General features: G+C 63.6%; 49 protein-coding genes, 1 tRNA gene, 1 other RNA gene and 4 pseudogenes (1 of these 55 cut by a window edge). 27 read left to right on the plus strand and 28 right to left on the minus strand.

Going from position 1 to position 57,463, the window contains the following annotated elements; genetic code table 11:
* Positions 1-1,252, minus strand: a 1,252-nt coding sequence (locus X760_RS47810) for a DNA polymerase III subunit gamma/tau (RefSeq protein ID WP_023717833.1), incomplete at its 3' end; no start/stop codon positions are given.
* A 104-nt stretch (positions 1,253-1,356) separates the two neighbouring features.
* Positions 1,357-1,453, minus strand: an RNA gene (ffs, locus tag X760_RS74435) — signal recognition particle sRNA small type.
* Between the two features lie 357 nt (positions 1,454-1,810).
* Here ffs and X760_RS47815 point away from each other — a divergent pair.
* From X760_RS47815 to X760_RS47825, 3 genes are read left to right on the plus strand one after another with little or no spacing between them, the layout of a single operon-like run.
* Positions 1,811-2,230: an HIT family protein gene (locus X760_RS47815; RefSeq protein WP_023717834.1), complete on the plus strand. Its 420-nt coding sequence runs from the start codon at positions 1,811-1,813 to the stop codon at positions 2,228-2,230.
* Positions 2,231-2,268: 38 nt separating this feature from the next.
* Positions 2,269-3,210 (plus strand): NAD(+) diphosphatase, encoded by a 942-nt coding sequence (gene nudC / locus X760_RS47820; protein ID WP_023717835.1) that lies wholly within the window; start codon positions 2,269-2,271, stop codon positions 3,208-3,210.
* Between the two features lie 25 nt (positions 3,211-3,235).
* Positions 3,236-3,538 carry a Dabb family protein gene (locus X760_RS47825; RefSeq protein WP_023717836.1) on the plus strand — a complete coding sequence of 101 codons (303 nt, stop codon included), beginning with the start codon at positions 3,236-3,238 and terminating at the stop codon, positions 3,536-3,538.
* 25 nt (positions 3,539-3,563) lie between these two features.
* On the opposite strand, the gene X760_RS47830 is transcribed toward X760_RS47825, so the two are convergent.
* From X760_RS47830 to X760_RS47875, 9 genes and pseudogenes are all read right to left on the minus strand, one after another.
* Positions 3,564-4,505 carry a glyoxylate/hydroxypyruvate reductase A gene (locus X760_RS47830; RefSeq protein ID WP_023717837.1) on the minus strand — a complete coding sequence of 314 codons (942 nt, stop codon included), beginning with the start codon at positions 4,503-4,505 and terminating at the stop codon, positions 3,564-3,566.
* A gap of 95 nt (positions 4,506-4,600) precedes the next feature.
* Positions 4,601-6,229 carry an ABC transporter ATP-binding protein gene (locus tag X760_RS47835; protein ID WP_023717838.1) on the minus strand — a complete coding sequence of 543 codons (1,629 nt, stop codon included), beginning with the start codon at positions 6,227-6,229 and terminating at the stop codon, positions 4,601-4,603.
* Entirely contained in the window at positions 6,226-6,480 is a 255-nt protein-coding gene (locus tag X760_RS47840; protein WP_023717839.1) for a hypothetical protein, read from the minus strand. The genes X760_RS47835 and X760_RS47840 overlap by 4 nt, the downstream gene beginning before the upstream one ends.
* Positions 6,480-6,713, minus strand: a complete 234-nt coding sequence (locus tag X760_RS47845) for a hypothetical protein (protein WP_023717840.1) — start codon at positions 6,711-6,713, stop codon at positions 6,480-6,482. Before X760_RS47845 ends, X760_RS47840 begins: the two co-directional genes overlap by 1 nt.
* Before the next feature lie 120 nt (positions 6,714-6,833).
* Positions 6,834-7,894 (minus strand): annotated as a pseudogene (locus X760_RS47850) (ABC transporter permease).
* Positions 7,894-8,988 (minus strand): microcin C ABC transporter permease YejB, encoded by a 1,095-nt coding sequence (locus tag X760_RS47855; RefSeq protein WP_023717841.1) that lies wholly within the window; start codon positions 8,986-8,988, stop codon positions 7,894-7,896. Before X760_RS47855 ends, X760_RS47850 begins: the two are co-directional and overlap by 1 nt.
* Positions 8,989-9,267: 279 nt before the next feature.
* Complete coding sequence (locus tag X760_RS47865; RefSeq protein ID WP_023717843.1) at positions 9,268-11,136, minus strand: extracellular solute-binding protein; 1,869 nt, start codon at positions 11,134-11,136, stop codon at positions 9,268-9,270.
* Complete coding sequence (locus tag X760_RS47870) at positions 11,136-13,019, minus strand: extracellular solute-binding protein (RefSeq protein ID WP_023717844.1); 1,884 nt, start codon at positions 13,017-13,019, stop codon at positions 11,136-11,138. The genes X760_RS47865 and X760_RS47870 overlap by 1 nt, the downstream gene beginning before the upstream one ends.
* A gap of 173 nt (positions 13,020-13,192) precedes the next feature.
* Entirely contained in the window at positions 13,193-13,846 is a 654-nt protein-coding gene (locus tag X760_RS47875) for a cytochrome c family protein (RefSeq protein WP_023717845.1), read from the minus strand.
* Between the two features lie 192 nt (positions 13,847-14,038).
* Here X760_RS47875 and X760_RS47880 point away from each other — a divergent pair, with 192 nt between their 5' ends.
* Positions 14,039-14,767 (plus strand): 3-deoxy-manno-octulosonate cytidylyltransferase, encoded by a 729-nt coding sequence (locus X760_RS47880; RefSeq protein ID WP_023717846.1) that lies wholly within the window; start codon positions 14,039-14,041, stop codon positions 14,765-14,767.
* A gap of 32 nt (positions 14,768-14,799) precedes the next feature.
* On the plus strand, positions 14,800-15,663 hold the full coding sequence (locus X760_RS47885) for a prephenate dehydratase (RefSeq protein ID WP_023717847.1): 864 nt from the start codon (positions 14,800-14,802) through the stop codon (positions 15,661-15,663).
* Positions 15,664-15,712: 49 nt separating this feature from the next.
* Here the strand turns inward: X760_RS47885 and X760_RS47890 are convergent, their stop codons facing one another.
* Both X760_RS47890 and X760_RS47895 read right to left on the minus strand, forming a co-directional pair.
* Positions 15,713-16,072: a hypothetical protein gene (locus X760_RS47890; protein ID WP_023717848.1), complete on the minus strand. Its 360-nt coding sequence runs from the start codon at positions 16,070-16,072 to the stop codon at positions 15,713-15,715.
* A 54-nt stretch (positions 16,073-16,126) separates the two neighbouring features.
* Positions 16,127-17,071, minus strand: a complete 945-nt coding sequence (locus X760_RS47895; protein WP_023717849.1) for a methyltransferase domain-containing protein — start codon at positions 17,069-17,071, stop codon at positions 16,127-16,129.
* A gap of 108 nt (positions 17,072-17,179) precedes the next feature.
* Between X760_RS47895 and X760_RS47900 the strand changes: the two genes are divergently transcribed.
* A complete protein-coding gene (locus X760_RS47900) occupies positions 17,180-18,190 on the plus strand; it encodes a ligase-associated DNA damage response exonuclease (protein ID WP_023717850.1) in 1,011 nt (336 codons plus the stop codon).
* A 235-nt stretch (positions 18,191-18,425) separates the two neighbouring features.
* Positions 18,426-20,027 carry a cisplatin damage response ATP-dependent DNA ligase gene (locus X760_RS47905; protein WP_023717851.1) on the plus strand — a complete coding sequence of 534 codons (1,602 nt, stop codon included), beginning with the start codon at positions 18,426-18,428 and terminating at the stop codon, positions 20,025-20,027.
* A 1-nt stretch (position 20,028) separates the two neighbouring features.
* On the opposite strand, the gene X760_RS47910 is transcribed toward X760_RS47905, so the two are convergent.
* On the minus strand, positions 20,029-21,192 hold the full coding sequence (locus X760_RS47910; protein WP_023717852.1) for a hypothetical protein: 1,164 nt from the start codon (positions 21,190-21,192) through the stop codon (positions 20,029-20,031).
* A gap of 383 nt (positions 21,193-21,575) precedes the next feature.
* Here X760_RS47910 and X760_RS47915 point away from each other — a divergent pair.
* A tRNA-Thr gene (locus X760_RS47915) sits at positions 21,576-21,651 on the plus strand.
* Between the two features lie 35 nt (positions 21,652-21,686).
* Here X760_RS47915 and X760_RS77815 read toward each other — a convergent pair.
* The 3 genes and pseudogenes from X760_RS77815 to X760_RS47925 all read right to left on the minus strand — a co-directional run bounded on the left by X760_RS77815 (position 21,687) and on the right by X760_RS47925 (position 25,299).
* On the minus strand, positions 21,687-21,869 hold the full coding sequence (locus tag X760_RS77815) for a hypothetical protein (RefSeq protein ID WP_245278540.1): 183 nt from the start codon (positions 21,867-21,869) through the stop codon (positions 21,687-21,689).
* A gap of 115 nt (positions 21,870-21,984) precedes the next feature.
* Positions 21,985-22,314 (minus strand): annotated as a pseudogene (locus tag X760_RS77820) (LysE family transporter); the annotation flags it as partial.
* 300 nt (positions 22,315-22,614) lie between these two features.
* Complete coding sequence (locus X760_RS47925; protein ID WP_023717855.1) at positions 22,615-25,299, minus strand: LuxR family transcriptional regulator; 2,685 nt, start codon at positions 25,297-25,299, stop codon at positions 22,615-22,617.
* Positions 25,300-25,632: 333 nt separating this feature from the next.
* Between X760_RS47925 and X760_RS76200 the strand changes: the two genes are divergently transcribed.
* The gene (locus tag X760_RS76200) at positions 25,633-25,803 is read left to right on the plus strand and encodes a hypothetical protein (protein WP_023717857.1); all 171 of its coding nucleotides are present in this window, start codon (positions 25,633-25,635) and stop codon (positions 25,801-25,803) included.
* A gap of 26 nt (positions 25,804-25,829) precedes the next feature.
* On the opposite strand, the gene X760_RS47930 is transcribed toward X760_RS76200, so the two are convergent.
* The 5 genes from X760_RS47930 to X760_RS47950 all read right to left on the minus strand — a co-directional run bounded on the left by X760_RS47930 (position 25,830) and on the right by X760_RS47950 (position 32,761).
* The gene (locus X760_RS47930; RefSeq protein WP_023717858.1) at positions 25,830-27,419 is read right to left on the minus strand and encodes an indolepyruvate oxidoreductase subunit beta family protein; all 1,590 of its coding nucleotides are present in this window, start codon (positions 27,417-27,419) and stop codon (positions 25,830-25,832) included.
* Positions 27,412-29,565, minus strand: coding sequence for an indolepyruvate ferredoxin oxidoreductase subunit alpha (locus X760_RS47935; protein ID WP_023717859.1), 2,154 nt, complete (start codon positions 29,563-29,565; stop codon positions 27,412-27,414). The genes X760_RS47930 and X760_RS47935 overlap by 8 nt, the downstream gene beginning before the upstream one ends.
* A gap of 45 nt (positions 29,566-29,610) precedes the next feature.
* Positions 29,611-30,087 (minus strand): MarR family transcriptional regulator, encoded by a 477-nt coding sequence (locus tag X760_RS47940; protein ID WP_023717860.1) that lies wholly within the window; start codon positions 30,085-30,087, stop codon positions 29,611-29,613.
* Entirely contained in the window at positions 30,087-31,658 is a 1,572-nt protein-coding gene (locus X760_RS47945) for an NAD(P)/FAD-dependent oxidoreductase (RefSeq protein WP_023717861.1), read from the minus strand. The genes X760_RS47940 and X760_RS47945 overlap by 1 nt, the downstream gene beginning before the upstream one ends.
* Positions 31,659-31,969: 311 nt before the next feature.
* Positions 31,970-32,761 (minus strand): cyclase family protein, encoded by a 792-nt coding sequence (locus X760_RS47950; protein WP_023717862.1) that lies wholly within the window; start codon positions 32,759-32,761, stop codon positions 31,970-31,972.
* 122 nt (positions 32,762-32,883) lie between these two features.
* Here X760_RS47950 and X760_RS47955 point away from each other — a divergent pair, with 122 nt between their 5' ends.
* From X760_RS47955 to X760_RS48025, 16 genes and pseudogenes are all read left to right on the plus strand, one after another.
* Positions 32,884-34,458, plus strand: coding sequence for an NAD(P)/FAD-dependent oxidoreductase (locus X760_RS47955; protein ID WP_023717863.1), 1,575 nt, complete (start codon positions 32,884-32,886; stop codon positions 34,456-34,458).
* 107 nt (positions 34,459-34,565) lie between these two features.
* The gene (locus X760_RS47960) at positions 34,566-36,092 is read left to right on the plus strand and encodes an ABC transporter substrate-binding protein (protein WP_023717864.1); all 1,527 of its coding nucleotides are present in this window, start codon (positions 34,566-34,568) and stop codon (positions 36,090-36,092) included.
* Between the two features lie 70 nt (positions 36,093-36,162).
* Positions 36,163-37,170: an ABC transporter permease gene (locus X760_RS47965; protein ID WP_023717865.1), complete on the plus strand. Its 1,008-nt coding sequence runs from the start codon at positions 36,163-36,165 to the stop codon at positions 37,168-37,170.
* Positions 37,163-38,011, plus strand: a complete 849-nt coding sequence (locus X760_RS47970; RefSeq protein WP_023717866.1) for an ABC transporter permease — start codon at positions 37,163-37,165, stop codon at positions 38,009-38,011. Before X760_RS47965 ends, X760_RS47970 begins: the two co-directional genes overlap by 8 nt.
* The gene (locus tag X760_RS47975) at positions 38,008-38,898 is read left to right on the plus strand and encodes an ABC transporter ATP-binding protein (RefSeq protein WP_031193635.1); all 891 of its coding nucleotides are present in this window, start codon (positions 38,008-38,010) and stop codon (positions 38,896-38,898) included. Before X760_RS47970 ends, X760_RS47975 begins: the two co-directional genes overlap by 4 nt.
* Positions 38,891-39,721 (plus strand): ATP-binding cassette domain-containing protein, encoded by an 831-nt coding sequence (locus X760_RS47980; RefSeq protein WP_023717868.1) that lies wholly within the window; start codon positions 38,891-38,893, stop codon positions 39,719-39,721. Before X760_RS47975 ends, X760_RS47980 begins: the two co-directional genes overlap by 8 nt.
* A 79-nt stretch (positions 39,722-39,800) precedes the next feature.
* Positions 39,801-40,399, plus strand: a pseudogene (locus X760_RS0137315) (VOC family protein).
* Between the two features lie 195 nt (positions 40,400-40,594).
* A pseudogene (locus X760_RS79055) lies at positions 40,595-42,762 on the plus strand (bifunctional salicylyl-CoA 5-hydroxylase/oxidoreductase).
* On the plus strand, positions 42,759-43,532 hold the full coding sequence (locus X760_RS47990; protein WP_023717869.1) for an SDR family NAD(P)-dependent oxidoreductase: 774 nt from the start codon (positions 42,759-42,761) through the stop codon (positions 43,530-43,532). Before X760_RS79055 ends, X760_RS47990 begins: the two are co-directional and overlap by 4 nt.
* Complete coding sequence (locus X760_RS47995) at positions 43,526-44,005, plus strand: MarR family transcriptional regulator (RefSeq protein WP_023717870.1); 480 nt, start codon at positions 43,526-43,528, stop codon at positions 44,003-44,005. Before X760_RS47990 ends, X760_RS47995 begins: the two co-directional genes overlap by 7 nt.
* Positions 43,993-44,805 (plus strand): enoyl-CoA hydratase family protein, encoded by an 813-nt coding sequence (locus X760_RS48000; protein ID WP_023717871.1) that lies wholly within the window; start codon positions 43,993-43,995, stop codon positions 44,803-44,805. The genes X760_RS47995 and X760_RS48000 overlap by 13 nt, the downstream gene beginning before the upstream one ends.
* 231 nt (positions 44,806-45,036) lie before the next feature.
* A complete protein-coding gene (locus X760_RS48005) occupies positions 45,037-46,185 on the plus strand; it encodes an acyl-CoA dehydrogenase family protein (protein ID WP_023717872.1) in 1,149 nt (382 codons plus the stop codon).
* 75 nt (positions 46,186-46,260) lie between these two features.
* Entirely contained in the window at positions 46,261-46,656 is a 396-nt protein-coding gene (locus X760_RS48010; RefSeq protein WP_023717873.1) for a RidA family protein, read from the plus strand.
* A gap of 178 nt (positions 46,657-46,834) precedes the next feature.
* The gene (locus X760_RS48015) at positions 46,835-47,626 is read left to right on the plus strand and encodes an ABC transporter substrate-binding protein (RefSeq protein ID WP_023717874.1); all 792 of its coding nucleotides are present in this window, start codon (positions 46,835-46,837) and stop codon (positions 47,624-47,626) included.
* 109 nt (positions 47,627-47,735) lie between these two features.
* Positions 47,736-48,410, plus strand: a complete 675-nt coding sequence (locus tag X760_RS48020; protein ID WP_023717875.1) for an amino acid ABC transporter permease — start codon at positions 47,736-47,738, stop codon at positions 48,408-48,410.
* A 30-nt stretch (positions 48,411-48,440) separates the two neighbouring features.
* The gene (locus tag X760_RS48025; RefSeq protein WP_023717876.1) at positions 48,441-49,733 is read left to right on the plus strand and encodes a cysteine desulfurase-like protein; all 1,293 of its coding nucleotides are present in this window, start codon (positions 48,441-48,443) and stop codon (positions 49,731-49,733) included.
* Here X760_RS48025 and X760_RS48030 read toward each other — a convergent pair.
* Positions 49,664-50,536, minus strand: a complete 873-nt coding sequence (locus tag X760_RS48030; RefSeq protein ID WP_023717877.1) for an NAD(P)H-dependent oxidoreductase — start codon at positions 50,534-50,536, stop codon at positions 49,664-49,666. The genes X760_RS48025 and X760_RS48030 overlap by 70 nt on opposite strands.
* Positions 50,537-50,629: 93 nt before the next feature.
* On the opposite strand from X760_RS48030, the gene X760_RS48035 reads away from it, so the two are divergent.
* Positions 50,630-51,550, plus strand: a complete 921-nt coding sequence (locus X760_RS48035) for a LysR family transcriptional regulator (protein WP_023717878.1) — start codon at positions 50,630-50,632, stop codon at positions 51,548-51,550.
* Positions 51,551-51,572: 22 nt separating this feature from the next.
* Here X760_RS48035 and X760_RS48040 read toward each other — a convergent pair whose 3' ends face one another.
* The 5 genes from X760_RS48040 to X760_RS48060 are packed head-to-tail and all read right to left on the minus strand — an operon-like array spanning position 51,573 to position 56,857.
* Positions 51,573-52,403, minus strand: coding sequence for a dipeptide ABC transporter ATP-binding protein (locus X760_RS48040; RefSeq protein WP_023717879.1), 831 nt, complete (start codon positions 52,401-52,403; stop codon positions 51,573-51,575).
* Positions 52,400-53,275, minus strand: coding sequence for an ABC transporter ATP-binding protein (locus X760_RS48045; RefSeq protein ID WP_023717880.1), 876 nt, complete (start codon positions 53,273-53,275; stop codon positions 52,400-52,402). Before X760_RS48045 ends, X760_RS48040 begins: the two co-directional genes overlap by 4 nt.
* A gap of 4 nt (positions 53,276-53,279) precedes the next feature.
* Complete coding sequence (locus X760_RS48050) at positions 53,280-54,197, minus strand: ABC transporter permease subunit (protein WP_023717881.1); 918 nt, start codon at positions 54,195-54,197, stop codon at positions 53,280-53,282.
* A 1-nt stretch (position 54,198) separates the two neighbouring features.
* On the minus strand, positions 54,199-55,206 hold the full coding sequence (locus tag X760_RS48055; RefSeq protein WP_023676822.1) for an ABC transporter permease subunit: 1,008 nt from the start codon (positions 55,204-55,206) through the stop codon (positions 54,199-54,201).
* Between the two features lie 58 nt (positions 55,207-55,264).
* The gene (locus X760_RS48060; protein WP_023717882.1) at positions 55,265-56,857 is read right to left on the minus strand and encodes an ABC transporter substrate-binding protein; all 1,593 of its coding nucleotides are present in this window, start codon (positions 56,855-56,857) and stop codon (positions 55,265-55,267) included.
* A 478-nt stretch (positions 56,858-57,335) separates the two neighbouring features.
* On the opposite strand from X760_RS48060, the gene X760_RS48065 reads away from it, so the two are divergent.
* A protein-coding gene (locus X760_RS48065; RefSeq protein WP_023717883.1) for a long-chain fatty acid--CoA ligase crosses the window boundary here: on the plus strand, positions 57,336-57,463 show its beginning. 1,834 nt of this gene lie beyond the right edge of the window; only the first 128 of its 1,962 coding nucleotides appear in the window; its start codon is at positions 57,336-57,338; its stop codon lies off the right edge, out of view.

The following is a 57,463-nucleotide window of genomic DNA, read 5'->3' on the forward strand; positions in this document are numbered from 1 at the left end:
CGGGGCTTGCGGGGCCGGGGCTTGCCGGCGCGCCATTCGCGCGCGGCGCGGAGCCGGGCAGCGAAACGCCGCTCTCCAGCGATCTCAGCGCCTCGTCCAGCGTCGGCAGGTCGGCGGCATGCGCCAACCGGATCAGCACCATCTCGGCGGCGCTGACTGGACGGTTGGAAGTCTGCACCTCGGGAATGCCTTTCAAAAGCATCTGCCATGTCCGCGACAGCACCTTGACCGACAGCGTCCTGGCGAAATCGGCGCCGCGCCGGCGCTCGTCCTCGGACAGCGAGGCGTCGTCGACAGCAGCCGGCACGAAGCGCAGACGGGTGACCAGATGGTTGAACTCGGCAAGGTCGGTCAGCACCGCGGCAGGATCGGCGCCGGTATCGTACTGGGCACGGAATTCGGCAAGCGCGGCGGCGACGTCGCCCTTGATGACATGTTCGAACAGGTCGACGATGCGGGCACGGTCGGCCAGGCCCAGCATGGCGCGGACCGCTTCGGCGCTGACCGCGCCGCCGCCATGGGCGATCGCCTGGTCGAGGATGGACTGCGCGTCACGCATCGAGCCTTCGGCCGCGCGCGCGATCATCGCCAGCGCATCGTCTTCGACTTCGATGCCCTCCAGACCCGCTATCCTGGCAAGGTCGGCCTTGATCATTGCCGCATCGATGCGCCTGAGGTCGAAACGCTGGCAGCGCGACAGGACGGTGATCGGCACCTTGCGGATTTCGGTGGTGGCGAAGATGAACTTGACGTGCGGCGGCGGCTCTTCCAGCGTCTTCAGCAGGCCGTTGAAGGCCTGGTTGGAAAGCATGTGCACTTCGTCGATGATGTAGACCTTGTAGCGCGCCGATACCGAGGCGTAGCGCACGCGTTCGATGATGTCCCTGATGTCGTCGATGCCGGTATGCGAGGCGGCGTCCATCTCGATGACGTCGACATGGCGGCCTTCCATGATCGCCTGGCAATGCTCGCCGAGCACGGCAAGGTCGACTGAAGGCTGGTCGACGGTCGATGTTTTATAGTTCAGGGCCCGCGCCAGTATGCGCGCGGTCGTCGTCTTGCCGACGCCGCGCACGCCGGTCAGCATCCAGGCCTGGGCGATGCGGCCGGTGGCAAAGGCATTGGTCAAGGTGCGGACCATCGGCTCCTGGCCGATCAGTTCGGAGAAATTCGACGGTCGGTATTTGCGCGCCAGCACGCGATAGGCGGCAGGCTTGTCCGATTTCCCGGCGTCGTTTCCGGCTTCGCTCATTCGCCCGTTAAGCTCCAAGGGCTGCCACTGGAGGCGGCCGATTCCTGCGCATAGTTTCGCCCGCACGGCTTGGCGCCGTCAATGTCGGGGCAAAAGGCGAAGAGGCGGGAGGCTGGAACAATGACCCGTTCCGGGCTCGTTAGGGCTGCTTCCTTCCGGACCTGACCCGGTTGGCGAGTGGACCGTCCACCACCAACCTCCCGGCCTCCATATCGGCAATCCGGCGATGAAATGCAAGTGCGGATGATAGGAGTCGTGCGCGACGGCGAAAGCTGAAACCAAAAACCCGCCTCGGCGGGCGGGTCGTTGGTGCGAATAATCACCATAGCGACATTAGTAGCATAGCTGCCGGCACAAAGCAAGAACAAAATGTGGCTGCGGTCAAAATTGTCGACCTCGGCGGGGCAGCGCCAACCGTATGCAATGCCCTGGTCCTCGGTTCTTCGCGCACAATCAGCGCCACGACGGCCAATGTTGCTTGCTGCCCCTTGCGGCCCCCCGGTAGCCGCTCTAGCGTCGATAAAGTTCAAAAAACGTCAAAATGCGAGGGAAACGCCGATGCTGCCGGGCCTCAAGGCAGGATTCACGCTTGACGCTCAGCTGGAAGCCGACAGCGAACAGCTGATGTGGCTCGGCCTGTGCGAATTGCGCGTCATGAACGACCGCCGCTGGCCGTGGCTGCTGCTGGTGCCGCAGCGGCCGGGCATCGAGGAAATCCACGACATGACGCCGCTCGACCAGGCGATGCTGACCTTCGAGACCAACATGGTGGCGCTGGCGCTGAAGCGGGTGACCGGCTGCACCAAGATCAACACCGGCGCGCTCGGCAACATCGTGCGGCAGTTGCACGTGCATGTTATCGCGCGCTCGGAAGGCGATCCCGGCTGGCCCGGCCCGGTGTGGGGGCACGGCCTGCGCGAGCCCTACCAGCGCTCCGACATTCGCAAGTTTGCGGAAAAGATCAAGGCAGCGCTATAAGCCTCTCCCGTGTCCATCTTGAACCTTCCTGAGTCCGCATGAGCTTTAGCCTGTTTGACGCGCCCTTGCGCGAGCCGAGCCAGTTCGTCGGCTTCGCCGGCAACATCATCGACCGGCAATCCGAAAACCGCGCCGACGATTCCGTCGAAAAGGCGCTCGCCGATCCGACGACTCGGCTTTTGCTGATGCATGGCGGCCGGCTCTATCTGAAGCTTGCGCAAGACGCATTCGATCCCTGGTTCGGCGTGGCCGAAAGCCGGCCGCTCGAGGCATCGCTCGAAAACGGCGTCCTGCTCGGTTTTTCCGAAAGTGGCCCGGTGCTGGCGGTGCCGGCCGCGGTCGAGCCCGAGCAGCTTCCCGAGACGATCAAGGCGATCGACTATCGCTCGGTCTATATGCAGGGGCTGATCGACGAAGCGGCGGCCGGCGCGCTGGCGCAAGGGGCGGCGCTGCTCGCCTGGCATGCCAGCCATCGCTTCTGCAGCAAATGCGGCACCGAAGCCGAGATGCGGGCCGGCGGCTACAAGCGGCATTGCCCGGCCTGCGGTACGGAGCACTTTCCGCGCACCGACCCGGTGGCGATCATGCTGACGGCGACGCGCGAAAAATGCCTGCTCGGCCGCGGCCGGCATTTCGGGCCCGGCATGTATTCGGCGCTCGCCGGTTTCATCGAGCCGGGCGAGACGATCGAGGCGGCGGTGCGCCGCGAAACGCTGGAGGAAGCCGGCATCCGGCTCGGCCGCGTCGTCTACCACGCCAGCCAGCCCTGGCCGTTTCCCTATTCGCTGATGATCGGCTGCTTCGGCGAACCGCTCAACGACGACATCCACCCCGACCTCAACGAGCTGGAAGACTGCCGCTGGTTCTTTCGCGACGAGGTGCTGTCGATGCTGGCCAGGGAACATCCGGGCGGCCTGGTGACGCCGCCGAAAGGGGCGATCGCCTATAACCTGATCCGCGCCTGGGCCGACAGCGCGTGACACGAAGACATCGCAGGAGCAAAAAATGATCCGTCACACCGTCGTGTTCACGCTAAAACACCCGCCGCACTCGCCTGAGGAAAAAAGGTTCCTCGCCGATGCCAAGAGGATCCTCACGGCGATAAAGGGCGTCACGCATTTCGAGCAGTTGCGGCAGGTCAGCCCCAAGAACGAGTACCGCTTCGGCTTCTCGATGGAGTTCGCCGATCAGCGGGCTTACTCCGGCTACAACGATCATCCCGACCACGTCGCCTTCGTCCGCGACCGCTGGATCCCCGAGGTCGAGGCGTTTATGGAGATCGACTACGTGCCGCTCGGCTGGGGCTGAGACGGGGAAGCGGCGCTCCAAAAAATCAATACCCCGCGTCGCGGTCCACCACATTTTCCAGCGCTTCGCCGCGCTCGAAGGCGTCCATCTGGCGCAGCATGATCGGCGCCAGGTGGACCGGATCGGAAGTTGCCGCCGCATGCGGCGTCACGAACACTTTAGGATGGTTCCATAGTGGGCTGGTCTTCGGCAGCGGCTCGACCTCGAACACGTCGAGGCTGGCTTCCTTCAGCGTGCCGTCGTCCAGTGCGCGCAGAATGTCGGCGTCCTTCTGCAGCCTGCCGCGCCCGGCATTGATCAGCACCGAGCCGCCGAGGCCGTTGCGCTTGCGCAGCTCCTTCAGCACGCCGTGGTTGATGATGCCGTGCGTCTGCGGCGTCAGCGGCAGAAGCACCACCAGGATGTCGGTAGCGTTGAGGAACGGGATCAGGCCGGCCTCGCCCGCATAAGTCGAGACACCTTGCATCGGCCGATCGCTGCGCGACCAGCCATTGACCGGAAAGCCGAGCGACAACAGCACCGACGCCGCCGCGCGGCCGAGCGTGCCGAGCCCCATAATGCCGACCGAGATGTCGCTGGCCGGCCGCTGCTGCGGTTCGTGCCAGATCTTCTTCTGCTGCTGGGCGCGGTAGAGCATGCCCTGGCGATGGTGGTCGAGCACCCGCCAGACGACGTATTCGGTCATGTACTGGGTCAGGTTGTCGGCCACCACCTTGACGACCGGAACGTCGGGCAAGGTGGGATCGGCGAAGATGTGGTCGACGCCGGCGCCGATCGAGAAGATGGCGCGCAGATTGGGCAGCGACGACAACAGGTTCGGCCGCTGTTTCCACACCACCGCATAGGTGATCGACGGATCGGCGGCGCCATTCGGCTCGAGCACCACTTCGCGCTCCGCCGACAGCAGTTCGCGCCAGCGCAGCGGATGAATACCGGTGAGGGCAAGCAGGATGCGGCCTTTTTCCATTGCGGATTGTTTTTCCTTTTTACCAACAGCGTTCGCGTCCCGACGTGCAAGGGCGCGGCAGCGTTTTGATTTTGTGCATGATCTCTGGCGAAAATCTACTCGCTAACGATGCCGACCGGCGCCGTTTCGATCTTGAAGGCGGCCGAGATCAACGCCTTTGTATAGTCGGTCCGCGGGTTGCCAAAAATCTGTTCGGAAGGTCCGGCTTCGACGATCCTGCCATTGCGCATGACGATGACTTCATTGGCGAGCGCGCGGATGACCCTCAGATCGTGGCTGATGAAGAGATAGGCGAGGTCGTGCTTGGCCTGCAGGCTGCGCAAGAGGTCGACGACCTGCGCCTGCACGCTCATGTCGAGCGCCGAGGTCGGCTCGTCCAGCATGACGAAGCGCGGGTTGAGCACCATGGCGCGCGCGATGGCGACGCGCTGGCGCTGGCCGCCGGAGAATTCGTGCGGATAGCGGTTGCGCGTCGCCGGATCGAGGCCGACTTCCTGCAGCACGTCGACGACACGCTCGTCGCGCGCATCGGGCGACAGTTTCGGCTCGTGGATCTTCAACCCTTCCTCGATGATCTCGGCGACCGACATGCGCGGGCTGAGCGAGCCGAACGGATCCTGGAAGACGATCTGCAGTTCGCGCCGCAGCGGCCGCATTTCGTTGAAGGATAGCTGATCGATGCCGCGTCCGTTGAACTGGATATTCCCGGTCGACGAGATCATCCTGGCCAGCGCCAGGCCGAGCGTCGTCTTGCCGGAGCCGGATTCGCCGACGACGCCAAGCGTCTGACCGGCCCGCACGGTGACGTCGATGCCGTCGACCGCCTTCACATTGTCGACGGTGCGCCGGAAGAAGCCCTTCTTGATCGGAAACCAGACCTTGACGTCGTTGCCGACCATCACTGGCTTGGCGGCCTGGTTGGCCGCCGGCGGCTTGCCCTTCGGCTCGGCGGCAAGCAGATGCCGGGTGTAGGCGTGCTGCGGATTGGCGAATATCTCCTTGGTCGGGCCGGTCTCGACGATCTTGCCCTTGGTCATCACGCAGACCCGGTCGGCGATCTTCCTGACGATGCCGAGATCGTGGGTGATGAACAGCATCGACATGTTCTTGCGGCTTTTCAGGCCGGCGAGCAATTCGAGGATCTGCGCCTGGACGGTGACGTCGAGCGCCGTCGTCGGCTCGTCGGCGATCAACAGTTCAGGCTCGTTGGCCAGCGCCATGGCGATCATGACGCGCTGGCGCTGGCCGCCGGAAAGCTGGTGCGGATAGGCGTCGAGCCGCTTCTCCGGTTCGCGGATGCCGACCTCGTGCAGAAGTTCCAGCGTGCGCGCCTTGGCGGTGCGATCCCCCAGGCCCTGGTGCAATTTCAGCACCTCGACGATCTGCTGCTCGATCGTGTGCAGCGGGTTGAGCGAAGTCATCGGCTCCTGGAAGATCATGGTGATCTTGTTGCCGCGCACACGGCGCAAGTCTCTCTCGTCCGTGGCCAGCAGGTCGGCGCCGAGGAACAGGATCTTTCCCGAGGGGTGGCTGGCGGTCGGATAGGGCAGCAGCTTCAGCACCGACAGCGCGGTGACCGACTTGCCGGAGCCGGATTCGCCGACCAGCGCCACCGTCTCGCCCTTGGCGAGGTCGAAGGAAATATGGTCGACGGCGATCGACTGGTTGCCGCCTTGCGTGAAGGCGACGCTGAGGTCTTGTATGGAAAGGAGAGGGGCGGTCATGGCTCAACTTCCGCGACAACCCTGTCCAAGGCGGAAATTTCCTGTCGCATGATCGAAATTTTGACTGCCATTTGAGGGGGGACGAGACGATTTGGTGCGATAGAATAGGTCTCTTTCAATCTCGTGTCCGCGGTCTGCTTTCTGCCGTCGTTCAGTGAAATGAGCTGAAGCAGTTTTTTTGCAAGCGCATCGTTGTTTTCAAAGGCATAGATGAAAATGTTGGTGTCGACATAAAGCCGGACTGCAGCCATCAATCCTCCCACTCATCGCGGAGGGCACGAACACGCGCGACAGCCTCGTCGAGGCTTGTTCCCGGCGCGTTGGCCTGAGCATTCCGCATGAGTTCAAGCAATTGTTCGCGGCCAAGAGGCCTGTTGGCCTCCTCTTCCACTGTCACTTTGACCGAGGCGCTCGGAGCTGTGCCCCTTCGCAGTTCATCCGGGAGCTTCGATGCCGGGTAGTGTTCAAGGATGACCCTATTCATAACCCTTTCCTTCCCCGACGTGCGGCTTGACGGACTGAACCGACGCCAACACCGTCATGGGTCCGGGTTCGCTCGATATCGGCCGGAATATAACATGCCGAATGCCAGCCCGCATCGCTCTCATCTGAACGTCTTGCGCGGATCGAAAGCGTCGCGGGTGGCCTCGCCGACGAAGACCAGCAGCGACAGCATCAGCGAGATGACGACGAAGCCGGAAATGCCGAGCCATGGCGCGTTGAGATTGCGCTGTGCCTGCTTCAACAACTCGCCGAGCGAGGCGGAGCCGGGCGGCAGGCCGAAGCCGAGATAGTCGAGCGAGGTCAGCGTCGAAATCGAGCCGCTAAGCAGGAAGGGCAAGAAGGTCAGAGTCGCCACCATGGCATTGGGCAGCAGATGCCGGAACATGATGGTGATATTGGACACGCCGAGCGCGCGCGCCGCATTGACATATTCGAAATTGCGGGCGCGCAGGAATTCGGCCCTTACCACGCCGACCAGTGCCACCCAGGAAAACAGCAGCATCAATCCGAGCAGGATGAAGAAGCCGGGCGGCAGGATGGCGGCGACGATCAAGAGCAGATACAGCACCGGGATCGCCGACCAGATCTCGATGAAGCGCTGGAACAGAAGGTCGGTCCAGCCGCCGAAATAGCCCTGCAGAGCGCCGGCCGCCACGCCGATCAGCGCCGAGCCGGCAGTCAGAACCAGGCCGAACAGCACCGAGATCCTGAAGCCGTAGATGACGCGCGCCAGCACGTCGCGGGCCTGGTCATCGGTGCCCAGCCAGTTCCAGTTGCCGACGTTGCAGTTGGGGTCTGCCTCGCCTTTCGGATACTGGTTGCAGCGCGTCTNGGCGGCCAGATCATCCAGCCATTGGCGTTGATCTCGTCCTGGATGACCGGGTCGCGGTAGTCGGTGACCGCATAGAAGCCGCCGAACTTCTCCTCGGGATAGGCGACCAGGACCGGAAACAGGATCTCGCCCTTGTAGGAGGCGATGATCGGCTTGTCGTTGGCGATCAGTTCGGAAACCAGCGACAGCACGAACAGGAACAGGAAAATCCACAACGACCAGTAGCCGCGCCGGTTGGACTTGAAGTTCTGCAGGCGGCGCTGGTTGAGCGGCGACAGAAAGGGCCGCGCGATCCGAGGCGGCGCCGTTTCGGCTGTGGCCTGCGCCATCAGACGTCTCTCCGCTCGAAGTCGATGCGCGGATCGACCCAGGTATAGATCAGATCGGACAGCAGCCCGACGAACAGGCCAAGCAGCGAGAAGATGTAGAGATTGGCGAAGACCACCGGATAATCGCGCTGCACCACCGAGTTGAAGCCGAGCAGGCCGAGGCCGTCGAGCGAAAAGATGTTCTCGATCAGCAGCGAGCCGGTGAAGAAGGCCGAGATGAAGGCGCCGGGAAAACCGGCAATGACGATCAGCATGGCGTTGCGGAAGACGTGGCCGTAGAGCACCTGCCGCTCCGACAGGCCCTTGGCGCGGGCGGTGACCACATATTGTTTGCGGATTTCCTCGAGGAAGGAATTCTTGGTCAAAAGCGTCGTCGTGGCGAAGGCCGACAGCACCAGCGCCGTCAGCGGCAGGGTCATGTGCCAGAAATAGTCGACGATCCTGGCCGGCCACGACAGCTGGTCCCAATTGTCGGAGGTGAGGCCGCGCAGCGGAAACCAGTCCCAGAACGAGCCGCCGGCAAACAGCACCATCAGCAATATGCCGAACAGGAAGCCTGGAATGGCGTAACCGACGATGACGACGCCGCTGGTCCAGACGTCGAAGGTGGAGCCGTCCTTGACCGCCTTGCGGATGCCGAGCGGGATCGAAATCAGATAGGACAAAAGCGTGATCCACAGCCCGATCGAGATCGACACCGGCATCTTTTCCAGGATCAAGTCGAGCACCGAAATGTCGCGGAAGTAGCTGTCGCCGAAATCGAAGCGGAGATAGTTCCACAGCATCATGCCAAAGCGCTCGAGCGGCGGCTTGTCGAAGCCGAACTGCTTCTCCAGCTTCTTGATGAATTCCGGATCGAGCCCTTGCGCGCCGCGGTATTTCGAGCCGACGTCGCCGGCCACATCGAAATTGGCGCCGCCGGCATCACCGCCGCCGCCACCGAGGCGATCGCTGCCGCCCTGGTTGGTCAGCCTGGCAATGACCTGCTCGACCGGCCCGCCAGGCGCGAACTGGATGACGGCGAAGGACACCGCCATGATGCCGAACAAGGTCGGGATCATCAGCAGCATGCGGCGCAGTATATAGGCGCCCATCAGTTTTTACCCTCCTTAGGGAGGACCACTGTGGCTGGGGGTGCCCCCGAGGCAATCGCTTCAGGCCAATTGTCGACGCCGGCGCCGCCTCTCATTGTCCTGCCGGACATTTCTCCCCGTATAGTGACGGGGAGAAAGGGGCTGGCCGTAGTCTCGGCGCTTTTGTTGCCATGTTTGTGGTTGGCGAAATCCTCGATGAAAGCCCCCCTCTCCCCGTCGCTATACGGGGAGAGGATGCCGGCAGGCAGGTGAGGGGCGGCGCCAACGCCCGCAAGAAATTCAGCCTTTGCCAATCTTTGCCGCCTTGTCCCTGTCAAACCACCACAGCGCTTCCATCGCGAAGCCGTAGTCGGGTTTCGTTTCGTCGAAACCGAACATGTCCCAGAAGGCCACGCGGTGATTCGCCGAATACCAACTAGGAATCCAGTCCATGCGCGCGCGCAAGACCCGATCCAGCGAACGCAGCACTGTCGTCAGTTCCTGACGGTTTTTGACGCGGTCTATCGCCTCGACAAGCATGTCGATCGCCGGGTCTGCCGTGCCGGACAGATTGCGCGATCCCTGCAGGTTGGCCGAGCGTGAATGGAAGATGCCGTCCATTCCCTCCCGTGTTGGCGTCGGCGAGAACAGCACCGCCATCGCTATCATGTCGAAATCGAAGCTCGCCTGCCTGGCTTGGTGCTGTGCCGACTCGACCAGGCGGATTGAGGCGTCGAAGCCGATGGCCTTCAAATTCTCCGCCCACGGCCCATAGATGCGCACCAAACCTTCGTCGTCAGCAAGGATTTCTAACCTGAAAGTTTCGCCGGCGGCATTCTGGAAAAATTGACCGGACCGTTTCCATCCCGCGTCAGCCATCAGCTTTTGCGATGCGCGCAGCAATTTCCGGTCACGGCCGCTGCCGTCGGATGGGGGCAGAGCATAGACTTCGCCGAAGACTTCAGGCGCAAGCTTGTCGCGAAGCGGTTCCAGCAGCGTCAGTTCGTCAGGAGACGGTACGCCGGTGGCTTTGAATTCCGATCGTTCGAAATTGGATTGCGAACGATCATAGAGGCCGTAGAACAGCGATTTGTTGGTCCATTCGAAATCGAAGCACAACGCAATGGCGCGGCGCACGCGCATGTCCCGAAACCGTTCGCGCCGCTGGTTCAAGGCTGTCGCGTACATTAACGGGCGCTTTTCGGAAGGAAACTCGCGTTTAACCACCTTGCCCGCGGTGAGCGCCGGAAAATCGTAGCCGGTAGCCCATACGCGCGACGTTGCCTCTTCGCGGAAATGGACTTCGCCCTTCTTGAAAGCCTCGAAAGCCGCCTGACGGTCGCCATAGAACTCTATGCGCAGCTTGTCGAAATGGAACTGTCCTTTATTGACCGGCAGGCCGCGGCCCCAATAGTCCACGACGCGCTCGAACTCGATTGTCTGTCCCGGACGCACCAACCCGACCTTGTAAGGGCCGGATCCGAGCGGCGCCTTCATGCGGGAGCTGTCAAACGGGGCGATCGCGAAATATGCCTTGGAGAGGATCGGGAACGTTGCGACATCCAGGATGGTGCGTTCCGATTGCTTGCCCGAAAAAGTCAATCTCAGCGTTCCAGTATCGGCGGCGACGGCTTGGGTCATCTCACGGAGCGGCAGCGAGAGATCGGGATGGCCCTGATCCTTGAAAAGGGTGAACGTATATGCGGCATCCTCTGCGGTCAGCGGCGAGCCGTCATGCCAGCGCGCCTGCGGGCGCAGGGCGAACTCGAACATGTTGCGGTCCGCCGAGATCGTCACGCTTTCAGCCAGCAGTCCATAGATGGAATCCGGCTCGTCCTGTGCGCCGGTCATGAGCGAATCGAAACACATTTCCATGCGCGGCGGGGCGTCACCCTTGGGCACGAAGCTGTTCAGCGTGTTGAAGGTGTAGGGATTCTGGTTGAACACCCATTGCGATGGGCCGAAATTGAAGATGCCGCCCTTGGGCGCGTCGACATTCACATAGTCGAAATGCGGGAAATCAGGAGGATATTTGAGATCGCCGAAGGCCGACAGGCCGTGCAGTTTCACGCCGGTCGGGATCGTGGCGAAAGCCCGGCCGGGCAGCCATGCAGCTGCCGCGGCGGCACCGCTCAGGGCGAGGAAGTCGCGACGGGGCAGCGCCGCCATCAATTGCCACTCTTGTATTTGGCCGCCAGCGCTTTTTCCTTGACCGTATCGATCCACCAGGAATTCTGGTCGACGCCGCTATAGGCGGGCTGCTTTTCCGGCATACCGAACTTGTTCCAGTAGGCGAGCCAGACCACGGCGCGGTAATATTGCGGCACGACGTAGAAATTCCACAACAGCACCCGGTCGAGCGCATGGGTGGCGGCAACCAGATCGTCGCGGTCGGTGGCAAAGATGACACGATCGACCAGCGCATCGACGACCGGGTCCTTAATGCCGGCGTAATTGCGCGATCCCGGCGTATCGGCCGCCTTGGAGCTCCAGAAATCGCGCTGCTCATTGCCGGGAGAGTCGGACTGGCCGAGTATCGAAGTGACCACGTCAAAGTCGAAATGGGTGACGCGGTTGATATACTGGGTCTGGTCGATCAGGCGCAGCGTCGCGTCGACGCCGATCTTGCGCAGATTGGCTATGTAGGGGCTGGCGATGACCTGATCGGTGTCGTTCCAGCCGAGGATTTCGAATTTGAACGGTTCACCGGTCTTGGCGTTGACCATCTTGCCGCCCTTGATCACCCAGCCCGCCTTGGCGAACAGATCGACGGCTGTCTTGAGGTATTTGCGTTCCGCCTGCGGCGTGTCGTAGACCGGCAGCTTGAATTCCTCGGTGAAGAGTTCGGGCGGCAGCTTGTCGCGGTACTGCTCGAGGATTTCGAGTTCCTTGCCTTGCGGCAGGCCGCTCGACGCCAGTTCCGTGCCTTGGAAATAGCTGCTGGTGCGGGTGTTGGAACCGAAGAACAGGGTCCGGTTCATCGTCTCGAAGTCGAACGGGTACATCAGCGCGGCGCGCACCAGACGATCCCTAAACAGCGGGCGCCTGGTGTTGAGCATGAAGGCCTGCATCGGTTCGGGCGACGCGGTCTTGAATTCCTTCTTGATCACGTCGCCGGCCTTGACCGCCGGAAAGTCATAGAATGTGTTCCAGCGCCTTGAACTGTTCTCCGGCTTGATGTCGTCCAACCCGCCCTTGGTGAAGGCCTGCCAGGCGGCATTGTCGTCGAGAAAATAGGTGAAACGCTGCCTGTCGAAATTCTCGCGGCCGATCTTCACCGGCAGCTTGGCCGCCCAGTAGTCGGGCACGCGCTGCCAGATGATTTCGGATCCCGGCTTGAAGCTGGCGATCTTGTAAGCGGCCGAGCCGAGCGGCGGCTCCAACGTGGATTTGGTGACGTCGCGCTTCTTGCCGTTGGCGTCGGTACCTTCCCACCAGTGCTTCGGCAGCACGACGAGGCCGCCGAGGATCTGAGGTAGCTCGCGGTTGCCTTTCTGATTGAAATGGAACTCGACCTCGCGATCGGAGATGGCGACCGCGTCGGTGACGTTTTCGAAATAGCGGCTGTACATCGGGCTGTTGGCCTTCAGCACCTGGAACGACCAGATCACGTCGTCGACGGTGATCGGCTGGCCGTCATGCCACTTCGCCCGCGGATCGAGGCGATAGGTCGCCGAGGAATAGTCGGCTGGATATTTGTAGGCATCGGCGATCAGCGGATGGTTTACGCTGCCCTCGTCCGTCGCCTGCTCCATCAGTGTGTCGTAGAGCAGGCCGCCGCCGAACTGCGCGAAGCCTGCGGCCGGCGAACCCTGCACGATATAGGGATTGAAGCTGTCGAACGTGCCGAGCTGAACCGAATTCAGCGTGCCGCCCTTGGGTGCATCCGGATTGATGTAATCGTAGTGCTGGAAGTTGTCGCCATATTTGGATTCGCCGATCAGCGACGAGGTCGTGCGCCATTCGTCCGCGAGGGCCGCCTGCAGGCCGCCGGCAAAAGCAGCCAGCATAAGCACCGATTTCAGAAGCGTCCGCGCTCGGCCAACCGTCATGCGTTCTCCTCTTCGCGATATAGCGCCGTCACGATAGCGTCTGGGCCCAATCTAGATCATTTGGCGCCGCTGAAAACCGCAACCGAGCGGCTTTGTCGTCGCATATGCATTTTTCCTAACGAAAAAGCCGGGCTGAACCCGGCTTTTTCAAGGATTATGTCATTACAGTTTTGTTATTTTGCGGGTGCAGCCGGAGCGGCTGGCGCCGCGCCTTCTGCCGGCTTGGCAGGGGCTGCACCTTCGGCCGGCTTGGCGGGCGCGTTTTCGGCCGAGGCGCCGGGCGCCGGCAGCGGCTTCGGATTGTCCGACAGCGTACGCAGATAGGCGATGACGTTGGCGCGGTCCTCATCTTTCGGCAGGCCGGCGAAACCCATCGCGGTGCCCTTCACGAACTTCTTCGGCGAGGTGATGAAGTGGTTGAGGTTGTCGTAGGTCCACTTCTCGGCGCCGCCCTTGGAAAACTCCTTCATGCCGGCCGAATAGGCAAAGCCCTCATGCTCGGCGACCGGACGGTCGATGATGTCCCAGAGATCGGGGCCGACCTTGTTGGGGCCGCCCTTTTCACCGGAGTGGCAAGCCTGGCATTTCTTGAAGACGGCGGCGCCCGCTTCGGCGTTGGCGGTGGTCAGCAGCTCGGCGATCGGCTTGGCCTCCGCGGCGGGAGCGGCCGGGCCGCCTTCGGCAGGCTCGGTCGCCTCGATGGCAAAGCCGGGCTTTTCCGGCGCCGGCGAGGCAAACAGCGCGTCGGACACGATGCCAACGGAAAAGACAATGAACACCGTGCCGAGGAAAGCGGCGAGCAGCTTGTTGACTTCGTTGGAATCCATACGCCCCAGGCTCCCTTTTCCGGCGGACTGATCCGTCCACTCCGTCCGTCGGTATCGTGAACCACCCTGCGAGGCGGTCAAATCGCGCGGAAACTAGGTCTTTTGCTCCGGCGTTGCAACACCTATAAGGGCGCTGCCAGTGAGACCTTTTGCCACTTTTGTCCTCCTCTTTTTCGAGCCTCTGCCCGCCTCATGTCCACCCTCATCCTGATCCCGGCCCGCATGGCCTCGACCCGCCTGCCGGGCAAGCCGCTGGCCAACATCGCCGGCACTCCGATGATCGTCCACGTCGCCCGCCGTGCTGCCGAGGCCGGCCTCGGCCGGGTCGTCGTCGCCACCGATACGCAAAGCGTCGCGGAGGCGGTGCGCGCGCATGATTTCGAGGCGGTGATGACGCGGGCGGACCACGAAACCGGCTCCGACCGCATCTTCGAAGCGCTGACCATTCTCGACCCTGGCAACAGCGTCGAGACCATCGTCAATGTGCAGGGCGATCTGCCGACCATCGAGCCCCTTGTTATCGGCGCCGCGCTTAAGCCTTTCGAGAACGCAGCGGTCGACATCGCCACGCTCTGCGTCGAGATCGTCCGCGACGAGGAAAAGACCAATCCGAACGTCGTCAAGCTGGTCGGCTCGCCACTCTCGGCGACGCGGCTCAGGGCGCTCTATTTCACCCGCGCCACCGCCCCCTGGGGCGAAGGCCCGCTCTACCATCATATCGGCCTCTATGCCTATCGCCGCGCCGCACTCGAACGCTTCGTTGCGTTGAGGCCGTCGCCGCTGGAGCGCCGCGAGCGGCTGGAGCAGTTGCGGGCGCTCGAGGCCGGCATGCGCATTGATGCGGAGATCGTGCAGTCGGTGCCGCTTGGCGTCGATACGCCGGACGATCTCGAACGCGCCAGGGCACTCCTTTCCAACTAAGAAATTCTTCCCCAATTCCCGAGACTCTGCGCATGCCTGAAAAGACCAACAAAATATCCTTCCAGGGCGAGCCGGGCGCCAATTCCGACACCGCCTGCCGCAACATGTTCCCGTCGATGGAGCCGTTGCCGTGCCCGACCTTCGAGGACGCCTTCAACGCGGTCGAGACCGGCAAGGCCGATCTGGCGATGATCCCGATCGAGAACACCATTGCTGGCCGCGTCGCCGACATCCATCACCTCTTGCCGGAATCGAAGCTGCACATCATCGGCGAATATTTCCTGCCGATCCACTTCCAGCTGATGGTGCTGCCCGGCGTCAGGCGCGACGAGATCAGGACCGTGCACAGCCACATCCACGCGCTCGGCCAATGCCGCAAATACATCCGCAAGAACGGCTGGAAGGCGACGGTTGCCGGCGACACGGCGGGCGCCGCCAAGATGGTCGCCGCGATGAAGGACCGCACCATGGCCGCGCTGGCGCCGGCGCTGGCCTCGACCCTCTACGGGCTCGACATCATCGAAGAGAATGTCGAGGACACCGACAGCAACGTCACCCGCTTCGTCGTGCTGACCAAGAACAAGCAATGGGCCGAGCGCCCCTCCGCCGACGCCCGGATGATGACGACCTTCATCTTCCGCGTCCGCAACGTGCCTGCCGCGCTCTACAAGGCGATGGGCGGCTTCGCCACCAACGGCATCAACATGACCAAGCTGGAAAGCTACCAGCTCGGCGCGTTTACAGCGACGCTGTTCTACGCCGACATAGAGGGCCATCCCGACGATCCGCTGGTGAAGCTGGCGCTCGACGAGTTGCGCTTTTTCTCGCGCGAAATGCGCATTCTCGGCGTCTATCCCGCCAGCGCCTCGCGCGAGCAATGGAAGGTGGCGGATTAGGTCACTATTCGCTGCCGACCGACCTCCAACCGGGCAAATCACCTGGCGTCTAGCTTGGCAGACCGAGCTTGTTCTGCTTGGCCGGCTTGCCGCATTCGCGGCGGCTGATCGACCGGTTCATGGCGTCGATCTTGCCGCTTGCCTGGTCGGCGTCACGCTTGGCTTTTGAGCGGATGTCCGGCGTGAACGGGCCAAAGCCCGTCGCCGGGTTGGAGAAAGACGGCTTGGCGTCCACCGGCAAATGATATTGCTGCGCCAGGCCGTTTCGTTGCGCCAGCAATTGATCGCAAGGCACCTTGTCGTATAGCAGCGAGGACTGGACGTTTTCGTCCTGCCGTTCGGACATCGAATTGCCGACGCAGCCGGCCATCGCCAGGCAAGACGCCAAGACCATCATGTTCCAGCGCATGAACGTGCTCCTTGTCTTTCGCAGCTGCCGCTCTCCTGCGCAGCGGCAGGAGTCTTAGCCAGATTTTACGCTGCCGGAAAGCAAGCTTGCCACTACGGCCAGCCCTTCGACCGGTTCGCGGCGATCCTGCCGGATAATCGTTGCCTGCAGCGACAGGACCGAAAAGTCGTTGGCGTCCAGAACCCGCTCTACATAGCTTTGCGAATGCGCGTAGCGGCGCGACGGCTGCAAGGCGAAATCGCCGCTGCCACACGAGTCGCCGCCGGCGAGCGTCTCGACGGAGAACGCAAACAGACCGCCGCCGGCAAGCATTCCGGCAATCTTGTTCACCACCCTGTCGAGTGCGCCGACATAGATGAACACATCGGCCACCATCACCAGATCGGCTTTCGGGCCAGAATAGCAAAAATCCTGCAGGTCCGTCTTGACGAGCAGATCGTAGACGCCTTTGGCACGCGCCTGCCTGAGCATGCCGGCCGAGATGTCGTAACCCTCCAGCCGATCGGCGATCGGCCGCAGTCTCTGGCCCATGAGGCCGGTGCCGCAGCCGAGATCGAGCGCCAGCGAAAACCGGCCCGGCCGTGCTGCCCGGATGGCTCGGTCGAGACATTCGGGCAGACGATAGCCTAGCCTGTCGACCAGCTCACCCTCGAAGCTTCCGGCATAGTGGTCGTACAGCGTCTCGACAAAGGCGCTGGGCGGCGCCTGGGCGGCCGCTGCCTTGCCGATCAATTGCAGCTTGAGCACCGCGCCGAGCCTGTCCGCCGGGTCGAGCTGCAGCGCCGTCGTCCAGGCCTGCGCAGCGAGATCGGGCGCGCCCGCCGCCTCCTGCATCTCACCGAGGCGGAACCAGCCGGCCGGCCATTGCGGCGCCAGTTCGAGCGCGCCGAGCAGCAATTCCGACGCTGCCGCGTGATCGCCGGACGCATGGAGCATATCGGCATAGTCGGCGCGGCGGTCGGCGGTCAAATCGCCGGACGAGGTCTGGAGCGGTTTCATGGCGATCAGGTTCCGCCGGTGTTTTGCGGCCGGCCTGCGCTCTATGCTGGAGTCAGCAGTGACTTACAACAGGCTTCCCGCGCCGGAATTAGCGCCTATCTTGGGGCCATGCGCGCCAGCGACCTGCTTCATCCCCGGCCAGAAGGGCTGTATTGCCCGCCCGGCGATTTCTTCATCGACCCGGTGCGGCCGGTCAACCGGGCGCTGATAACGCACGGCCATTCCGACCATGCCCGCTCCGGCCACCGCTCGGTGATGGCGACGCAGCAGACGCTCGACATCATGGGGCTGCGCCACGGCGAAGGTTTTGCTGGAACGACGCAAGCCGCCGTGCTCGGCGAGACGATTACGCTCGACGGCGTCACCGTCAGCTTTCACCCGGCCGGCCATGTGCTGGGCTCGGCGCAGATCAAGGTCGCGCACCAGGGCACATGCATCGTCGCGTCGGGCGACTATAAACGCCAGAAGGACGCGACCTGCGAGCCGTTCGAGCCGCTCAAATGCGACGTCTTCATCACCGAGGCGACGTTCGGCCTGCCGGTGTTCCGCCATCCGCCCGATACCGAAGAGATCGCGCGGCTGCTGAAATCGACCGAGCAGTTTCCCGAGCGCACGCATCTGGTCGGCGCCTATGCGCTCGGCAAGGCGCAGCGCGTCATGCGCCTGCTGCGCGATGCCGGCTACGAAAAGCCGATCTACATCCATGGCGCGCTGGCCAAGCTCAGTGAATACTACCAGAGCCAGGACATCGATCTCGGCACACTGGAACCGGCGACCGTCGAGAGCGGTGCGAAACGCGACTTTGCCGGCGCCATCGTCGTCGGCCCGCCATCCGCGTTCGCCGATCGCTGGGCGCGGCGTTTTCCCGATCCGATGTCGTGCTTCGCCTCAGGCTGGATGCGCATCCGCCAGCGCGCCAAGCAGGGCGGCGTCGAGCTGCCGCTGATCATCTCCGATCACTCCGACTGGGACGAGCTGATCGCGACGATCAAGGAGACCGGCGCCGAAGAAATCTGGGTGACGCATGGCCGCGAGGAGGCGCTGGTGCGCTGGTGCGAACTCGAAGGCATCGCCGCCAAGCCGCTGCATCTGGTTGGCTATGAGGACGAGGGCGATTGAGGATGCGAGGTTCGATGGTCACCTGCGCAGAGCTCTACGCCGCCCCCCTTTGTCCTGCCGGACATCTCCCCCACTTGGGGGGAGATTGGATGTCGCGCCGGATTTCGCCAACCACTAACGTTGCAGGACGGGCGGCAACGACGAAACTGCCAATCTCCCCCCAAGTGGGGGAGATGTCCGGCAGGACAGAGGGGGGCGCGACAGAACGCGAGGCTGGCCCCTTGGCGCTCCACTCATGAACCGCTTCGCCGAGCTTCTCGACCGGCTGGTGCTGACGCCGTCGCGCAACGGCAAGCTGACGCTTTTGACCGACTATTTCCGCGGCGTCGAGGATCCGGATCGCGGGCTGGCGCTGGCGGCCATTACCGGCGATCTGTCGATCGCCGCGGTCAAGCCGGCAATGCTGCGCACGCTGGTCGTCGAGCGCATGGATCCGGTGCTGTTCGGCTATTCCTACGATTATGTCGGCGATCTGGCCGAGACCGTGTCGCTGGTCTGGCCGCAAGCGCCGGTCGACATTGCGAACCACGAGCCGACGCTGGCCGAGGTGGTGGCGAAGCTGCAGGCGGCGAGCCGTTCCGACGGGCCGCAGGTGCTGGCCCGGCTGCTCGACAGCGCCAGCACTTCGGCGCGCTTTGCCATCATAAAGCTAGTCACCGGCGGCCTGCGCATCGGCGTCTCGGCGCGGCTGGCCAAGCAGGCGCTGGCCGATTTCGGCAAGGTCGATATCGCTGAGATCGAGGAACTCTGGCACGGGCTGACGCCGCCTTATACGGCGCTGTTCGCCTGGCTGGAGGGCAAGGCGGAAAAACCCAGGAAAACGGCGCTGGCGCTGTTCAGGCCGGTGATGCTGTCGAATGCCGTCGGTGACGGCGACCTCGAAAAGCTCGACCCGGCCGACTACGCGGCCGAATGGAAATGGGACGGCATCCGCGTCCAGGCAGTTTGCGAAGGCGGCATTCGCCGGCTCTATTCGCGCACCGGTGACGACGTTTCCGGCGCCTTTCCGGATCTTGCCGAGGCGATGGATTTTTCCGGCGCCCTCGATGGCGAGCTTCTGGTCGGTGACCCCAGGCAGGCGACGGGCACGTTCTCGGACCTGCAGCAGCGGCTGAACCGCAAGAGCGTGTCACCCAAGATCCAGCAGCAATACCCGGCCTTCATGCGCTGCTACGATGCGCTGCAGATCGGCGACGAGGATGTGCGCGGACTTCCCTTCCGCGAACGGCGCGGCCGGCTCGAGGCCTTTGTGAGGACACTCGATCCGAGCCGCTTCGATCTGTCGCCGCTGGTCGAATTCACCAACTGGCAGGCGCTGGAGGAATTGCGCCGCAAGCCGCTGCATCCGGTCATCGAAGGCGTCATGCTGAAGCGCTGGGATTCGCCTTATGTGGCCGGGCGGCCGAAGGGCCCCTGGTTCAAATGGAAGCGCGATCCGCACACCGTCGACGCCGTGCTGATGTATGCCCAGCGCGGCCACGGCAAGCGCTCGAGCTTCTATTCCGACTACACATTCGGCGTCTGGTCCGGGCCGGAAGGATCGGAAGAGCTGGTGCCGGTGGGGAAAGCCTATTTCGGCTTCACCGACGAAGAACTGAGGCAGATCGACAAATATGTCCGCGACAACACGATCGAGCGCTTTGGCCCGGTCCGCTCGGTGCGTGCCGACCGCAGACAAGGCCTGGTGCTCGAGGTGGCATTCGAAGGGCTCAACCGCTCGACGCGGCACAAATCGGGCGTCGCCATGCGCTTTCCGCGCATTTCACGACTGCGCTGGGACAAGCCGGCAGCCGAAGCCGACCGCATCGAGACGCTGCAGGCGCTGCTGGACAGTTAACTTAAGGAAGGACTGAAACGCGGATCTCGTAGATGTCGACCGACTTGCCCTGCTTGTCGAAGTCGGAATTGATGGCGATGGTGCCGGCAGCGCCCGGACGCTTGTCGGGAAGGCGCACGTCGAACAGATATTCATTGCGCTCGCGACCGACCGCATAGCGCTTGCGGCCACAGTCGCCGAGTTCGCCGAAATTGCAGTCGACGGAAATCTGCGTCTCCTGCCCCTCCTCGGAGCGTGCGATGATGTCGAATGTGGCATGCTTGCCGGCGATCCTCTCCAGCACGCCTTGCCCGACGTCGAAGCTGATGGCCGAGCCGGATGCGCCCGAGCGGATGCGCAGGAAGGAACCGCTTTCGTCCTGGACAACGTCGGCCTTGGCGTCCGACGGCGCATTGACCTGCGTCGGGTCGCCCGGCGAAAACACGTTGATCCAGTCGCGCGCCTGGTCCTCCTCGCCCTGCTTTGGCGGCGAAGCGGTGTCATCCGGCGTGAAATCGTCGCCGTCGACCGTTGGCGGCACTTCCGGCGGCGCCGTGTCGAGTTCGGTTGCCGATTTGAAGACGCCGGTCTGGTTGGCGAAATAAAGGCCGATGCCGGCGGCTGCGAGCAGCGTCACACCGAGGAAGATCGCGGTCAAAGGCAGGCGCCGCCGCCTCGCCCGCCGGTCGTCGCGGTCGGGCGTCACTTCCGCATCGTCGGTTTCGACGTCGGCTTCGGTCGGAGCCGAGGCCCCCATGTCGATCACCGGCACTTCGGCAACAGGTGCATCGGGCATGATGTCGGGGACGACCGGCAGGACGCGCGACCGAGGCGCATCGGATTCGGGCGGCTGCGCCGGACCGTCAACGACGACATCGGGCGACGGCACGGGCTCGGCTTCGGTTTCGGTTTCAGCTGGAGGCTCCACCGCCGGTGCTGTCTCCAAACTGTCGGTCGGCGCGGCGACGTCGGGAACCGCCGGCAGGAATTCCGATTCGATTTCGGTGATCTTGGCCTGGACCGCCTTGCGGCGCTTGATGGCGACCTCCACGGTGACGTTTGGATTGGCCTGCAGGGCACGGTCGAGTGCCGCGAAAGCCGATCGATAGACCCGCTCGCGAAACGCCCGGTCGTCGGCATTGCCTTTCTCGAAGGCATTGCGGATCGCTTTTTCGATCGCGTCCAAGCAAATTCCCTCTGCAATTTCACTCACATTGTCATGATCGTTAGCCGCAGGCGACCAATCAATCAACAAGCGAGCGGCCGCATTCTGCCTTGCCGAGGGGTGCAAAGCTCATTTCGGCGGTTTTCGGTAAAGGAATCAACATTTTTCGCTGCTTTTCCGGTCACGGCGGCAACGTGGCGGTCGGGGCGGCCGTGCGAAACGGCGTCGCACGGCCTATGGCGGATCGGCGCGGCTGCTGCCCTTGCGCCCGGCCCGGGACCGATACGATTTGCCAAGCCTCGTCCTTGAATTCGCGGCTGCCATCTTGAATTCAACGCTACCATCTTGAATTAAACGCTGGTTGCGTCTATCACCCAGCCCATCCTGGAAGCTCGGCTTCCCGGGCCGCTTTAGCTCAGTTGGTAGAGCACATCATTCGTAATGATGGGGTCGCGTGTTCGAGTCACGCAAGCGGCACCAAACGACCTATCCCGCGCGCCTCCTTCAACCAGCGCTCAGCCGAGTGGAAAGGCCGACGCCGCCGAGACGAGCGCGAGCATTGCCAGCACGACCCCCGCCGCCCGGCAGATGACCCGATGATGCCGCATCGCGGCAGCGCGCACGACCGGACGCGAAAGGGCGACGGCCAGAAATCCGTACCAGCCTATGTCGATGATGGCGACGATGGCCGCGACCATCAGCATCTCGTTCGAATTCCGGATCGGCAGCATCAGCCCCATGAAGGCGACGGCAAAAGAAAGTGGCGGTTTCAGGCGAGAGAATGCTGATGAGAAACCCGCCGGCAAACAATCCGGCCTGCCGTCTCTGAGGCTCGTCGCCGGCGGCCGGCGGCGCCGTTCTGGCGATGCGCAGGGCCATCCAGCCAAGGACCGCCGCACCGGCGATCTTGACCGCCGGCACCGACAGCGACCCGGAAAGATGAACAGCGCCAAACGCCACCAGGACCGCCAGCACGGCGGTTCCGGCGCCGATCCCGGCCACGAGCGGAATCGTCCTGCCAAAGCCGTGCAGGGAGGCAAGGCTGCCGGTCGCGAGCCCGATCGGGCCTGGTGTGATCATGATCACCGTATATGCCGCCAGGAATTGCAGCATGGCCGTCGACGGCAGAAGCGAATTTGACATTGCAGCCTCCCGTTCGTTGCGTCGATCACAGAGCGGCGAGGAATTCCCGTCGCGCCCCAGCCGCCGGACGCCGGCGGCGGTTCCCCGCACCGCCGCCGTTGCCCGCCTTCGCCCCCGGATCGTGAAGGCGTCGTGGTGTTGGGAGGTCCATCCACGCTGCGAGCAGAAGCCTACGCGGAGCGGCGGGCATGCAAATCGGTACCGCCACCCATTTTTAGGCGGTCGATTTCCCAGTTTTCGCGGAAATTTCGCGGCGGGAACTACCCAGAGCCTGTTCCATCCCGACAGAATCGGCTGGAATCATGGTCCCGTCTGGTGCGGTTCCAACGGATGGGTGCCGGTCAGGAGCCACGGCTCGCCGCGCAGCCGCAGGAGGATTTCCATGCGGTTTGCGGCGTTGAGCTTGCCGAGCAGCGAGGAGACGTGATGCTCGATCGTGCGGGGCGAGCGCGACAAATGTCGCGCGACTTCCTTGTTGCTGATGCCCTGGGCGATCAGGGCGAGCACCTTCTGCTCGTGCTGTGTCAGGCCGAGCGGATGGCGACGGGCCGCCGCATAGGGTCCGCGCTGCACCTTCGGCAGCAGGCCTGACAGGCCCTGACGCTGCGCGAGCTTGCGCGCCAGCGCTGCGGCCGCGGGCGCGTCGATCTCGTCCAGCATCGCCACGGCGCGAGCGAGCGCCGTTCCGGCATCCGCCCCACGAACCTGCATGAGGGCAAGTGCTGCCTCGTAGGGCAGCGAGAAACGCGTCCACTCCGCCGCGGCGGCCTGCGGGTCGCCGACAAGCTCGGCGGACCAGGGCGACGGTATAGGCGCCGATAGCGCCGGCAGCGATCCGGGCATTCCGCATCGACGCCACCAGACCGACAATTCGCCAAGGTCCCTGGGGCGGAAATTGTCGAGGTTCATGGCCGCCAGCTCGGTAAGCTGCGCGTGGCCGGCGCCGATATCCTCGGCAAGCCAGGCCGCCTCCGTCAGCGCCAGGCGAACCGGGACGATACGCTGCGGCTCGCCGGTCGTCTGCCCCTCCGCAAGGGCCTGCTGCAAAAGGTCGACGCCGTCGGTCTCGCCCAGCCTTACGCGGACCGTGCCAAGCACGGTGAGCGCCGGCAAGTGCATCACCATCGGCAGGCGCTCCACATTCATGACGCCCTGAGCGATGGTTGCGGCCTCGCGAAACCGGCCCTGTTCCATGCAAAGCTGCGCCTGCCGGCCGAGCAGGTATTGCGCCGCCGAATCGAGGTCGTGCCTGGTGCAGAATGCGATGCCTTCGGCCAGCAGCCGCTCCGCCAGCTCGAAGTCCTTGGCCACCACCGCGCATTCCGCAAAGTTCGTATAGGCCCGCGCCGCATGGTCGTGGAGCCCGTGCTCGAGCGCCAGGGCAAGGCTTTCCTCCAGCCGCTCACGGCCGCCGGGACGGTCGGCGAACATGAGCGCGGTGCCGACATTGTTGAGGGCGTGAACGCGCGTCTCGACCTCACCCAGCCGATCGGCCAGGCTGATCGCGCGCTCGCCCCATTCGATCGCCTCGTCGAAACGATAGTGCAGCATGTGGAGCTGCGAGCGTGTGCTGTAGGCCATTGCCACTTCGGGACCCGGCGGCAGCCTTTCCACTTCATGCACGGCCTGGTCCGCATACTCTTCCGCCTGCGGACCTTCGCCGCGCCGCCAGTGCAGCCGCGACAGCCAGCGCAAATTGAGCCCTATCTTGTCGACCCGGTCCAGCTGCCGCCAGATAGCGATGGCGCGATGCCGGGCCTCGATGATGGCGTCATAGACAAGCAGCGCCAGGCCGGCCTCGTAGGCCCAGTCCTCGTGCAACTGCGCGGCCAGTTCCGGCGGGGCTTGGTCGACATATCTGAGTGCGGTCGCCAGATGCGAGGCCGCCTCCCGGTGCGCGCCCAGGCGGGCGGCCTGCCTGGCGGCAAGTGGCGCGAGTTCGAGCACGCGTTCGCCATTGTCGGCGCCGCCGGCGTGATGGACGCGGCGCGAAAGCAGAGCGCTTGCCTGCGACGCCGGAACTTCCGAGAGTGCCGCTTCGACCTTGGAATGAAGCAAACGTTGCAGAGAGGGGGAGAGCCGGTCGAGCGTCGCTTCCCTAGCAAGCTCGTGGCGAAATGTCAGCGCGCCCTGATCGTCCCGCCGCAGCAATCCACGGTCGACGCATCGATCCACGAGCGCTTCGGTCTCGTCCCCGAGAAGGGCCCGGATCAGCCACGGCTCAACGCTGCCCGGCATGATGCTCATGACCTCCAGCACGTCGCGCTCTCCAGGCGTCAGGCGCGACAGGCGGGACCACACCGCGTCGCGTATGGAATCGGGCACGCGCGCCGATTCGGTCTCGCTGCTGGACAGGAGCTCGGTAACGAAGAAGGGATTGCCCTCAGTAATGCGGTAAAGCCCGTCGGCGGAACGGCCGGCCTGTTCGGCCAGCATCGTAACCGCCTGGGGAGACAGCGGTTTAAGCGTCACGCGGCGTACGGAGGCGGCGGGAAGATCGCCGAGCACGTGGGTCAGCGGGTGATCGGCGTTCAAGTCCTCTCTGCGCATGCTGAGCACCAGCATGGTGCGGAGCAGGGAGACGCGGCGACCGAGATATCTTACGAGGTCGAGCGTCGCATTATCCGCCCAATGCATGTCCTCGAAGATGAGCACGGTCGTGCCCTTGGCGCGCTGCAGCGCGTTCAGCAATGCCGGGAAAAGCCGCTCCGGGGCTGCGGTCTCCTCAAGCAGCGCTGCCACGCGCGGGTCGAGCAAGTGCGCCATGTCCTGGAGAGGGCCCAATGGACGCGGCGTGAAGAGCGCCTCGCACCAGCCCCACAGCACCCGGCAGTCCCGGTCGGCGTTTTCCGCGAATTCGCGCAGCAGAGAGGTCTTGCCTAGGCCCGCCTCGCCATGCACCAGCACGGTCCCGCCATGTCCGGCAGCAGCTCTCTCGGCCGCGGCCAACAAAGTTCCAAGTGGGTCCTCTCGCTCAAGCAGCATCAAACCCGCGCCTCCAGAACATTGAAGGTACAACAGTAGGCAATGAGTGCAACACGCTCATTTCACATGACCTCACATGACCGCGGCGATTTGGCAAATCACCCTTGGGAAGCGGGCGTTATTTTGTCCCGGAGCCGATATGTTTGCTGCTGCCATAGGCATGAAGACTACAAAACAGGCAGACAACCAAGGCGGCGACAAGACCTAGCGAAGCGGGCTGGATAGCCTCACTTCCGTGATGATAGCGTGAAAGAAACGCGTTCCAGCGATCCAGCCCAAAGCCTATCTCATCGTCGGCCGTTCCGGCCTGACGTTCAACAGGGGGTGAAAATCATGGAAGAGGAAGACGATGTCCTAAGCGACCTGAGCTATGTCGCCGAAAATTTCGATGATGTGGCAAAGGAAACGATCGTCCTGGTGCTGGAGGCTGCGATCGCCGAGATCATTGGCCTCAGAATTGCCCTGCAGACTGCCGCGTCGAAGGCGACATGGGCAACAGACTGAGTTGCAGCCGGGGTTGAACGAGCGCCTCAGCTCGGCGAGGTGTCACCCAGCGACGCCACGGTTTTCAGCGCGCCGTCAAGCATGTCGCCCTTCTCGTCCTTCAGCGCGGCTTCGCGCAGGCGCCTGATCCAGTCGGCGGCGTCCGGGCGGCCCTTGAGCAGGTCGAGCGCCGACAGCACCCGGTCGAATTTCGACTGCGCGCGGGCGTGGGTGTCGCTGTAACCCTTGATCAGCCGGCGGGAGTTGAGGATCTCGACGGCCAGCGCATAGTCTTCTCTGACTTGGCCGAGAGCCAGCGCATACCAGCGCTCGAGATGCGCGGTCTCGACCTTGTGGCGCAGCAGGCGGCGGCGCCAGCGGCGCAGGCCGCCGATGAACCACAATGCGGCAAAGCCGGCAAAACTGTCGGTGCGGATGTGGCGGCCGCGATTGATGCGGCGGTCGAGGAAGGCGGCGAGCTTCGGCCGGCTTTCGATGTAGCTGCCGAGCCCGGCCGGCAGCGTGCCGCAGAATTCCTCAATGCGCGGATGGAAATATTCGGTCACCTGCAGGACCGAGCCGTCCTTGACGCCGACCTCGCGGCGTACGCGTCGGTCGCGGCTCGAGCGCGTCTTCAGGTCGGCGACGCGGATCATGTCGTCGTAGCACATCGCATTGGCCAAATGCTTTGCCGCGGCGATCGACAGCGCGTAGTCATGTTCGGCATTGTCCAGGACGACGGCCCGGTCTAGCCGGTCGAGATACTCGCCGCCATAGGCGATGTCCTGATAGTCGACAACCTTTTTCAGACCGCGAAGCGCCATGTCGTGCAGTGGCACAGGCAGCGCAGCGACGCGCGCCGCCAATTGTTGCCAGCCCTTCAACAGCCTTTCCGGGCCGCTGACTTCTGTCGCCGCGCCCGAGCCGGTTTCAGCGGCCGCCGGCTGTTCAGTCTTGTCGCCCGAAGGCGCACTCGCGATGCCGCGCGCCCGATCGTAGGCGGCGCCGAAGGCGGCGAGGCTGGCCTTCACACCGCGGCCGCCGGCACTGACCGCCTGCTCATAGCTCTCGCGTGTGAACGGCAAGGCATCGGAGCCGGCCAGCGCGCCGAGCAGGCTGGCCGAGATCATCGAGCCGTTGTCGGCGGCGATCTTCTCCATGTCGAAGGCGATGAAGCGCTTGGCCGCGGCTTCCGCCGTGGCATGCACCTTGGAGGACGAGGCGCGGCCGTCGCCAGGCTCGATCTTCTCCGAGACCGCGGCGATGCGGTGCGACGAGGCGATCACCGTTGTGCGCTCCGGCGTGACGAAGCCGCGGATGATGGCGCGGCCGGCCTCCATCAGTTCGGCGGCGATCAATATATCGACGTCGCCCTGCGACGGCGACAGCGCGAAGACCGGCAGCCGGCCGGTGTCGCGGCACATTTCGACATAGTAGATGGTTGCGCCGGTGCGCTGGGCGACACCGGCAACCGAGGTTGACTGCGCGACATAGCCGTTGCGCTCGGCGACGTCGGTGATCCAGTCGGCCAGCACGCCGCCGCCCTGGCCGCCGACCGCCAGCACGGCAAGCTTGATGACGCGCTCGTCGTCCGGCGCGCCGGCCTTGGAACGGGCTGATGGGACAGCGTCAAGCATCGGCGAATGTCAGGCGCCGGCTTTCACGGCGCCGCTGCAAGAGGCCGATCATGGCGCGGCGCGCCGCTTCCAGGAAACGGTCCCGGCGGCTCGGATTGTGCACCACGTCGGCGCGGTAAAAGGACGGGCAGAGCACCGCCGCGTCGGCAACCTCGCCGCAATTGCCACAGCCGACGCAGCTCTCGTCGATATGCGCGACCGGATCGTCGCGCAGCGGGTCGTCCAGCGACTTCACCGATAGCGACGGGCAGCCGGAAAGCCGCATACAGGCGTGATCGCCAGTGCAGATATCCTCGTCGACGCCGAATTTCGGCTTGACCGTCCGCTTACCGCCCTTGATCGCCTTGTCGACCAGAGGCTTTTCGCGGCGCTGCCGGTTGAGCATGCATTCGGACGAGGCGACGATGACTTTTGGGCCCTTTTCGTCCGTCGTCAGCGCTTCGCGCAGCGCGTCTTGCATCTTGGTTACGTCGTAGGTGCGGTCGATGTGGCGCAGCCATTTGACGCCCATCCCCTTCACCGCCTCGGTGATCGGATGCTTGGTCGACTTCGTCTTGTTGCCGGCGCGGGACGACAGGATGTCCTGTCCTCCGGTCGCGGCCGAATAGAAATTGTCGACGATGACGATGACGCCGTCATTCTTGTTGAACACCGCATTGCCGATCGATGAGGTCAGGCCGTTGTGCCAGAAGCCGCCATCGCCGACGAAGGAGATCGAGCGGCGCCTGGCATCGGGCGAATTGAACGCCGAGGCCGAGGCCGGCCCAAGCCCGTAGCCCATGGTGGTGGCGCCGAGCTCGAAGGGCGGCATGATCGAGAACAGGTGGCAGCCAATGTCGGAGGCGATGTGGTGCTTGCCCAACTCCTGTTCGACCAGCTTGGTCGCGGCGAAGATCGGCCGTTCCGGGCAGCCGACGCAGAAGCCGGGCGGACGGCCCGGGACGACATTGATCAGGTCGGCGGTATCGAGCCCGTCGCCGATCTTGTTCGGGGCGCGGACCTCGCTTGGCAGCAGATGCGGGATGGTGGCGCGCAGGAATGATCCGATGCCGTCGAGCATCACCTGGCCGGTGTATTCGCCGGCCATCGGCAGATGTTCCTTGCCGACGAGCTTGGTGCCGCGCCCGGCCTTGTGCAGCATCGCGGCAAAGGCCTGTTCGATGTAGTTGGGCTGGCCTTCCTCGACGACGAGCACGGCTTCCTTGCCCTCGCAGAAGGAAAGGAACTCGTCATCGACCAGCGGATAGACGGCGTTCAGCACATAGAGCGGCACGTCGGTGTCGCCATAGGTGTCGGCGAGGCCGAGCCGCTGCAGCGCCCGGATGACGGAATTGTACATGCCGCCCTGCATGACGATGCCGACCGCGCCGTGCTCCGGGCCGAAGAATTCGTTGATCTTGTTGGCGCGGATGAAATCCACCGCCGCCGGCCAGCGTTTCTGCACCTTCTCCTTCTCGTGCAGGAAGGACGCGGGCGGCAGCACGATGCGGCCGGTGTCGCGGCGCGGCGCCTCGAGCGCATCCGCCACCGTCATCGCCGGGCGCTTGTTGTCCTTGGCGATGAAATGGCCGTGCACATGGCAGCAGCGTATACGGACCTGCAGCATGACCGGCGTGTTGGATATTTCCGACAGCTCGAAGCCGTCCTCTACCGCCTTGACGATCGACGGCAGGTTCGGTCGCGGGTCGAGCAGCCAGACCTGGCTTTTCATGGCGAAGGCGTGGCTGCGTTCCTGCATGATCGAGGAGCCTTCGCCGTAATCCTCGCCGACGATGATCAGTGCGCCGCCGGTGACGCCGCCGGACGCCAGGTTGGCCAGCGCGTCGGACGCGACATTGGTGCCGACCGTCGACTTGAAGGTCGCCGCGCCGCGGATCGGATAGTGCACCGATGCCGCCAGCATGGCGGTCGCGGTGGCTTCCGAGGCGCTTGCCTCGAAATGCACGCCAAGCTCGCCCAGGATATCCTGCGCGTCGGCCAGCACGTCCATCAAATGGCTGATCGGCGCGCCCTGATAGCCGCCGACATAACCGACGCCGCATTGCAGCAGCGCCTTGGTGATGGCCAGAATGCCCTCGCCGGAAAACTCCTCGCCGGCGCCGAGTCTGAGCTTTTCGACTTCCTTGGCAAAAGACCGTTCGGCCATTTTGGGCTCCTTCCGTTGCCGCCAGGAATCTGGCGGCGCGTAAGATCAGATGTCGTGCTTGCGAATGTTCTTCAGCATCTTTTGCAGCGTCGCGATCAGCGCCGCGTATTCGGCATCGTCGATGTCGTCGAACATCGTCTCGAAAGCGTCGTGCATGGCCGGCCAGGCGCGCGCGAATTCGGCGCGGCCATCGTCGGTCAGGAACACATGGCGGATACGGCTGTCGGTAACCCCCTGCTCGCGCCGCACAAACCCTTGTCCCTCCAGCGTGTCGAGCGTACGGCTCAAGGTCGACTGCTCGATGACGGTATAGACCGACAGATCGTTGACGGTGACGCCATCGGTGACCGACAGGACGGCCAGCGTCCTCACCTGCGGAATGGTCAGGCCCTGCTTGCGGAAATTATCTCGCAAGGTGGCATTGTAGCGGCCCATGATGCGGTTCATCAGATAGGGCGCGAATTGCTGCAGGCCGATCTGGCCCAGTGTCGAGATGCGCTGGCGCACAACCTTCTGTTCCATCACAGCCTCCCCGCCAGGAGGAAGCCGGAGCCGCCGCCCAAGCCAGCACCCGGATGGGTCGAGGCGCCGATATGGTAGAGGCCCTTGACGCCGGTATCGTGATTGCGGCTCGTCTTGAACGGCCGCCACAAGAACGACTGGTCGATAGCCGAGGAGCCGCCATAGGGATCGCCGCCGACCAAGTTGATGTTCATCGCTCCCAAATCGGCCGGCGAATAGGCGCGGCGTGCGATGACGCTGTCCTTGAATCCTTCGATATGACTGGCGAGGATCGCTTCGGCGCGGTCGGCATAGGCTTCGCGCAGCGCCTCGGTCCAGCGGCCGTCCGCTGGTGTCTGCAGTTTGCCGGCGGCATCGCCCTTGATATGCCGTGGCGCCTCGGGCAATTGCAGCCACAGGATCGCCTTGCCGTCCGGACAGCGCGACGGGTCGAGCGCATGCGGCTGGCCAACGCAGATGGTCGGCACCTCCGGCAACATACCGCGCACGGCCTCGTTGCAGGCCTTCGACACGCCGTCGAGCCCGGGTGTCAGATGCAGCAGCGCGACCTTGTCCAGGCCCTCGCCGCGCCATGCCGGCGGCTTGTCCAAGGCATAGTGGATCTGGAAATTGCCCTTGCCGTAGAGGTATTTTTGCGCTGCTTCGGCGTCGTCCTTTGCAGCATCCCTGCCGAGCAGCCGGTCGTAAAGCTGGGTCGGCGTGACCGAGCAGATCACGCTCTTCTTGGCGGTCACGATCTCGCCGGAAGCCAGCCGCACGCCGGTTGCACGGCCTCCGCTCTGGACGATGGCCGCGACGTCGGCGCCGGTGCGGATTTCGCCGCCACGTTCCCTGATCAGGGCTTCGAAGGCGGACAGCAGGTTCCTGGCACCGCCCTTGACGATCGGCGCGCCGGCCGCCTCAAGCGCGAAGGCGATGACCTTGGCGATCTGTCCCGAAAACGCATCTTCGGGCCCGAGGCCGGCATGCAGCACCCAGGGCGCCCACAGCGCGCGCATGGTTTCCGACTGGTAGGTGCTTTCCAGCCAGCCGCGCGCCGGCACCAGCGCGTCGCCGACAAAGGCGGCAAGGCCACGCGGGCCGCGCCGCCATGCCTCGCCCGCCAGCAGCTTTGCCGTCGGGTAAGACCACAGGCTGCCGCCGAGCAGCCCGAACAGGAGGCCGGCATTGCGCTCGATCTCGCCGACATCGCTGCCGTGCCGGTCGCCGTCGCCCGCGGCAAGCGCATTGGCCGCCGCGACATTGGCGGCGCGATCGGTGCGCAGGATGGCATGGCTGCCATCCGGACGCAGCACGCCGGTCGGCGTGGAGGTGTTGCAGAACTCCAGCCCGTGCCGCGCCAGATCCTTGCCCAGCGCCGCATAGGCCGGCGAGGTGATGAACAGAACGAAGGTCGTCGCCATCACGTCGTGGATGAAGCCGGGCGCGGTGATTTCTTCTGTGCGCATGCAGCCGCCGATGCGGTCGTTGCGCTCGAGCACCAGCACCTTCGCCCCCTTGCCGCCAAGCATCGCGGCGCAGACCAGCGCGTTGATGCCGCTGCCGACGATGATGTGATCAGGAGCGCTCATCGATGCGTGCTCCCGGTGAGCGGAAGGTGGAATTCATTTGCGCGGGTTGGCGTTCCTTCGCGCCCCCCTCTGTCCTGCCGGACATCTCCCCCACTTGGGGGGAGATCGGCTGTCACCGCGGCCTTCGCCACTCTCCAACGTCGCAGGAATGAGCGGGGCGCCGAAACTGCCAATCTCCCCCCAAGTGGGGGAGATGTCCGGCAGGACAGAGGGGGGCGCCGTAGAGCCCCAGCTTTGCAAGGCTGCCGCTCCCAATTCGTCACTACAACGCTGCCTGCGCACATGATCTTCTCCCGAAGACCGCAGCTACCCTATTGCCTTGGCACCAACGCCAACGCGCGGATCGGGCTGCCGGTGCCGTGCTCGATTTTGAGTGGTGCGGCGATCAGGATCGCGCCTTTCGGCGGCAGCCGGTCGAGGTTGCACAGGCTGGCGAGGCCGTAGCGATTGGCCTTGTGCATCAGGCTGTGCGCCGGGAATGGCGGCTCCATGCCGCCGGCCTTGCCGGCATCGGTGCCGATCGTCTCGCTGCCCCAGCCCTTGATGTCCTTGCCGATCAGATACTGGATGGCTTCCGCGGTCGGGCCGGGCGTGTGAGGACCGGTCTCATTGGCGTTGAGGAACTCGGCTTCCGAGCCGTTGCGCTTGTACCAGTCGGTGCGCATCACCACCCATTCGCCGGGGTTGATAGCCCCGTGCTCGGCTTCCCACGCCTTGATATGGTCGACGGTGAGCAGGAAATCGTGATCGGCGGCCGCTTGCTTCGAACAGTCGATGACATTGACGGGTCCGACAAAATTCTGCGCCGGAATGGTGTCGGTGGCGCCGTCCGGATAATCCTTGCCGGTGATCCAGTGATTGGGCGCGTCGAAATGCGTGCCCGAATGCTCGCCGAGCTTCAGCCAGTTCCACGCCCACCAAGGTCCGTTCTTGTCATAGGCGGAGATGGCATGGATCTCGATCTTCGGCGTGTCGACCGCCAGTTCCGGCGGCAGCTTGATCAGCGGCGTGTTCGGCCCGAGCGGCGCCGTCAGGTCGACCACCTGGATGGCGCCTGAAAGAAGCTGGCCGGCGACTTCGCCGAGGAGTTGTTGCGTGTCCATGGTCTCTGTTCCCTCTTCTTGGATGGCTCTGAAGGCTCGTTGCGGCCCTTAATATCCTACTAGACGAAAACATATGCATCTGCAATTATCTTTAAGCATAAAGGAAATGGGTTGGGTGGGATGTGAGCGAGTTCGACGCCATATTTGTCGGGGCAGGCCACAACAGTCTGGCATGCGCCGCGCATCTGGCGCTCAAAGGCTGGAAAACAGCGGTTTTCGAACGCAACGCAACGATCGGCGGCGCCGTCCAGACGCGCGAATTCACGCTGCCGGGTTTCCGGCACGATTTCGGCGCGATGAATCTGAGCCTTTTTGCCGGCTCGGCCTTTCACAAGAAATATGCAAATGAATTGAAAACCCACGGGTTGGAATTCGTGCCGGTGGCCGACTGTTTTGCCAGTGCGTTCCCCGACGGCCGCTGGTTCGGTGTCAGCAGCGATCTGGAAACGACCGCTGCACGAATGGCCGCCTTCTCCGCAATCGACGTCGCCACATGGCGCCGCTTGGTTGCGGCATTCCCGGCCGAGGCCGAGCATCTGTTCCGGCTGCTGGGCTCGCCGATGAGCGCTCGAGCGCTCGCCGGCACTGCCTGGAACCTGTGGCGCAAGAAGGGTTTTGCCGGCGCGCTCGATACCGGGCGGCTGCTGCTTTCCTCACCCCGCGCGTGGCTCGAGGAGACTTTCCAGTCGCCGCATGTCAGGGCGACGCTCGCCACCTGGGGCATGCATCTCGACTTCGCCCCCGACATCGCCGGCGGCGCGGTGTTTCCTTACCTCGAATCCATGGCCAACCAGTGCTTCGGCATGGTGCTCGGCAAGGGCGGCGCCGACACCATCATCCGCGCTTTGTCGGGCATGCTCACGGCGGCCGGCGGCAAGATCGTCACTGGGGCTGACGTCGCCGAAATCACGGTGTCCGCCGGCAAGGCGACCGGCGTGCGGCTCGCTTCCGGCGAGATCCACACCGCCACCAGGGCCGTCATCGCCAGTGTCGCGCCCAAGGCGCTGACTGGGAAGCTGTTGCCCGACGGTTCGCGCGACGCCGTTTTCGACACGGCCATGAAAAACTTTCGCCAGGCGCCGGGGACGATGATGATCCATCTGGCGCTCGACGATCTGCCGGACTGGCGCGCCGGCGCCGAGCTTCGGCAGTTCGCCTATGTGCATCTGTCGCCGTCGCTTGATGCCATGTCGCGAACCTATCAGCAGGCGATGTCCGGCATGCTGCCGGATGAACCGGTGCTGGTCGTCGGTCAGCCGACCGCGGTCGATCCCTCGCGTGCGCCGGACGGCAAGCATGTGCTGTGGGTGCAGGTGCGCATGCTGCCGGCCGAGATTGTGAGCGATGCGGCGGGCGCGATCGCGGCGGCTCACTGGGACGAGGCTAGGGAGCACTACGCCGAGCGCGTCCTCGACATTATCGAGCGCTATGCGCCCGGCCTTCGCCGGAAGATCCTCGGCCGCGCCGTGTTCTCGCCCATCGACCTCGAACGCGAGAACCCCAACCTTGTCGGCGGCGACCAGATCTGCGGCAGCCATCATCTGGCGCAGAATTTCCTGTTCCGGCCGGCGCGCGGCTACGCCGGCTGGAACACGCCGGTCGGCAATCTGCATCTGACCGGGGCGGCAACATGGCCGGGCGCCGGCACCGGTGCGGGCTCGGGCTTCATGCTCGCGCAACAGCTTGGCGGGAGGTAGGGTCCATTTTTCATCTAGGGTGAAGGAGGACAAGGCGCGGTTGCCCAAGGAGCCTGAACCCACCGATTGACAACGACACCGCGCATAAAAGCAACAGGGGAACGACCATGACAATCAACAGACGAGAATTGCTCGGATATGGCGCGGCCGCACTTGGCGCCACGGCGCTCGGCCTGCCGCAACAAGCCAAGGCAGCCGGCGAACTGACCATCGCCTACAATGTCAACCTGCCGTCCTGGGACCCGACCACCGGGCCTTCGGCAGTCAACCCGACCATCCAGGGCCTTTACCAATCGGTGTTCGACCAGTTCATCCCGCAGAAGCCGGACCTTTCCTTCGCGCCCGGCCTGCTCACCGAATGGGGCTGGAACGAAGATCGCAGCAAGATCACGATGACGGTGCGCGAGGGCGTCACCTGGCATGACGGCTCGCCATTTACGGCCGAAGACGTGGTCTGGTCGCTGCAGCGGGCGGGCGACGAGAAGACCGGCAACCCGATCCAGTTCGTCTGGAAGAACGTCAACAACTTCAAGATCGACGGCAACAAGATCACCGGCGATGTCGTCCAATTCGACCCGGTGTATTTCAAATGGATGTCGTTCCTGACCGGCTACATCATGCCGAAAGCCTATTACGAGAAGGTCGGCGCCGAGGGTTTTGAGAAGGCTCCGATCGGCACCGGGCCCTATATGGTCGACAAATTCGAGCGCAACGCCTTCCTGCGGCTCAAGGCCAACCCTAACTATTGGGGTGGCAAGCCGGCCTTCAAAAACGTGACCATCAAGTTCGTCACCGATGCGGCGAGCCGCGTCGCCGAGATCGAGTCCGGTTCCTCGCAGGTGACGCTCGAAATCCCCTATGAGGAATATGACCGCCTGATCGCCAAGGACGGGCTTGCCGGCTCGTGCAAGAACGTTTCCGACATCGGCATGATCTTTTTCAACGACATCGATGTGATGCTGGACAAGAACGTGCGCCAGGCGGCGGTGATGGCGGTCGACAAGAAGCTGCTGGTCGACCGGCTGTTGCGCGGCTACGGCCAGCCGATCGGTACGCTGGAGACGCCGGAATACGCTGCCTACGATGCGTCGATCAAGGTCGAACATAACCCGGAAAAGGCCAAGGAATTGCTGGCCGCCTCCGGCTATTCGCCGGAAAAGCCGGTCAAGTTCACGATCCAGACGACCAAGGGCTTCAAGCCCAAGGATTACGAGATGATCCAGGCGATCGTCGGCATGTGGCGCAAGGTCGGCATCGAGGCGACGATCGAGGTCTACGAAATCGCCAAGCACTACGAGCTGCGCGCCGCCGACAAGCTGGCGCCGGCAGCCTTCTACAATTGGGGCAACGCCATCGGCGACCCCACCACTTCGACCGGCTTTGCCATGTATGGCCCGAGCCCGCATTCGGTGTGGGACAGCCAGGACTTGATCGACATGATAAACCCGCTATGGGGCGAGAAGGACGAGGCCAAGCGCATCGCCGGCTGGAAGGCCGTCGACAAATACATCGCCGAGCAGGCCTATGTGCTGCCGCTGATCCAGTATGCGCAGCCGATCGTGCATGCCAAGGGCGTCAATGTCGTGCAGCATGTGTCGGGCGCGCTGTTGCCGGCGCTGATGAGCCCGGCCTGAGATCGGCCCGGGACTAACGCGCGCCGTCTGCAACGACGGCGCGCCTTTTCCGCCAGGCATACAGGCGACCATGCTGCTGCAAAGATTCCTGATCCGTCTTCTGACGATGGCGATCACGCTGTTCGGCGTGGCCGTCGTCGTCTTTATCGTCATCCGCGTCGCCCCCGGCGATCCGATCGCGATGATGCTGCCGCCCGGCGCCACCGATGCCGACATCGCGCGGCTGCGCGCGCTGTACGGGCTGGACAAGACGATCGTCCAGCAATTCTTCATCTGGCTGTCCGGCGTAGTCAGAGGCGATTTCGGCACGTCGATCTCACTGCGGCAGGATGTGCTGGGGCTGGTCTTCAATCGCCTCCCGGCGACGCTGGAGCTCGCCTCCGTCGCGCTTGTGATGGCGGTGGCGATCGGCGGCACGATGGCGATCCTCGGCGCGCGCGAGCGCGGCACCGCGGTCGAGGCCGGCATCGACATTGCCAGTGGTGCGGCGCTCTCAATTCCCGATTTCCTGTGGGGTCTGGTGCTGATCTTGTTGTTCGGCGTGCTGGTGCCGGTGTTCGACATTTCCGGCCGAGTGTCGCCGCAACTCGACCTGCCCTTCGCCACGCAATTCTATCTGTTCGAAAGCATCGTGCGACTGCGCTTCGACCTGACCAGGGACCTGCTGGCACACATGCTGATGCCGGCGATCGCGCTGGCGCTGCCGCTGGCCGCGATCATCTCGCAGCTGCTGAAACAGTCGCTGAAGGAAGTGCTCGACCTCGACTATGTCGTGCTGGCGCGGGTAAAGGGCTTTTCGGAAACGCAGGTCATCCTGCGCGAGGCGTTGAAGAACGCGGCGCTGCCGACGCTCACTCTGGTCGGCGTGCAGTTTACCTTCCTGATCGGCGGCACGGTCATCGTCGAACGGCTGTTTTCCTATGAAGGTCTCGGCAATATGGCGATCGATGCCGTCATCAATCGCGACCTGCCGCTGATCCAGGGCATCGTGCTGGTCTTCGCGCTGTTGTTCGTGCTGATCAACCTTGCCGTCGACATGATGTACGCGTTGCTCAATCCGAGGCTGCGCCATGGATGAGGCCCGCATTTCAAGACATGGCTCGCGCGCCCGCCTGTGGCTGGCCGGCGGCTGGCTGCTGATTGCGCTGTTGGCCGCAATTTTTGCGCCGCTGGTCGCACCGCAGGACCCACTGGCGCAGGATTTGATGCTGGAGCGCCTGCCGCCGTTCTGGCTGGGCGGTGCCGAGCCCGGCTACTGGCTCGGCACCGACAGCCTCGGTCGCGATCTGTTGTCACGGCTGATCTTCGGTGCGCGCATCGCCTTCATCGTCGCCTTCGCGGCGGCCTTTGCCGCCTGCCTGGTCGGCTCGACGCTCGGCCTGATCGCCGGCTATTTCGGCGGCTGGGCCGACCGCATCATCTCGCGTATCGTCGATGTCTGGATGGCGTTTCCGCCGGTGCTGTTTGCCATCCTTCTGGTCGCCGTGCTCGGCACCGGCTTGAGCTCGGTCATCATCGCCATCGCCGTCATCGACTGGACGCGCTTCTGCCGGGTGATCCGCGCCGAGACCATGGGTCAGTCGCGCATGGACTATGTCGAGAACGCCCGCATCGCCGGCTATGGCCGCATCGGCATCATGCTGCGCGAGGTGCTGCCCAATGTGGTGCCGTCGATCGTGGCGCTGCTGTCGCTGGAGATGGGCATTGCCGTCATCGTCGAGGCGATCCTGTCCTTCGTCAATCTGTCGATCTCGACAGACGACCCGACCTGGGGCGGCATCATCGCCGAGGGCCGCCTGTCGATCCATCAGGCCTGGTGGGTGCTGGTGTTCCCGCTGGTCACGCTGATCCTGACGGTGCTGTCGTTCAGCCAGTTCGGCGAGGGCCTCAGGGCGCGTTTCGATCCGGTGCTGCGATGAACGCGCCTGCGAAACCCTGCCTGGACATACGCAACCTTAGCGCGGTGCTGCCTAATGGCTTGCGCGTGCTGCGCTCGGTGTCGCTCGCCGTCGAGCCCGGAGAAGTCCGCGCGCTGGTCGGCGAGAGCGGCGCCGGCAAGACAATGATCGGCAAGGCCGTGCTCGGCGTGCTGCCACCGAGCGTGCGCATCGTCGAAGGCAATATGCTGCTCGAAGGCGAGGATCTGGGCCGGCTGGCACCCAAGGCAAGGCGCACCCTGATCGGCGCGCGCACGGCGCTGATCCCGCAAGACCCGCTGACGGCGCTCAATCCGTCACGGCGCATCGGCCCGCAAATGACCGACCGGCTGGTGCGCATCCTCGGCTGGAGCGGTGAGAAGGCCGATGCACGCATCCGCCAATTGCTGGACGAGGTGCAGATCCGCGACCCCGAGCGCGTGCTCAAATGCTATCCGCACGAGCTGTCCGGCGGCATGCGGCAGCGCGTGCTAATCGCCGCGGCGTTTGCAGCCGAACCAAGGCTGATCGTCGCCGACGAGCCGACGACCGCGCTCGACGTGACCGTGCAGAAACAGATCTTGCGGCTGATCGCGCAATTACAGCGCGAGCACGGCACGGCGATCCTGTTCGTTACTCACGATCTCGGTGTGGTTGCCAAGATCAGCCAGAAAGTTTCGGTGCTCTATGCTGGCAAGGTGGTGGAAGAGGCCGATACCGCAGCGCTGTTCGCCGCACCCCAGCACCCTTATACGCTGGCGCTGATGGCGGCGACGCCGCGCTACACCGATCCGTTCGCCTCGCTGAAGCCGGTCGACGACAAGGTGCTGGCCGGGCTGGCCGCGGAGATCGCCGCCGCCGACCAGGCATGGAGGCGACCGCATGGTTGAGCCGCTGTTTTCCGTGCGCGGGTTGAAGGTTGCGTTGCCCGACATGACGCGCAAACCGCTGATCGGCCGGGCGCCGCTGGCCGAGATCCTGAAAGGCCTGGATTTCGACCTGCCAAGGGGATCGGTGACCGGCATCGTCGGCGAATCCGGCTCCGGCAAATCGACGCTCGGCCGTGCCTTGGTGCGCCTGCTGGAGCCCAGTGCCGGCAACGTCATGTTCGACGGCCGCGACATCACACATCTGCCTGAGGCCGAGCTCCGGCCGCTGCGCCGCAATCTGCAGATGATCTTCCAGGATCCGATGTCGTCGCTCAACCCGCGCCGCACCATCTTCAGCATCATTGCAGCACCCCTCAAGCAGAACGGGCTTGGCGACAATCTCAAGGCACGCGTCGCGGAGGCGCTGCAGCGCGTCGGCCTGCCGCAGAGCTTTGCCGGCCGCTACCGTCACGAAGTGTCGGGCGGCCAGCGCCAGCGCGTCGGCATTGCCCGCGCACTGGCGCTGTCGCCGAAATTCGTGCTGGCCGACGAAATCGTCTCCGGCCTCGACGTGTCGACCCAGGCGCAGATCCTGACGTTGCTGGAAAAACTCGCCGCCGAAATGGGCCTGACCGTTGCCTTTATCAGCCACGATCTGTCGGTGATCCGGAGGCTCTGCCGACAAGTGATCGTCATGCGCGAAGGCGCGATCGTCGAAGCCAGCGCGACGGATACTTTGTTCGAGCACCCGCGGCAGGCCTACACGCGCGACCTCCTCGCCGCCATTCCCCTGCCCGAGATCGATGACGCCTGGCTGCTTCCCGCCCCAAAGGCGCCGGCATGAAGCACAATCCTATTCGCACGCCGAAGAGCGGGCCTCGGGCGTGCGCCCGGCAAAATGTCTGCTATGGAGGATGACTGATATGAAGAATGCGATCCGATATGCGACGCTTGCAGCCACCGTGCTGGGAAGCATCGGCACCGCTTGCGCCAGTCCATACCCGGCATGCGTGGCCACGACCACACCGGCGTCACCGTCCCCGACATGCAGCAGGCGGTCGATTTCTTCACCGAAGTGGTTGGCTGCAAGAAGGCGATGTCGTTCGGCCCGTTCGCCGACGACAAGGGCACATTCATGCAGGATCTGCTGGGCGTCGATCCCAAGGCGGTGATCGAGGAGATCACCCTAGTCCGCTGCGGACACGGGTCGAACATCGAGCTGTTCAAATACACCGCGCCGGACCAGAAGGACCTGACGCCTCGCAACAGCGACATAGGCGGCTTCCATATCGCCTTCTATGTCGACGACATCGCCGCCGCAAAAGCCTATCTTGACGGCAAGGGCGTCAAGACGCGAATGGGACCGCTGCCGGTTACCGAAGGCCCCGCCGCCGGCCAGGCCATCCTTTACTTCCAGGCCCCTTGGGGCTTGCAGTTGGAAGCGATCAGCTATCCCAATGGCATGGCCTATGAAAAGGATGCAGAAACGGTGCTGTGGAGTCCGAAGAACCCGGAAAAATAGCCCGGGAGTCCCTGGCCTGCGGAGCCGACTGCCGGCAAGGCGAGTTATCCGGGCGGATTGTTTCAATCTTGAAACTTCAAGCTTGAATTAATTTTCCTCAGGCGTAAACTCGACAAACAGAAGCGAAGAGGAGATCGCACGATGAAAGTTGCGGTTCTCGGCGGCGGACCAGCCGGCCTCTACTTTGCCATCTCGATGAAGCTCCGGGATGCGGCGCATGAGGTGACGGTGTTCGAGCGCAACCGTGCCGACGATACGTTCGGCTGGGGCGTCGTGCTGTCGGCCGAAACGCTGGAGAACCTGACCAGGAACGACCCGGTCAGCGCCGTCTGGATCCGCAAGCATTTTGCCTATTGGGACGATATCGCCGTTATCCATGACGGCGTGCGCACGGTCTCGACCGGTCACGGCTTTTGCGGCATCGGCCGCAAGCGGCTACTCACGCTGCTGCAGCGGCGGGCGCGCGAACTCGGCGTCAAGCTGGTCTTCGAGACCGACATCGCCGATCCCAAGCCATATATGGAGACGCACGATCTGGTCGTCGCCGCCGATGGGCTGAACTCGAAAGCGCGGGGCGCCTTCGTCGACGTGTTCAAGCCTGATATCGATGTCCGCAAATGCAAGTTCGTCTGGCTCGGCACCCGTCAGAAATTCGACGACGCCTTCACCTTCATCTTCGAGAAAACCGAACATGGCTGGGTCTGGGCGCATGGCTACCAGTTCGACAGCGATACCGCGACCTTCATCGTCGAATGCAGCGAGCAGACCTGGCAACGCTTCGGCTTCGGCGCGATGTCTCAGCAGGAATCGATTGCTGTCTGCGAGCGCATCTTTGCCCGCCATCTCGGCGGCCACGCGCTGATGACCAATGCCAATCATATCCGCGGCTCGGCCTGGATCAATTTCCCGCGCGTCTTGTGCGAACGCTGGTCCTACAAAAACCTGGCGCTGATGGGCGACGCGGCGGCGAGCGCGCATTTCTCGATCGGGTCCGGCACCAAGCTGGCGCTGGAAAGCGCGGTGGCGCTGGCCGACTATGTCGAGTCCGAGCCGGACCTCGAGGCAGCCTTCCGCAAATATGAGGACGCCCGCCGCACCGAAGTGCTGAAGCTGCAGTCGGCGGCACGCAATTCGCTCGAATGGTTCGAGGAGGTCGAGCGCTATCTCGGCCTCGATCCGGTGCAGTTCAATTATTCGCTGCTGACGCGTTCGCAGCGCATCAGTCACGAGAATTTGCGGCTGCGCGATGCCGAATGGCTGGCCGGCGCCGAGGAATGGTTCCAACGTCAGGCCGGTGCTGGCGGCAACAGTCTGCGTCGCGCGCCGATGTTTGCGCCGTTCCGGCTGCGCGACATGGCGCTGCAGAACCGTATCGTCGTCTCGCCGATGGCGCAGTACAAGGCGGTCGACGGCTGTCCGACCGACTGGCATTTCGCCCACTATGCCGAACGGGCCAAGGGCGGCGCCGCTCTCCTCTACATCGAGATGACCTGTGTCAGCCCGGAAGGCCGCATCACGCCAGGCTGCCCCGGTTTCTATGCGCCCGAGCATGAGGTCGCCTGGAAGCGGCTGGTCGAGTTCGTTCATGCCGAAACCGAAGCCAAAATCTGTGCGCAGATCGGCCATTCCGGCGCCAAGGGATCGACCCGGCTCGGCTGGCAGGGAACCGACGTGCCGCTGACCTCGGGCAATTGGCCCGTCATGGCGGCATCTTCCGTGCCGTGGTCGCCGCAGAACCAGGTGCCGAAGGCGATGGACCGCGCCGACATGGATACGGTGCGCGAGCAGTTCGTCGCTTCGGCCGAGATGGCGGCGCGCTGCGGCTTCGACATGCTCGAAATCCACGCCGCGCACGGTTATCTCCTGTCCTCCTTCATCACACCCTTGACCAACCGGCGCACCGACTCCTATGGCGGNCGATCTCGATGCGCATCTCCGCCAATGACTGGCTCGGCATCGAGGGCGTGACGCCGGCCGATGCGGTCGAGATCGCGCGGCAGCTGCATGAAGCCGGAGTCGACATCTGCGACGTGTCGGCCGGCCAGACTTCGGCCGTGGCAAGACCGGTCTATGGCCGCATGTTCCAGACGCCATTTTCCGACCGCATTCGCAACGAAGTCGGCATGGCGACCATGGCGGTCGGCAATATCTACGAGCCGGACCATGTCAACTCGATCCTGATGGCCGGCCGCGCCGACCTCGTCGCACTGGCAAGGCCGCATCTTGCCGATCCCTATTGGACGCTGCATGCGGCGGTCACGCTTGGCGATCGCGGCGTCAAATGGCCGGATCCCTATCTGCCCGGCCGCGACCAACTCTACCGGCTGGCCGAGCGCGAAGCGGCGGCGGGGTTGAAAGTATGAGTTCCGCCGCAGCGATTTCAGGGCGACATGCGCTGGTCACCGGCGGCGGCTCCGGCGTCGGCCGGGCGATCGCGCTGGCGCTGGCCGGCGCAGGCATCGATGTGACCATCTGTGGCCGGCGCGTGGAGCCGCTTGCCGAGGTCGCCGCTCAGAACAAGCGCATCTTCGCCATTGCCGCCGACGTCACCGACGAGGCATCGATGGCGTCGCTCTACGAGGACGCGGAAGCGGCACGCGGACCGTTAGACGTCGTCGTTGCCAATGCCGGCATGTCCGGCAGCGCCTCGGCGCAGCGGACCTCGCTGGCAGACTGGCAGCGCACGCTCGACGTCAACTTGACCGGTGTGTTCCTGACGGTGAAGCCGGCGCTGGCCGGCATGGCCGCGCGCAAGACGGGCCGTATCATCTTCATCGCTTCCACCGCCGGACTGAAAGGCTATCCCTATGTTGCAGCTTATGTCGCAGCCAAGCATGGCGTCGTCGGTCTGATGCGGGCACTCGCCGTCGAGACCGCGAAGTCCGGCGTGACCGTAAATGCGGTGTGCCCGGGTTTCGTCGAAACCGAAATGCTGGAAGGCGCCGTTCGGCGCATCGTCGAAACGACCGGCCGCTCGGCCGAGCAGGCGCGGACAAGCCTTGCCGAGACCAACCCGCAAGGCCGCTTCATCCAGCCAGAGGAAATTGCAGCCGCCGTGCTCTATCTGTGTAGCGACGCCGCCGGGTCGATCACCGGACAAACGATTTCGATCTCCGGAGGTGAGACATGGTAGCCGGTCCCCTGCCCGCCCCGTCCGGACCCGGCAAGGACCGCCTGCGGCTGTGGATACGCTTGCTGCGCGCCTCGCGCACCATCGAGGCCGAGCTGCGCGAACGCTTGCGGCAAGAATTCAACACAACGCTGCCACGCTTCGACGTGATGGCCGCGCTCTACAGGGCGCCCGAGGGCATGCTGATGAGCGACCTGTCGCGCTTCCTGCTAGTGTCCAACGGCAATGTCACGGGCATCATCGACCGGCTGGTCTCGGAAGGGCTGGTGATGCGAGCCCGACGCAATGGCGACCGCCGCACCTCGATGGTACGGCTGACGGAAGAGGGATCGAAGACTTTCGGCGTGATCGCCGCCGCGCATGAAAAATGGGTCGGCGAATTGCTGGGCAATGTGAGCGAGGACGAGGCGCGCCGGCTGACCGGCATGCTGACCTCCTTCCGCAGCAATTGGGAGGGACGGGAATGGCAAAGATAGCCGGCCGCAAGCCGAAGCATTTCCTCTGGCAGGTCGAAGGCAAAATCGCAAAGATCCGGCTTGACCGGCCGGAGCGAAAGAACCCGCTGACCTTCGACAGCTATGCCGAATTGCGCGACACTTTTCGCGACCTTGTCTACGCCGACGACGTCGATGCGGTGGTGTTCCTTCCCAATGGCGGCAATTTCTGCTCGGGCGGCGATGTCCACGAAATCATCGGCCCACTGGTCAAGATGGACATGAAGGCGCTGCTCGCCTTCACTCGCATGACCGGCGATTTCGTCAAGGCGATGCTGAATTGCGGCAAGCCGATTATTGCGGCGGTCGACGGCGTGGCGGTCGGCGCCGGCGCGATTATCGCCATGGCCTCCGACATCCGCATCGCCACGCCACAGGCAAAAACGGCTTTCCTGTTCAGCCGCGTCGGCCTTGCCGGCTGCGACATGGGCGCCTGCGCGATCCTGCCGCGCATCATTGGCCAGGGTCGCGCCGCCGAACTGCTCTATACCGGCCGCACGATGAGCGCCGAGGAAGGCGAGCGCTGGGGCTTCTACAATCGGCTGGTCGATGCCGCAACGCTCGAGGCCGACGCGCTCGACATGGCCGCGCGCATCGTTTCCGGCCCAACCTTCGCCCACGGCATGACCAAGACGCAGCTGAACCAGGAGTGGTCGATGGGCCTCGACCAGGCTATCGAAGCGGAAGCGCAGGCGCAGGCGATCTGCATGCAGACCCGCGATTTCGAACGGGCCTACAAGGCTTTCGTCGCCAAGGAGAAGCCGGTGTTCGAGGGGGATTGAGGATGATCGCTTCCATGGGCACGCTGGCAAGACAGCACCCCCCTCTGGCCTGCCGGCCATCTCCCCCTCAAGGGGGGAGATTGGATGTCAGGCCCGCTTTCGCCAATCTCCAACATCGCCGGGAGAGCAGTGGCAGCGAAGCCGCCAATCTCCCCCTTAGAGGGGGAGATGTCCGGCAGGACAGAGGGGGGCGCCGTGGAGCGCCAGGGCCGGAGAACTGTGGAGGCAGAAATGCCTGACCGTTCCTTCCTCACCTGGCCGTTTTTCGAGGACCATCACCGCGAGTTGGCAGAGCGGCTGGAGGCATGGTGCGCCAAGAACCTGCCGGTCGCGCATGACGATGTCGACGCAGCCTGCCGCGAGCTGGTGGCCAAGCTCGGCCGGGATGGCTGGCTGAAACCGACAGCGCTCGACACCGAAAACCCTGCAGCACTCGACGTGCGCACATTGTGCCTCACGCGCGAAACGCTGGCCCGGCATGACGGGCTGGCCGATTTCGCCTTCGCCATGCAAGGGCTCGGCACCGGCGCGCTCAGCCTGTTCGGCACGCCAGACCAGCAGCACTGGCTGGGGAAGACACGGGCCGGCAAGGCGATTTCGGCTTTCGCACTGTCGGAGGCGCGTTCGGGCTCGGACGTTGCCAATATGGAAATGACGGCCACGCGTGACGGCGATAGCTATATCCTATCCGGCGAAAAAACCTGGATCTCCAACGGCGGTATCGCTGACTTTTATGTTGTCTTTGTCCGTACTGGCGAAGCGCCCGGTGCCAAGGGGCTTTCGGCGTTCATCGTGCCGGCCGAGACAAAGGGCCTGACCATCGCCGAGCGGCTGGAGGTGATCGCGCCGCACCCGCTCGCCCGGCTGTCTTTCGACAATGCCCGCGTTCCAGCCTCGGCGCTGATCGGCAAACCCGGTGATGGTTTTCGCATCGCCATGTCGGTGCTCGACGTGTTCCGTTCGACGGTCGGGGCAGCTGCGCTCGGCTTTGCCCGGCGCGCGCTGGACGAAAGCATCAAAAGAGTGGCCGAGCGCAGGCTGTTCGGTGCAGCGATGGCCGAGCTGCAGATGGTGCAGGGCCACATCGCCGAGATGGCGCTGGATGTCGATGCCGCCGCCTTGTTGGTCTACCGCGCCGCCTGGACCAAGGACATGGGCGCGGCTCGGGTTACCCGCGAAGCCGCCATGGCCAAGCTGTTCGCTACCGACAAGGCGCAGGAGGTGATCGACAGGGCTGTGCAGCTGCATGGCGGCGACGGCGTCCGCAGGGGCCATATCGTCGAAAGACTGTATCGCGAGATCCGGGCGCTGCGCATCTACGAGGGAGCGTCGGACGTGCAGAAGGTGGTGATTGCACGGCAAGTGATGGGAGCGGCCTGAGACCGGAGTTTGTGTGGAAGAATTGATCGTCTTTGAGTTTTGAGCGACCGGATTTGAGCATTGGGAGGCTTTGATATGCACACCATCCTGCAGCCGGAAGGCTGGGCGAAACCCGTCGGCTACGCCAATGGCGTCGCCGCGCGTGGGCAGCTTGTCTTCGTCGGCGGGCAGGTCGGCTGGAACGGACAGGGCCGCTTCGAGACCGACGATCTTGTCGGCCAGGTGAGACAGACGCTTGCCAATATTGTCGCCGTGCTCGCCGAGGCTGGCGCCATGCCGCAGCATATCACCTCGATGACTTGGTACTTTACCGACAAGGCGGAATATTTGGCCAACCTCAAGGGGATCGGCGAGGTCTATCGCGAGGTGATCGGCCGGCATTTTCCGGCGATGGCCGCCATGCAGGTGATGGCGCTGGTCGAAGATCGCGCCAAGGTTGAGATCCAGGCCACGGCGGTTATTCCGGACTGATGGCAACACGCGGCAATTTTTTAAGCTTAAAACTTTCGCCTTGAAAAGCGCGGTACTTTGGATAGCATCCGATGTCTTACGACTGCCGTGCCGGGAGGGCTTTCCGGCAGTCCGGTTACTTGGCGTATCAAAACCGTGCGGGGCCAAACCCGTCCGATCACAACCAGAGGGAACGAAAATGAACTTCACCCGTCGCAACCTGCTTCTTGTTGCTGCCGCCATCGGCATCGCCGGCGGCCCGGCCTATGCCGAAGGCACGCTGAATGTCGGCGCCTATCCGACCAATCCGCCTTTTGAATACAAGAACGAGAGCGGTACATTCGAGGGTTTCGAAGTCGACATCATCAACGAAGCGGCAAAGCGTATCGGCATGACCACTGACATCGCCGACCTCGGTTTCCAGGCGCTGTTCGCCGCCACCACCTCGAAGCGCATCGACGTCGCCATTTCGTCGATCACCATCACGCCGGAGCGGCTGAAGTCGCAGTCGTTCACGCAACCCTACTATGATTCCGACATGGGCATCGCCGCGAAGGCCGATAGCCCAATCAAGGCCGAGGCCGACCTCAAGGGCAAGATCGTCGGCGTGCTGTCCGGCTCGACCGGCGAAACCTGGGTCAAGGCGCACCAGGAAGCGGACGGGTTCAGTGACGTCAAGGGCTACGACACGCAGCAGAATTTGCTGCTCGATCTCAGCTCCGGCCGCGTCGATGCGGCGGTCAGCGATATTCCGGGCCTGGAATATTCTTTCACCAGGATGAAGGATCTCGCCGTAAAAGAGCGCATCAAGACCGGCGAGCAGTACGGCCTGATGATGACCAAGGACCACCCGTTGCTCGGCAAGCTGAACGACGCGCTGACCGCGATGAAGACGGATGGCACGCTGGCCGCGATCCACAAGAAATGGTTCGGCAGCGACGCACCGGCCGATTCCTCGACCGTCAAGGAAATGCCTATGCCGAAGGCCTGAGCGGCAGTTCGCGCTTAAATGTCGTGCCGGCTTTCGATGCCGGCACGATTTCGGATTTCGGGCTCGGGCTCGAGCGTCGCGGGACGCCAAACGTTTCGGGAATGCTGCGATGTCGCTGCTGGACACCTTCTTCAACGCCGACGTCATGATCTCCAGCCTGCCGGCACTGCTGCGCGGCTTCCTGAACACGCTGCTGCTCGGAATCATGAGCATCGGCATCGGTATTCCCGTCGGCCTCGCGATCAGCCTGGTACGGCTCTATGCGCCAAAGCCGCTTCGGCTGCTGGCTGTCGGCTACATCGACATTTTCCGGGCGATGCCGGTGCTGGTCGTGCTGATCCTGATCTACTATGCGCTGCCGTTTCTCGGCATACGCCTGTCGTCTTGGACTTCCGCGGTGATGGCGTTCGCCATCATCATGGCGGCCTATTCGGCCGAGGTGTTCCGCTCCGGCATAGAAAGCATTCCGCGCGGCCAGTTCGAGGCGGCGCAGGCGCTCGGCCTGCCGTTCTTGCTGACCTTGCGCAAGGTCGTGCTGCCGCAGGCGATCCGCGTCGTCATTCCACCGATGACCAGCAACTGCGTTTCGATGTTCAAGGACACCTCGCTCGCCTCCACCGTGGCGCTGCCCGAACTGCTGAAGGAAGCGACCAACGCGCAATCGCTCTATGCCAACCCCTCACCGCTGATCGGCGCCGCGCTGGTCTATCTCATCTTTCTCTGGCCGATGGTCCGTCTCGTCAGCCTCCTTGAACGCCGATTTCAAACCGAAAAGACCCGCTGAATCTGTCAGCGCACTTCGCAGGAGACGACCTTGAACCAGCATCAGATTTCGAAAACGGGCGATGCCGCAGCTTTCCCGGTCGAGACGATCCGCGCCATGTTTCCCGCCTTGCAGCAGGCCGGCGACTTCATCTTCATGGACAATGCCGCCGGGGCGCAGATCCCGCAAAGTGTGCTCGACGCGGTCACCAACCATTTGGTCGCGCATAATGTGCAGCGCGGCGGCCGCTACGGCCGCAGCGTCACCGTCGATCAAGCCGTCGCCGGCGCGCGCGAAAGCGTGGCCTTGCTGATCAACGCCACCAACCCGGCGGAGATCTGTTTCGGCATGAACGCCACTTCGTTCATCCGCCTGGTCAGCCTCGGCATCGGCCAGATGCTTTCTGAGCGACCAAACGGGGAGCGTGACGAGATCGTCATCACCGACATGGATCACGATGCCAATATCGCGACGTGGCTGGCGCTGGCACCCGCCGGCGCCAAGTTCAAATGGTGGCGGATGCGCGAGGACGGCAATCTGCATGTCGACGATTTGCGCCCGCTGGTCTCCGAGCGCACCCGCCTCGTGGCCTGCACGGTGACGGCGCATTCGATCGGCTCGATCGTCGACGTTGCTTCAGTGGCTGGGATCGCGCATGCGGCAGGCGCCGAAGTGTTCCTCGACTGCGTGCATTACGGCCCGCACGGGCTGATCGATGTGCAGGCATGGGACTGCGACTATCTGGTCTGCTCCGGCTACAAGAATTTCTCGCCGCATATGGGCTTCCTGTGGGGCCGCTTCGAAACGCTGAAGCGTCTGCCGACCTTCCGCGAGGACTTCATTCCCGACGAGCCGCCCTATAAGATCGAGGCCGGCACCTTCATCTACGAGAACGTCTCCGGCATGGATGCCGCGGTGCGCTATCTCGAATCGATCGGCCGCAATTTCGCTCCAGCCAATAACCGATCGCGCCGCGACAACATCGTCGCCGGTATGAATGCCATTCGCGATTACGAGCAGGTGCTGGCGCGCGAAATGCTGGCGGTGCTCAAAGATTGCGGCGCGACGATCTACGGCGTGGCCGAAGAGGCACGCCTCCGCGAGCGCGTGCCGACCTTCTGCTTCAACATCGGCACGCTGTCGCCGCAGAGGATCGTCGAGGAGATGGCCGAGATGCAGATCGGCATTCGCGACGGCCACATGTATGCGCCGCGCCTGATGAAGCGGCTCAACCTCAGCATGGACAGCGGCGCCGTCCGCGCCTCGCTGGTGCATTACAATACGATCGAGGAAGTCCGGCGCTTCGGCGAGGCGCTTCGCACCATCATTGCCCGGCTGTCCTGATCGGGCTGGCCGGCGGCGCCGGCGCGATCCTCGTGAAGGGCGAAGGCGGTCGCACCCGGGTTCTCCAAGCCGGGGCGCAACTGCATGCTTGGGATCAGGTAATCGCCGCCATTCTGCTGCCGATAAGGAATGGGCTGGATTGTCTCGAGCGTCTGCATCCTTTCGCGCAGTCGCTCCGCGACAGGCTCGAAATCGGCCTCCCCGAAACGGTCCACCCTGTAGACCACGAACGGCGGAAGCACGTCGTAGCCCGGATAGTATAGAATCCCGTGGTTGATCGGGAACAGCAGGTCGTCGATCGGGCCGTTGACGCCGCGGGCGGAATAATGCTCCTCCCAGCCGCCGGTGGTAACGATTAGCATCGCGCGCTTGCCGGCGAGCGTTCCTTCGCCAAAGCGGTCACCCCACCTCTTATCGCTGTGCTCGCCGACGCCATAGGCGAAGCCGTAGGCATACACCCGATCGACCCAGCCCTTGAGGATCGCCGGCATGGCGTACCACCACAGGGGAAACTGGAGGATCAGGGTGTCGGCCCATAGCAGCTTGTCGATCTCCGCTTTGACGTCATCGGTCAGAGTGCCGCTCGCAAAAGCTTTTTTGGAGGCGCCGGCCGGCAGGAAGCGTGCTTCGGGCGGCCACGACGGAAAGTCGGCACGGTCCACCTCGGATTTCCAGCCATCGGCATAGAGGTCAGACACCCGCACCTCGTGGCCTTGGGTCTCGAGCTCCCTGATGGCGACGCCACGCAGTGCGCCGTTGAGCGAATTCGGTTCAGGATGAGCAAAAACAAGCAGGACTTTCATGGGTCTACTCCGAAGAAGGACGATAGACACCAAAGGTAGCCAGCCGTCGGCTAATCCACTATATGTAGGAAATGTATAAGATAATGCCGAATAATGGATAAATCGGACGTCACCCTCGAGCGCATGCGCACCTTCGTTCGCGTCGCCGAGCGCGGCAGCCTCTCGGCGGTGGCGCGCGAGCTCGGAGTTGGTCAGTCGACGGTCACGCGGCATCTGCGGGAGCTCGAGGAGGCCGTCGGCGTGCCCTTGCTCAGCAGGACCACCCGGCGTGTCACGATGACCGATGAAGGCAGCCGTTACTATGCCGACAGCGTCCAGATCCTGCGCCTCGTTGAGCAGGCCGGCGATGAGGCGCGAGGCACGCGCGGCGCATCGGCTGGCACGATCCGGATATCCTGCACGGCGGCGCTCGGCGTCTTGCACGTCAGCCGGCTGATCTTCGCCTTTCAGGACCGTTATCCCGACATCGGCATCGATCTCAGCCTAACCGACGAGCGCATCGACCTTGTGCGGGAGGGCGTCGACATCGCGCTTCGCCTCGGTCCGCTCACCGACAGCTCGATGAAGCTGCGGGCGCTCGGTCAGTCCCGGCGTCTGCTGGTGGCGGCGCCGGCCTATCTGGCGGCCCGGGGCAGACCGGCTGTCCCGCAGGATCTGCCTGGCCATGAAGGCATTCGGATGTCGAACATCGCGGGAAGCGACACGCTCGCCCTGCAGGGGCCGGGCGGCGAGCGCTTTGCGGTGCCCTTTGGCGGCCGATTTCGGGTCGACCATGGGCTTGCTGCGCGCAAAGCCCTTGTCGCCGGACGCGGTATCGCACCCGCCCACCACTGGCTTGTCGACGATCTTCTGGCGGCCGGCCGGCTGGAAATTATCCTGCCGGGCTATTTTCCGCCTCCCGTCCCGCTGAGCATGCTGATCGTTCCGGAGCGTGCGGGCATTGCCCGGGTGCGGCTGCTGGTCGACTTTCTCGCCGAGCAGATCTCCGGCATTCCGGGGATCGAGAAGCGGTAGCCGGCCGGCAAACCTCGCCGGATCAGGCGGCCTTCTTTTTCGCCAATCTTGCCTTGATGCTGGCGACGTCGGCACGCGGCGTCGCCGCGAACAGCGTCCTGGTATAGCTGTGCTTGGGGTCGGCGAAGACCTCGTCGCGCGAGCCGTATTCGACCGCTTCGCCGAAATACATCACCATCACATCGTCGGCGATATAGCGCACCACCGACAGGTCGTGGCTGATGAAAACATAGGTCAGTTGAAACTCATCCTGTAGGTCGGCGAGCAGATTCAGAACCTGCGCCTGCACCGAAAGATCAAGTGCCGAGACCGGCTCGTCCAGCACCAGGAGGCTGGGGTTGAGCATCAGCGCGCGGGCAATGGCGATGCGCTGGCGCTGGCCGCCCGAAAACATATGCGGGTAGCGATTGTAGTGCTCGGGGCCGAGACCGACCTTTTTCAGCATCTTCATGGCGAGATCGCGCCGCTCGCCGGCCGTGCTGTCGGTGTTGATGAGCAGCGGTTCGCCAAGCACGTCGCCGATCTTCTGGCGTGGATTGAGCGAACCATAGGGGTTCTGGAAGACAATCTGCACCTTGCGGCGCATTTCCTTCGACAGGCCGTCCCTCGCGATGTCTACCTTCTTGCCGTCGATGAAAAGCTCGCCGGAGGTCGCCGGGTCGACCAGGGTGATGATGCGGGCGAGCGTTGACTTGCCGCAGCCGCTCTCGCCGACGATGGCCAGCGTCTTGCCCTTGTCGACGCTGAACGAAACACCCTTGACCGCGTGAACCGTACGGGAGGGGCGGAAAAGCCCGCCGCCGACATGATAGTCGCGCACGATGTTCTTGCCTTCGACTACCGTCACGCTCATGTGGCGGTTCCTCCCGCGGATCGGGCTGCGACTACAGATGGGGCCGGCTCGAACAGCATGTCGGAAACAGTAGGCAACCGGTCGCCGACGGCGTTTTCCGGCAGCGCCGACAGAAGCGCGCGCGTGTAATTGCTCTTGGGGGATTCGAACAGCGACAGCACGTCGGCCTCTTCCATCTTGCGGCCCTTGTATTGGACGATGACACGGTCGGCGGTCTCGGCAACCACCCCCATATTGTGGGTGATCATGATCAGGCCCATGCCGTATTTGGCCTGCAGGCCGACCAGCAGATCGAGGATCTGCTTCTGGATGGTGACGTCGAGGGCGGTGGTTGGCTCGTCGGCGATCAAAAGCTTGGGATTGCAGGCGATGGCGATGGCGATCATGACGCGCTGGCACTGGCCGCCCGACATCTGGTGCGGGAAGGAGCCCAGCCGTTCCTCAGGGTCGGCGATGCCGACCAACTTCATCAGTTCGATGGCGCGTGCCCGGCGCTGGGCGCGGTCCATGCCCATGTGAAAGCGCAGCACCTCCTCAATCTGGAAGCCGACGGTAAAGCACGGGTTGAGGCTGGCGACCGGCTCCTGGAAGATCATCGAGATGTCCTTGCCGACAATCTTGCGCCGCTCGGACGGGCCGAGCTTAAGCAGGTCGATGCCGTCGAAGGCCATGCGGTCCGCCCTCACCGTCGCCGTGTTGGGCAAAAGCCCCATCACCGCCAGCATTGCCACTGATTTTCCGGAACCGGATTCGCCGACGATCGCCAACACCTCGCGCGGTTCGACCGACAGGTCGATGCCTTGTACCGCCATGAATGGTCCAGCGGCGGTGTCGAAGGAAACGGTCAGGTTCTTCATCTCGAGAAGAGGCATTGGATTATGACCTCTTCAGCTTGGGATCGAAGGCATCGCGCAGGCCGTCGCCGATCAGATTAATGGCAAGCACAGTGATCAGAATGGCAAGGCCGGGGAAGGTCACTACCCAAGGCGCGCGCAGGATGAACTCGCGCGCCGAGGCGAGCATCGTGCCCCATTCCGGCGTCGGCGGCTGCGCACCGACACCGAGGAAGCCGAGCGCCGCAGCCTCGAGAATGGCGTTGGAGAAGGACAGGGTGGCCTGCACGATCAGCGGTGCCAGGCAGTTCGGCAAGATCGTCCTCACCATCAAGCGAAGATGACCGGCACCAGCCACCTTGGCGGAGATGACATATTCGCGGTTCTTTTCGGCCATCACGGCGGCGCGGGTGAGACGCGCAAAATGCGGCTGCAGCACCAGCGCGATCGCCAGCATGGCGTTGAACAGCCCGGGGCCGAGGATCGCCACCAGCACCAGCGCCAGAAGCAGCGACGGGAAGGCCAGGATAATATCCATGATGCGCATGATCAGCGTGTCGACCCAGCCGCGGAAATAGCCGGCGAGCACGCCAAGCACGATGCCGCTGGTGAGCGAGAAGACGACCACCACCAGGCCGATGAACAGCGAGAAACGCGCCCCGAAAATCAACCGCGAAAGCATGTCGCGGCCGACCGCATCGGTGCCGAGCAGGAACATCGATTTGCCGCCTTGCTGCCAGGCAGGGGGCGCCAGCAGCGCATCGCGAAACTGCTCGTCGGGCGAATGCGGCGCGACGAACGGCGCAAAGACCGCCACCAGCACCAACGCCGAAAACACGACAAGGCCGATGACCGCGCCGGTGTTCATCGAGAAGTAGTGCCAGAACTCGGCGAAGGCGCGTTGCCTGCCGCCTGTCGGGATGGAGGCAGCGGTGGCTTCGGCGGCGGATTCGTCGGTCATCTCACTGCACCCGGATGCGCGGATTGATGACGGCGTAGAGCACGTCGACGATCAGGTTCACCGCCATGACGATCAGCGCGATGATCAGCAATCCGCTCTGAACGACGACATAGTCGCGCTTGCCGATGGCGTCGATCATCCATTTGCCGATGCCGGGCCAGGAAAAAATGGTTTCGGTAAGAATGGCGCCCGCCATCAACGTGCCGACCTGCAGTCCGATGGTGGTGACCACCGGAATCAGCGCGTTGCGAAAAGCGTGCAGCCCGATGACACGGCGCGGCGCCAGGCCCTTGGCGCGCGCGGTGCGGACATAGTCCTCGCCCAGCACCTCGAGCATCGCCGAGCGAGTCTGGCGCGCTATGACGGCAAGCGGGATCGTCGCCAGCACGATGGACGGCAGGATCAAATGGCTGACGGCGGATTTGAAAGCGCCGCTCCTGCCGGAGATCAGGCTGTCGATGAGCATGAACCCGGTCGTCGGCCTGAAGAAATACTGCAGGCCGATGCGGCCGGAAACCGGCGTCCAGCCGAGATAACCGGAGAAGAAGATGATGAGCAGCAACCCCCACCAGAAGATCGGCATCGAATAGCCGGTCAGCGCGACACCCATCGTCGCCTGGTCGAACCACGAGCCGCGCTTGACCGCGGCGAAGATACCGGCAGGAATGCCGAGCAGGACGGCGATGATCAACGCCACCGTCGCCAGTTCCAGCGTGGCTGGAAACAGCGCCTGGAATTCGCCGAGCACTGGCCGCTTGGTGGCAATCGATATGCCGAAATCGCCGGTCAGGACCCTGCCGATATATTCCAGGTACTGGATGACATAAGGCCGGTTGTAGCCAAACTGCTCGATGAGTTGGGCGTAGCGTTCGGGGCTGACGCCGCGCTCGCCGGCCAGGGCCAGAATGGGATCGCCGGGCAGAAGCCGGACGAAAGCGAACGCCGCCAGCGATATGCCGAACACGGTCGGGATGATCAAAGCGAGCTTGTGGAGGAGATAACGGAGCATCTTGCTTCATAGAACGGCGGCGCAGGAAGTCCAGCGCCGCCGTTCAATTTCTCAGGACTTATTCGGTGACGTCGACGCCGTCAAACCGATGAATGCCGAGCGGGTCCATAACGAAGCCCGACACCTTCTTGTTCATCGGCATGAAGACCTTGGAGTGGGCGATGGTCAGCCACGGAGCCTCACGCTTGAACACCACCTGAGCTTCCTCGTAGATCTTGGTGCGCTCGGCGACGTCCGTCGTCGCCTTGCCTTTTTTCAGCAGGGCTTCGAATTCCTGGTTGCACCAGATCGCATAATTGGACTGGCCGATGGCATCGCAACCGAGCAGGAAAAAGAAGTTGTCCGGATCGCCATTGTCCCCGGTCCAGCCCAGTTGGAAGGCGCCGTCGCGATCCTTAGCTTTGCCGCGCTGGCGATACTCCGTCCATTCGTAGCTGACGATCTCCGCCTTGACGCCGACGGCGGCATAGTCGGCCTGGATCAACTCGGCGACGCGCTGGGCGTTCGGGTTGTAGGGGCGGCTGACCGGCATAGCCCAGATCTTCATCGACAGATCCTTGACGCCTGCATCGGCCAGCATCTTCTTGGCCGCCTCCGGATCGTAGGGATCGTCCTTGATGTCCTTGTTATAGGACCACATGGTCGGCGGGATCGGGTTGATGGCCGGCGCGCCGGCGCCCTGATAGACCGCGTCGATGATCGCCTTCTTGTTTACCGCCATGTTGAGGGCCTTGCGGACCTCGACTTTGTCGAAGGGCGGCAGCGTCGTGTTGTAGGCGAGATAGCCGATGTTCAGGCCTTCCTGCTCGTCGACTTTCAGGTTCGCGTCACCCTGCAGCCCGGCAATGTCGGCCGGCGCCGGGTATGACATGATATCGCACTCGCCTGCCTTCAGCTTCTGCGCGCGCACGGCCGGATCGGGCGTGATGGCGAAGATCAGATCGTCGATCTTCTGGCGGCCGCCAAAGTAGCCGTCCCATGCCGCATAGCGTACGACCGCATCGACCTGATAGTCGACAAATTGGAACGGACCAGTGCCGACCGGCTTCTGGGTGAACTGCTGCCTGGTGCCGGCCTTGTCGAGCTGGTCGGCATATTCCTTGGAAACGATCGAAGCGAAATCCATGCCGAGGTCCGGCAGGAAGGCGACTTCAGGCTTGTTCAGCACGAACTTCACCGTCAGATCGTCGACCTTGACGATTTCCTTCAGCAGATCGGGGAAGCCCATGCCGGTGAAATACTCCCAGCCGGTGCCTTCCAGGTAGCTGTACCATGGGCTTTCTTTCTTCCACTGGCGTTCGAAGGAAAAGATCACGTCGTCGGCGTTGAGGTCGCGCGTGGGCGTGAAATAATCCGTCGTCTGGAATTTCACACCCGGGCGAAGCTTGAAGGTGTATTCGAGACCGTCGTCGGAAACCGTCCAGCTCTCCGCCAGGCCGGGCGAGATGGTGGTCTTGCCATGCTCGAACTCGACCAGGCGCGAATAGATGGTGCGCGACGAAGCGTCGAAGTCGTTGCCGCCGCTCCATGGCGACGGGTCGAAGCCGGCCGGCGATGCCTCCGAGCAATAGACCAGTTGTTTTGCATTGGCCATGCCGCCGAGGACGCTTGCAGCCAGCAACGCGGCTGCAAAAGTCAGTTTCTTTTTCATTGAGCACTCCCTGATGTTCTTCCAAGCCCCTCTATCAGGCTCGCGAAGGCCGCATATAAGCACCGTTTTTCTGGCTTTGGAACTGCTTGTTTGCCTAACCCACGGGAAGCAGAAAAAAAATCCGGCATGCGGCGAATTGTGGAAAAAACGAGCCAAATGCGCAGATCACGACATTATTAGCGACTTCAATTTTTTGTTGATCGGCGATGCCGCCAATTCGGGGAATCGAGCCGTTCGGTTCAAGAGATGCGCGTCCGAAAACCGGTCGCGGCCGAGAGCTTTGATGGCAAGTCTTGCCGCACTGCCAGGTGGGCGAGGCTTGCACGGCCGCTGCTAGTGGCAATACATAGATAGATGGACAGCGTGGTGGATTCCCCAGGCTCCGGACATTGCGGCAAGCGTGGGATACCTTTGTTTGTCAGGGGCGGCGGTGGCACTCAAGCGTGCCGAACAATAAGAATGATTGAGGGAGCGACAGGTGGCGAAACCGGCAAAGACAACAACCGCGGCGAAAGCAAAGGCCGAGGCAATATCGAAAGCGGTCAAGCCAAAAGCGGCCGCCGCCAAGCCGAAGACTACCGCGAAGGCAAGTGCGAAGCCGGCGAC

The sequence above is a fragment of the Mesorhizobium sp. LSHC420B00 genome (assembly GCF_000503055.1).
GTDB lineage: Bacteria > Pseudomonadota > Alphaproteobacteria > Rhizobiales > Rhizobiaceae > Mesorhizobium.

Coding starts and splice junctions, on each gene's coding strand:
- X760_RS47815 (WP_023717834.1), top strand. CDS start 1,811: ATGCTGCCGGGCCTCAAGGCAGGATTCACGCTTGACGCTCAGCTGGAA.
- nudC (WP_023717835.1), top strand. CDS start 2,269: ATGAGCTTTAGCCTGTTTGACGCGCCCTTGCGCGAGCCGAGCCAGTTC.
- X760_RS47825 (WP_023717836.1), top strand. CDS start 3,236: ATGATCCGTCACACCGTCGTGTTCACGCTAAAACACCCGCCGCACTCG.
- X760_RS47830 (WP_023717837.1), bottom strand. CDS start 4,505: ATGGAAAAAGGCCGCATCCTGCTTGCCCTCACCGGTATTCATCCGCTG.
- X760_RS47835 (WP_023717838.1), bottom strand. CDS start 6,229: ATGACCGCCCCTCTCCTTTCCATACAAGACCTCAGCGTCGCCTTCACG.
- X760_RS47840 (WP_023717839.1), bottom strand. CDS start 6,480: ATGGCTGCAGTCCGGCTTTATGTCGACACCAACATTTTCATCTATGCC.
- X760_RS47845 (WP_023717840.1), bottom strand. CDS start 6,713: ATGAATAGGGTCATCCTTGAACACTACCCGGCATCGAAGCTCCCGGAT.
- X760_RS47855 (WP_023717841.1), bottom strand. CDS start 8,988: ATGGGCGCCTATATACTGCGCCGCATGCTGCTGATGATCCCGACCTTG.
- X760_RS47865 (WP_023717843.1), bottom strand. CDS start 11,136: ATGGCGGCGCTGCCCCGTCGCGACTTCCTCGCCCTGAGCGGTGCCGCC.
- X760_RS47870 (WP_023717844.1), bottom strand. CDS start 13,019: ATGACGGTTGGCCGAGCGCGGACGCTTCTGAAATCGGTGCTTATGCTG.
- X760_RS47875 (WP_023717845.1), bottom strand. CDS start 13,846: ATGGATTCCAACGAAGTCAACAAGCTGCTCGCCGCTTTCCTCGGCACG.
- X760_RS47880 (WP_023717846.1), top strand. CDS start 14,039: ATGTCCACCCTCATCCTGATCCCGGCCCGCATGGCCTCGACCCGCCTG.
- X760_RS47885 (WP_023717847.1), top strand. CDS start 14,800: ATGCCTGAAAAGACCAACAAAATATCCTTCCAGGGCGAGCCGGGCGCC.
- X760_RS47890 (WP_023717848.1), bottom strand. CDS start 16,072: ATGCGCTGGAACATGATGGTCTTGGCGTCTTGCCTGGCGATGGCCGGC.
- X760_RS47895 (WP_023717849.1), bottom strand. CDS start 17,071: ATGAAACCGCTCCAGACCTCGTCCGGCGATTTGACCGCCGACCGCCGC.
- X760_RS47900 (WP_023717850.1), top strand. CDS start 17,180: ATGCGCGCCAGCGACCTGCTTCATCCCCGGCCAGAAGGGCTGTATTGC.
- X760_RS47905 (WP_023717851.1), top strand. CDS start 18,426: ATGAACCGCTTCGCCGAGCTTCTCGACCGGCTGGTGCTGACGCCGTCG.
- X760_RS77815 (WP_245278540.1), bottom strand. CDS start 21,869: ATGGTCGCGGCCATCGTCGCCATCATCGACATAGGCTGGTACGGATTT.
- X760_RS47925 (WP_023717855.1), bottom strand. CDS start 25,299: ATGCTGCTTGAGCGAGAGGACCCACTTGGAACTTTGTTGGCCGCGGCC.
- X760_RS76200 (WP_023717857.1), top strand. CDS start 25,633: ATGGAAGAGGAAGACGATGTCCTAAGCGACCTGAGCTATGTCGCCGAA.
- X760_RS47930 (WP_023717858.1), bottom strand. CDS start 27,419: ATGCTTGACGCTGTCCCATCAGCCCGTTCCAAGGCCGGCGCGCCGGAC.
- X760_RS47935 (WP_023717859.1), bottom strand. CDS start 29,565: ATGGCCGAACGGTCTTTTGCCAAGGAAGTCGAAAAGCTCAGACTCGGC.
- X760_RS47940 (WP_023717860.1), bottom strand. CDS start 30,087: ATGGAACAGAAGGTTGTGCGCCAGCGCATCTCGACACTGGGCCAGATC.
- X760_RS47945 (WP_023717861.1), bottom strand. CDS start 31,658: ATGAGCGCTCCTGATCACATCATCGTCGGCAGCGGCATCAACGCGCTG.
- X760_RS47950 (WP_023717862.1), bottom strand. CDS start 32,761: ATGGACACGCAACAACTCCTCGGCGAAGTCGCCGGCCAGCTTCTTTCA.
- X760_RS47960 (WP_023717864.1), top strand. CDS start 34,566: ATGACAATCAACAGACGAGAATTGCTCGGATATGGCGCGGCCGCACTT.
- X760_RS47965 (WP_023717865.1), top strand. CDS start 36,163: ATGCTGCTGCAAAGATTCCTGATCCGTCTTCTGACGATGGCGATCACG.
- X760_RS47970 (WP_023717866.1), top strand. CDS start 37,163: ATGGATGAGGCCCGCATTTCAAGACATGGCTCGCGCGCCCGCCTGTGG.
- X760_RS47975 (WP_031193635.1), top strand. CDS start 38,008: ATGAACGCGCCTGCGAAACCCTGCCTGGACATACGCAACCTTAGCGCG.
- X760_RS47980 (WP_023717868.1), top strand. CDS start 38,891: ATGGTTGAGCCGCTGTTTTCCGTGCGCGGGTTGAAGGTTGCGTTGCCC.
- X760_RS47990 (WP_023717869.1), top strand. CDS start 42,759: ATGAGTTCCGCCGCAGCGATTTCAGGGCGACATGCGCTGGTCACCGGC.
- X760_RS47995 (WP_023717870.1), top strand. CDS start 43,526: ATGGTAGCCGGTCCCCTGCCCGCCCCGTCCGGACCCGGCAAGGACCGC.
- X760_RS48000 (WP_023717871.1), top strand. CDS start 43,993: ATGGCAAAGATAGCCGGCCGCAAGCCGAAGCATTTCCTCTGGCAGGTC.
- X760_RS48005 (WP_023717872.1), top strand. CDS start 45,037: ATGCCTGACCGTTCCTTCCTCACCTGGCCGTTTTTCGAGGACCATCAC.
- X760_RS48010 (WP_023717873.1), top strand. CDS start 46,261: ATGCACACCATCCTGCAGCCGGAAGGCTGGGCGAAACCCGTCGGCTAC.
- X760_RS48015 (WP_023717874.1), top strand. CDS start 46,835: ATGAACTTCACCCGTCGCAACCTGCTTCTTGTTGCTGCCGCCATCGGC.
- X760_RS48020 (WP_023717875.1), top strand. CDS start 47,736: ATGTCGCTGCTGGACACCTTCTTCAACGCCGACGTCATGATCTCCAGC.
- X760_RS48030 (WP_023717877.1), bottom strand. CDS start 50,536: ATGAAAGTCCTGCTTGTTTTTGCTCATCCTGAACCGAATTCGCTCAAC.
- X760_RS48035 (WP_023717878.1), top strand. CDS start 50,630: ATGGATAAATCGGACGTCACCCTCGAGCGCATGCGCACCTTCGTTCGC.
- X760_RS48040 (WP_023717879.1), bottom strand. CDS start 52,403: ATGAGCGTGACGGTAGTCGAAGGCAAGAACATCGTGCGCGACTATCAT.
- X760_RS48045 (WP_023717880.1), bottom strand. CDS start 53,275: ATGCCTCTTCTCGAGATGAAGAACCTGACCGTTTCCTTCGACACCGCC.
- X760_RS48050 (WP_023717881.1), bottom strand. CDS start 54,197: ATGACCGACGAATCCGCCGCCGAAGCCACCGCTGCCTCCATCCCGACA.
- X760_RS48055 (WP_023676822.1), bottom strand. CDS start 55,206: ATGCTCCGTTATCTCCTCCACAAGCTCGCTTTGATCATCCCGACCGTG.
- X760_RS48060 (WP_023717882.1), bottom strand. CDS start 56,857: ATGAAAAAGAAACTGACTTTTGCAGCCGCGTTGCTGGCTGCAAGCGTC.